Source organism: uncultured Erythrobacter sp. (assembly GCF_947502395.1).
In the GTDB taxonomy this organism is placed as follows: domain Bacteria; phylum Pseudomonadota; class Alphaproteobacteria; order Sphingomonadales; family Sphingomonadaceae; genus Erythrobacter.
In genome coordinates, this window is record NZ_CANMZM010000003.1 from 282,754 (window position 1) to 340,424 (window position 57,671).

The window sequence follows — 57,671 nt, forward strand, 5'->3', positions numbered from 1 at the left end:
ATCGAAAACCAGAGGAAACTGCCTTGCGTCTTCTCGTCTTACTTGTCGCGCTCCTGATGTCTTCCCCGGCTCTGGCTCAGGGAATTCAACAAACCAAAGGGAATTTTGAAGACAAGTTTCGCCAGCTCGACGAAGTGCTGGCCGATCCCAATGTGTACCGCAACGCGTCTGGTGCTCCGGGGCATCAGTACTGGCAGCAAGAGGCGGACTATCGCATCAATGCCACGCTGGATGAAGATGGACGCCGGCTGACTGCGCGCGCGACGATCACTTATAAGAACAAGTCACCTGACACGCTGCCGTGGATCTGGATGCAGCTTGATCAGAACCGTTTCCGCACTGACTCTATGGCCGAGCTGACCGATACCTTTGGTGGTCCAGGCCGCCGTGGACCTGCGCGTTCATTGGGGCGCGGTGACAGCCCGGCGCGGCTTTCGCTTGAGGAGCTTCGCCGTCAACAAGCGCTCGCTGACAACACCTATGGCTATGATATTAGCCGGGTTCAGCTGACCAGTGGTCGCAGGCTCGACCACACAATCGTAGGTACGTTGATGCGCATCGACCTGCCAACGCCTTTGCGCCCGGGTCAAAGCGTGAGCTTCAACATCGACTGGGCGTACAACATCGTTGAAGAGAACGTGATCTTTGCGCGCTCCGGCTATGAGCATTTCCCCGATGACGCGCGCGAAGGGGGCAACGATCTCTTCCTGTTTGCGCAATGGTTCCCGCGCATGATCGCCTATTCCGACTACGAAGGCTGGCACAATAAGGAGTTCCTTGGGCGCGGTGAGTTCACTCTCGAATTTGGTGATTACGATGTTTCGATGACGGTCCCAAATGATCACATCGTTTCCTCGACCGGCGTGCTTGCAAACCCGACTGCGGTACTGACCTCGACACAGCGTCAGCGCCTAGCCCGTGCTCGCAATGCAGATGAGCCCATGTTCATCGTGACGCCCGAAGAGGCGCTCGCGAACGAAAGTTCCAATCCCACGGGCACAAAGACCTGGCGCTTTACCGCGCAAAATGTGCGCGATTTCGCTTGGGCAACGAGCCGCAAGTTCATCTGGGATGCACAAGGCCACAAGCAGCCGGGCGCAGAGCAAGAAACAGTCATGGCCATGTCCTTCTGGCCCAAAGAGGGCGGAGAATTGTGGCGCAAGTATTCGACCGCTGCCGTGGTCCATACGATGGAAGTCTATTCGCGCTATTCCTTCGATTACCCGTACCCAACCGCGCAGTCTGTCAACGGCCCGGTGGGCGGCATGGAATACCCGATGATCACCTTCAACGGGCCGCGCACGACCTTGCAGGATGATGGGACGCGAACATATTCCGAGAGTGAGAAGATCTTTCTCATCGGCGTGGTGATCCACGAGATTGGTCACATCTACTTCCCAATGGTGGTGAACTCGGATGAGCGTCAGTGGACATGGATGGATGAAGGCATCAACTCCTTCCTCGACAGCGTTGCTGGCTATGAGTGGGACCCCGATGTGCAATGGACCCGCAGCCTTCCGCGCGATCTCATCCCTTATATGACGTCGAGCGAGCAGGTCCCGATCATGACCCAGTCGGACTCGATCCTGAACATCGGGCCGAACGCTTATGGTAAGCCGTCGGCGGCCTATCACATCCTGCGCGACACGGTGATCGGGCGTGAACGCTTTGACTTTGCCCTGCGTGAGTATGCGCGCCGGTGGAAGTTTAAGCGGCCAACCCCGACTGACTTCTTCCGCACGATGGAGGAGGCATCGGGCACTGATCTGGATTGGTTCTGGCGCGGCTGGTTCTACACCACCGATCACGTTGATATTTCGCTCGACACGATCCACCGTCTGCGCATCGACACGGCAAACCCAGACATCGATCTGGCGCGCCGCCGTCAAGAATTGGCAGACGAGCCTGAGAAGGTAGGTGTGCGTCTGAACCGTGAGCAAAATCTGCCAATCTGGGTGCTTGAAAATCCCGGTGTGACCGATTTCTACGACGAGAATGATCGCTTTACCGTCACCCCGCGCGACACCAAGAAGTACGGGGATTTCCTTGAAGGTCTCGAGGATTGGGAACGCCGCGTGTTCGATCGCGCGGTTGAGGAAGACAGCAATTACTATGTGTTGAGCTTCTCTAATGTGGGTGGGCTAGTGATGCCGATCATCCTCGATCTCAGCTTCACCGATGGCACCAAGGAGCGGATGAATATTCCAGCTGAGATATGGCGTCGCAATTCGCGCAATGTCTCCAAACTTTTGGTCTTCCCCAAGGGCAAGGAACTCGCCGAAGTGGTGGTCGATCCCGATTGGGAGACGGCAGATGCTGACATCAACAACAACCACTATCCACGCAAAATCATCGACAGCCGCGTTGAAGCCTTCAAGCGCCCTGATCCCACCTCGCGTGCGGGCCGCGATTTGATGGCGGAAGTGCAACAGGGCGCGAAGGAAGAAGACGAGAAAGTGACCGAAACGGAAGACAGCGAGTAATGCTGCGATTTTTCGCCGCCTTTTTCTTGCTCGTGCTCGCCATCCCGGCGGCTGCGCACCAGCAAAAGGCGGTGATTATCTCCGTTGAGCATAACCCGCGCAGTGGCATGATCGAGGTGGTGCACACGATACCTTTGCACGATGCTGAACATGCATTGCGCCAACAGGGCAAGAAGGGAGCGGACCTCCTGGGTGACACCGAAAGCCGCCGAGAGTTTGCCCGCTACGCCGCTGAGCGGTTTTCGATTGTGGTAGCAGAGCGCGCAATAGAACTCACCTTGCTCGGAACCGAAGTCAATGGGGCCAGCGTGCTGGTTTATCAGGAGGGGCCTTCACCAGGGTTGGGCACTGAACTGACGATTCAGGCGCAGGTGCTCACCGATATCTGGCTTCGTCAGGTAAACAGTGTGAACGTGGGCCGGGGTACGTCTCCGCAGACGCTGGTCTTCCGGGGCGGCGACCGGGCAAAGACTGCGGTGCTCCGCTAAATGGTGAAGGCACTCGGACAACGTTTGGATGAAGCCGCGGCCTTTGTGCGTGGTCGCACGTCGCATGTGCCAGAGGTAGCACTCGTGCTGGGCTCTGGGCTTGGCGATCTCGCCGATGCGATAAACGGCACCGCAATCGCCTATAGCGCGATCCCGCATTTCCCAGACTCCACCGCGCCCAGCCACAAAGGCGTGCTGCATATCGGTGAGCTTGCCGGGGTATCGGTTGTGGCCATGCAGGGGCGAATGCATTTGTATGAGGGATATTCACCCCAAGATGTGGTCTTCCCGATGCAGGTTATGGCGCGTCTTGGTGCGAAGACCGCGCTTTTGACCAATGCCGCGGGTGGCATCCGTGAAGACCTCAGCGTCACCGATCTTGTGCTTATTGAAGATCACCTCAGCCTCGCGAACTTAGCGGGCAATGATCCCTTGCGGGGCCCCAATGATGAAAGCGTGGGTGAGCGATTTGTCAGCATGAACAATGCCTATGACAGGAATTTGCGCGCAAAGGCCCAGGCGGTGGCGGCTAAGACCGGGCTCGATCTCCAGAGCGGGGTCTATGGCTTTGTCACCGGTCCCAGCTTTGAGACACCTGCCGAGATCCGGGCACTGCGCACGCTCGGCTGCGATCTGGTCGGCATGTCGACCGTGCCTGAAGTAATCGCCGCGCGCCATTCTGGAATGGAGGTGCTTGCCATCGGGACGATCACCAACAAGGCGGTTAGCAGTCTGGACGACGACCATATTACCAATGCCGAAGAAGTGTGGGAAGCCGCCGACCTAATCCGCCCCAAGCTTGCGGAATTTGTAAACGCTCTCTTACCCCGGCTAGGCGGTGGTGCGAAATGACGCGCGTCGATACGCTAATCACTGGTGGGCATGTGCTCACCATGGACGAGGGTTTTACCGAGTACGCCGATGGCGCGGTCGCCGTGAAAAGTGGCAAGATCGTCGAATGCGGGCAGGCACAAGACCTCACAGCTCGCTATCAGGCTGACGAAACACTCGACGCAGATAGTGGCATCATCATGCCCGGCCTGATCAATGGGCATTGCCATGCGGCGATGTCCTTGTTTCGGGGCTATGCAGAGAACGTCACACTGGACGCGTTTCTTGAAACGCTTAGCCATGCGGAGACCAATTACGTTTCGTCTGAGGGCGTTTATGTGGGTGCTTCTGTCGCCTGCGCGGAGATGGCGCTGGGTGGGATCACCAGTTTTGTCGACATGTATTGGTACCCGGATGAGACCATTCGCGCCGCGCGCGAGCTCCATATGTCGATTGTCGCTGGGCCGGTTTTCGTGGCGTTTCCCGGTTATGACGACCTTGCCGAGTGGCCGATGCGCACTGATTTCAGCGGACCCTTTGCTGACCGTCATCGGGGCACAGAGGGTGTCTTCCCGAGCCTTGCTCCCCACGCTTGCTACACCTTGGATGAGGAAAAGCTCACAGAGCTTGCCGGAATGGCTGAGGCGCTTGATCTGCCGATCCAGATCCACGCCTCTGAAGCGCCGAGTGAGATGGAGCTGGTGCGCGACGGTTACGGCGGCGCGACGCCGATTGAAGTGCTTGATCGAACTGGCGTTCTTCATCGCAATTGCCAACTGGCCCATGCGGTGCACCTTTCCGACAGCGATATCGCGTTGATCAAAAAGGCGGGTGCGAGCATCATTCATAATCCGCAATCGAACACCAAGCTCGCTTCAGGCATCGCGCGTATTTGTGACCTTCTTGAAGCGGGTGTGTCTGTCGGTCTCGGCACCGATGGTCCGTCAAGCGGTAATGACCTCGATATGTGGAAGGCGATGCGGCTTGCGGCGAACCTTCAATCAGTCAGCCGCGGCGAACCCGGCGCATTGAGCGATCGGGACGCGGTAGCCCTGGCAACGCGCCTGGGGGCGCAAGCAGCTGGAATGGGGGCGCACACCGGATCGCTTGAGCCCGGCAAAAACGCAGATGTGATCGTGGTTTCGACCAAGGGGCTCCACATGCGTCCGGTCTTCAGCCCTTACGCCGCGCTCGTTTATTCGGCGGGCCGTGACGACGTGGCGCATGTTTTTGCCAGCGGGCATCACATCGTTAAAGATCGCGCGCTTCAGTGGGAGGGCTTTGACGATATCCTCAGCGACTTTGAGACAATCACCAAAGCGGTGGCGGCGGACGTGAAGGTTGGGTGTTTTGGTATTTAGCGCGCTCAACTGGCGTAACGCTGGGCGTCTTGGAGAATTCCGCTGATTGGCTTTGTTGGAATTGCTGTTCTGATTGGCGTTGCGATCCTCCTTTCTGAGGCACGCGGGTCGATCAACTATGTGAACGCAGCGCGCGCGCTCGCGCTTCAAATTGCAGTTGCGGTGCTCGCATTGGTAACCCCGGTCGGACAGGCAGTCCTCCAAACCCTATCAAGCGGGGTGGTGGAGGCGATATCCTATGCCAATGAAGGTATCAGCTTCGTCTTCGGTCCATTGGCGGACCCGGCAAGCGGCCTCATTCTTGCGCTCCAAGTGCTCCCCGTTATCATCTTCATCGCAACCATTATGGCGGTGCTGTTTCACATTGGCGTGATGACTTGGGTGATCCGCATCATCGGTGGGGCATTGCGCTTTCTCACCGGAGCATCCCGGCTGGAATCCACGTGCGGAGCGGCGAATATCTTTGTCGGAATGGCAGAGAGCCCACTTACTGTTTTGCCCTATCTCCCAAAGATATCGCGTGCTCAGCTCTTCGTGATGATGTCTTTGGGGCTCTCAAGCGTCGCGGGGACGGTTCTGGTCGCCTATTCCGCACTGGGTATCCGCAGCGACTTGCTCTTGACCGCCGCCTTTATGGCGCCCGCCGGGGGTATCTTGTTCGGGCGCATGTTGGTGCCGGAAACGGGAGTGGCATTCGATTTGGACGATGATGACGACGCAAACCCCGCGAGCCTTTCCAGCGCGTCCAGCCTGATCGAAGCGGCGACCGATGGCGCGACACTCGGCATGCAAATCATGCTCAGTGTCATTGCGGTGCTTATCGGCTTTATCGCCGGTATTGCGCTCCTGAACGGAATCCTTGGCGGAGTGGGCAGTCTGCTGGGTTTCTCCGATCTCTCGCTTGAATTGCTGATCGGATATGCCTTTGCACCAATATCCTACATTATCGGAGTGCCCTGGGAGGAGACCACTCGGGCAGGGGTGTTCCTTGGGCAGAAGGTCGTGCTCAATGAGTTTCTGGCCTATGCAAACTTCGCTCCCGTCGCCGATGAATTCAGTGCGCAGGGGCAAATCGCGCTGACTATTGCCATGTGCGGCTTTGCCAATTTCGGCGGGCTCGCCATTCTTATCGCGGGGCTGGGTGCAGCGGTACCCGAGCGCAAAGCCGAGATTTCCAAGCTTGGCATTAAAGCTTTGCTCGCAGGGACGCTGTCAAACTTCACCAGCGCGGCGATTGTCAGCGTGATCTTTGCGCTGGGCGGGTTCGCTTAAGGCTTACCCAGTACAAGCGAGGCGCTTGGCTTGTGCGCGCGGATTTCCTCATCGGTTAACCCTTGCAATTCATGCGGGAAGACCAGCCAGTCGTCGGTCTCGTGGACGAAGTAGTCAGGGGTAAGATCGGTCTTGTTGCGAGTTGGTTTATAATAGACCGTCGCCACCTTGATCGTTTCGGGGAGATTGCGGCGGCATTTGGCAGAGAGCTCTCGCAAGAGTGCTTCGATGGATCGGCCACTGTCGAACACATCATCGATGATAAGCAGCGAATGCTCCCGGTCGAGATTGTCGATGAGATAATTGAGGCCCAGAACCTTCACCTCTTTGTCCTGCTGATCAATGCCGGTGTAGGACGAAGTGCGCACTGCGATATGATCACAGGGATGGCCGCGATATTCCAGCAATTCCTGCACCGCGATCCCAATCGGGGCGCCGCCGCGCCAAATGCCAACGATATGGGTGGGATGGAAACCCGATTCGATAATGGCATCGCCAAGGATATAGGAATCTTCGAGCAGCCCATCGGCGCTCAGAAATGTTTTCTCGATCATTTGCGGAGTTGCCCCGATCTTTCATTGTCACCCATTCCCTTACGGCTTTGGGCCCTCGTGTGTTAGCTTGCATCCATACATGCAACAGACCCGTTGCTTTGAACAGAACACGCCATGCTGAAATGCGATTAAACGACCCTTGACGTAAGCGTAAGGTATGGCAGGACGATAGCTAACGAGATCAACCGGAGAGACCAGAGCATGAACCTCGAATTCACGCCCGAAGAGAACGCCTTTCGCGAGGAAGTGCGCGCCTTTATCGAAGCCAACCACCCAAAGCACCTTGAGGGCATGGGCAACCGCGAAGATATGTCGCCTGAAGACATGACCGCGTGGCACAAGATCCTTGGCAAAAAGGGTTGGGCGGCGCCCGCGTGGCCAACCGAATATGGCGGCACAGGTTGGGATTCGACTCAGCGGTACATCTGGTCTGAAGAAAACGCGCGTGTTGGCACCTTTATGCCTTTGCCATTCGGCGTCTCCATGGTTGGTCCGGTGATTTACTCATTCGGAAACGAAGAGCAGAAGAAACAGCACCTTCCAGGTATACTGTCGGGCGATGTTTGGTGGTGTCAGGGTTATTCAGAGCCCGGCGCAGGTTCTGACCTTGCTTCGCTTAAAACGACCGCCGTTCGCGATGGTGATCATTATGTGATCAACGGTCAGAAAACCTGGACTACGCTTGCACAATACGCCGATTGGGGCTTCTTCCTGTGCCGCACTGATCCCGATGCGGCGAAACCTCAGGAGGGTATTTCCTTCATTCTCGTCGATATGAAAACGCCGGGCATTGAAGTGAAGCCGATCAAACTCATCGATGGCGGTTATGAGGTCAACGAGACATGGCTCACAGATGTGCGTGTGCCGGTTGAAAACCTTGTCGGCGTTGAAAACATGGGCTGGACTTACGCCAAGTTCCTCCTCGCTCACGAACGCTCAGGCATAGCTGGCGTTGCTCGTTCCAAGCGCGGTGTTGAGAAACTGCGCGAGATTGCTGCCAATGAAACCATGGACGGCGCGCCGCTCATGGCTGACTTCGATTTTGCTCGTAAAGTGAGCCAGCTTGAGATTGATCTGGCCGCGCTTGAGATCACAGAACTTCGCACGCTTGCTGGGGAACAGGCGGGCAAGGGCCCCGGTCCTGAAAGCTCAATCCTTAAGATTAAGGGCACTGAGATTCAGCAGCGCCTGACCGAACTCACGCTTGAGGCAGTGGGCTCATATGGCACGCCTATGTATGGATCGATCGCTGATGCAGGCTCCAACGAGTACCCCATCGGTCCCGACTATGCTCAGCACTCAGCCGCAACCTATTTCAATATGCGCAAAACGTCGATCTATGGCGGATCGAACGAGATTCAGCGCAACATCATCACGAAAATGATCCTCGGCCTTTAAGGCGCGAAGGCACTCTGAGAGGGAACGAAACGTGGATTTCAATTTCACTGAAGAACAGGACATGGTGCGCGATGGTTTGTCGCGCATGGTCCGTGAACAATATGGCGCAGAAGAGCGTCGCCAACTGATCGCAAGCGAAGCCGGTTGGAGCACAGCTGTATGGGGTCAACTCGCAGAGCTTGGCATCCTTGGTATGAGTTTTAGCGAGGAAGACGGCGGCTTTGGCGGCGGCGCGATCGATTCCATGGTTGTCATGGAAGAGTTCGGCAAAGGCCTGGTGGTTGAACCATTTGTGCCAACCGTCGTCTGCGCTGGTGGGTTTTTGAAGCATGCTGGAACAGCGGCTCAAAAAGAAGAGCACATCGGGGGCATCGTCTCTGGCGAGCGCGTCTTTGCTTTCGCTTATGCTGAGCCACGCGGACGCTATGACCTCGCCAACCTTGAGACCACTGCCAAGAAAGAGGGCGGCGACTATGTCCTCAACGGTCACAAAGCGGTCGTTATCGGCGCACCTTGGGCAAGCCACTTGATCGTGACTGCGCGGACCGGCGGCGAGCGCACTGACGCGAACGGCATCTCCGTTTTCGTAGTCGACAAGTCAGCAGAAGGCGTGGTCACTCGAGATTACGCCACCGTCGATGGCAGGCGCGCTTCGGAAGTCTACTTTGAAAACGTACGGGTTCCTGTTGACGCTTTGATCGGTGAAGAGGGCAATGCACTCCCGCTGATTGAACGGGTCACCGACGAAGCGATTGCGGCACAGTGTGCAGAAGCATGCGGCGCGATGAAGGTCGCTCACGCAATGACTCTCGACTATGCCAAGCAGCGCAAGCAGTTCGGTGTTCCAATCGCGAGCTTCCAAGTGCTCCAGCATCGCATGGTCGATATGTACACCGAGTATGAATGCTCGGTCTCGATGACCTATCTCGCCACCTTGCGGCTCGAGAACGAAGAGCGCGAGCGCAAGCAAGCGGTCTCGGCGGCAAAAGTGCGTGTGGCTCAGGCCGCGCACCACATTGGCCAGGAGGCAATTCAGATCCACGGCGGCAATGGCATGACCGATGAATATGCCATCGGTCACTATTTCAAACGTCTGACGATCTTCGACTCTGAGTTTGGCAATATTGACCATCATATGAAGCGCCACATCGCGCTCGCCAGCTGATCAGAACACAAAACCATGGGGCTCAAGCTCGCAAGACACTGAAAAAGCCCCGAAGCGAGCAGCTTCGGGGCTTTTGTGTTCTCCATCACTTTTCTGATTCAAATTGGTCTCTATAAGTCATTGACGGTTGCATCGTCTTGGAAAGCTCAGGAGGATGCACTGGTAGAATCGAACTGTTGGCGCGAGGCCTTTGCCGCGTTCGTGTCGAGACCATACAAGCCTAGCGGTAGCGAAGCGGCTAGAAATTGTGTGTGTTGGGCAACAGATAGGGGCAGTTGTGTGAGCTAGGGCTTGCGCTGTCTCTAGAAAAAGGCAAAGTTGGAACATCTCGTGGGGGGAAGAGATGGCAGTATTAGGGCCGAATAGGGGTATTCCTGGATCATTGCGCCGCATGAACAGCGCCGCTTTGCGCGTGCTCGCCGCGTTCGGGCTTCTTGCAATCATTCCATCGGTGACGGCTTCGGGTAACTCAACCTTTGAAGGTGTAGCCTCTTGTGCAGGTTCGACGTGTCATGGTCGCGCCGAAGGCAATGGTGCGGTGGTCCGCCAAGATGAAATCGCAACCTGGCAGGAGCCTTCCTCAGCAAGTGGCGCGCACAGTCGCGCTTATGCCGTGCTTGCTGGAAGGCGCGGTCAGCAGATCGCGCGCAGCCTTGGATTAGGTAATGCGACTCAGGCGAAGGATTGCCTTGGGTGTCACGCGACATATGTTCCTGCCGCCAGTCGCGGTGATCGTTTTCAACTTTCAGACGGTGTGGGTTGTGAAAGCTGCCACGGAGCGGCAGAGGGCTGGCTTTCCAGCCACTATGCAATGCCAGCGACCCACGCATCGAATGTTTCCGATGGACTGACCCCGCTCGAGAATCCGCAAGTTCGCGCCAATGTTTGCCTCGATTGCCATTATGGCTCGACCAAGCCTGGGCAGTTCGTCACGCACTCTATGATGGCAGCGGGCCACCCTCGTGTCTCATTCGAGCTCGACCTGTTCAGCGCGCTTCAGCAGCACCACAACGTCGATGATGACTACAAACGTCGCAAGCGTGCGCCGGACTCGGTGCGCTTTTGGGCGGTGGGACAAGCGGAGGCGGTTAAGCGTGCCACAGGCCTGTTTTCAAATCCCAAGTTCGGCATGGAGGGTGCGTTTCCGCAATACTACTTCTTCGATTGTCATTCGTGTCACCGCGAAATTCAGGATTCTTCTAACCGCCGCCTGACTTTTGAAGAGAATCCCGGCCGCCCGATCCCATTTGGCAATGCGCCGTTCAACGATGAGAGTATCATCATGCTTTCTGCGGTCGCAGGGGCTCTGGTTCCCGGCCGCGCAGATGAATTCAAGCAGGCAAGTCGCAATTTCCATGGCGCTCTTGGTGGCAATGGTCAGAACCCTCGCGAAGCTGCTCGTGCTTTGTCTCGGCGTGCTGGAGCGCTTTCCAATGCGCTTTCGCAGCGCGCCTACGCAAATTCGGATGCCTTCAAGGTGATCGACATTATCGGTAGCAATGCTACAAGGCCGCGCTTCACCGATTATTCGGGCTCGGTTCAGGCGGTGATGGCCGTGGATACGCTGCTCAATGGTCTCGTTACAAACGGCCGCGTAACGCCGGGTGCCGCGGCCAGCATCCGGACCAGCATCAATAAGGCCTATGCTGCTGTTGAGGAGCCCAATTCTTACAATCCGGCGGACTTCCGCACTGCGCTGGCCTCCGCGCTAGCATCCATTCGAAGGTTGAAATAAGCATGGCGGGGGGATGGAAACTTCTTGCGGCTGTGCCGCTTCTGGCAGTGGCGGCTTGCGGTGGAGGGGGTAGTCCTGCGCCCACACCTGCGGGTGGTGGAACGGCAGGGACACCGCCTCCTGCGCCAACGCCGACACCGGCGCCTCCGGGCGATCTGTTTGCGGCACCTGCGCAGGAAAGCCTCACCGTGGCGGAGGTGCAACAGATCATCGCCCAGGCCGCCGCTCAAGCGAGTTCTCAGGGTGAAGCAGCGACGATTGCCGTGACTGATCGGGTCGGCAATGTGCTTGGCATCTTTGTGATGCCGGGCGCGCGCGATTTTGTCGCGATACCCGGAGCGCCCAATGGTCAAAATGTGGACATTCAAGGTTTGGATGTGCCCGCCGCCGGTGCAGCAATCGCCAAAGCGATTACCGGGGCCTACCTTTCAAGTGCGGGGAACGCTTTCTCGACACGCGTGGCATCTCAGATTGTGCAAGAGCATTTCCCGCCTTCGCCGACCACCGTGGGGCTAGAAAGCGGACCGCTTTTTGGAGTGCAATTCAGTCAGCTTCCTTGTTCTGATTTCTCCGCGCGCGCCAGCGATGGCATGATCGGACCTCAGCGTTCGCCGCTTGGGCTTTCAGCGGATCCTGGCGGCTTTCCACTCTATAAGAACGGCGTAGTTGTTGGTGGCATTGGCGTAGCAGCTGACCCTGATTACGGCTCTGACCCCAATGTTCTTGATGTTGATGTCGACACAGACGAATTTATCGCGCTCGCTGGAACCGTTGGGTTTGAGGCGCCTTTAGAAATCCGCGCTGATCGGATCTCAGCTGACGGCACTAACTTCCGATACACCGATGCGACCTATGGCGCGCTCGCTGATGTTTCTGGAGCGAGTTTCACCGGCACTGCAGGGGCTGTCGCGCCCGTAATCGGTTTCTTCGACGGGACGATTCGTGCGGGCACCGCTTATGGGACGGAGGCCTCTGGCATTCGCCCTGCCACCGACGCAGAGTTTTCCCTCGGCGGAGCGTTTGTCATGTCTGATGGCGCTGGCAACAATCGTTTCCCCATTCGTGGAGGAACCGATGGCGCGGATGTCGGTAATCCGATTACGCAAACCGAAGCGACTGCGATCCTCGAAGAGGCGTTCATCGTAATCAGCCGCTCTCGTGCGCAAATCCGCCGTCCTCTGGATAGCCAGGCGCAGGTCACGCTGAGCCTCGTTGACACGCGTGGTCAGATTCTTGGCATTGTGCGCTCTGCCGACGCGCCAATTTTCGGTAGCGATGTGTCTTTGCAAAAGGCGCGCACCGCGAACTTCTTCTCTGCGCCATTTGCAGCTGACGAACTTTTGGCAGGCGATCTGGAAGTTCCGCAGTTCGTGCAACGGGTGCGTGATTTTCTCGGTGACCAAAACGCACTGACAGGCGCTTTTGCGTTCGCGGACCGCTCAGGCGGTAACCTTGCGCGGCCATTCTTTCCAGATGGCGAAGTGGGCACTCCCAACGGACCGCTCTCACGGCCAATCGAGCAATTCAATCCGTTTTCGACCGGCCTGCAATCTGCTCTGGTGCTGCAAAATCTCGGGGAGCATTTGGCCTTTGTCTTGGGCCAGTCTCCCACCGATACAGCGCGCGGCTGCACCAAATTGCCCACAGTCGATGGGGCCCCAAGGCTCGGCAATGGCATCCAAATCTTCCCGGGCTCAGTCCCGGTCTATCGCGGCAATCAGCTTGTTGGCGGTATTGGCGTTTCGGGCGATGGGATCGATCAGGATGATATGATCAGCTTCCTGGGTCTCAACAATGCAGGTGTACGCACAGGCACGATCAACAATGCGCCCAAAGAGATTCGCGCTGATAGGATTGTGGTGGCGGTTGGAAATCGCGAAGTGCGCCTGCGCTATATCAACTGTCCGTTTGCGCCTTTCCTCGACGATCCAACGCAGAACGTGTGCGAGGGACTGTAGCTATGAGCGCAATCTCTCTTCTTCCTTTGACAATCTTGCTTCAGGCGGCTCCGGGCGAGGAGCCCGCTACTGCGCCACCGCTCGATGACCAAGCGGGGAAGCCAGACCACAATCAGAGCATAGATCGTGAAGGCCTCAATACGACCGCGAAGGAAGAGGCGGACGAGCTAAACAATCAGGTTATTGAGGGCCGCGAGCGTCCTGGCTTCAACGCAGAGTTGCCAGAGCGCGTGACGCAGGAGAATCCGGGCGCTGTACGCGCGCCTCCTCCGCAGGCCTTTTCTCCTGATCAAGTGCCGATCCCCGATCGTTGGCGGTTGATCGACAATGTCACCGATATCGATGGCAATCCGGTGATCCGTGAGAGCATTCTCGATCCGTACAATCAGAACACCTATAAGGGCGACCGCCCTATCAATCGCGAAAAGGTGCCATGGTTGCCGATCAAGGAGGACGACTGGTTTTTCGTCCTGAATGCGATCAGCGACACGGTTTACGAGCCGCGTACTTTCCCGATTCCTGTGGGCATTCAGACGACGGAAGATCCTGACAGGCTGGATGTCTTCGGCAATGATTTCTCGACTGTGCTGTCGCAGACTTTCATTGTCGGTGCCGCGCTTCTCAAGGGCTCAACCGCCTACAAGCCGCCGAGCATCGAGTATCGCCTTACGCTCGCCTACAACGTCAACTATGTCGACGTTCCAGAGCGGCGCGTGCTGTTTGTGGAGCCTTCGCGTCCAAGCCATCGTTTGGACCATTTTTTGGGCGTGCAAGAAGCCTTTGTTGATTACCACTTCACCGAATTTGATCGTGACCGGTTCGACTTCATTTCAATCCGTGCAGGTATTCAGCCGTTCCAGGCCGATTTCCGCGGCTTCCTGTTTCAAGATCAGCAATTGGGCGTTCGGCTGTTCGGCAATCGTGACAACAACCGGTTCCAGTTCAATCTCGCTGGCTTCTGGCGGCTTGAGAAAGACACGAACAGCGGCCTGAACTCGGTGGCCAAGTCACCGCGCGATGACTTCGTCTTCTTTGCCAATGTTTACCGTCAGGATTTCCTGATTCCGGCTCTGACCAGCCAATTCACCGTTGCCTACAACCGCAACCGCGAAGCCGACGATATCCAGATTGACACCAATGGGTTTCCTGTCCGTCCCGCGCTGCTCGGCGATATTCGCGGGCGCGAGTATGACGTGTTCTACCTTGGCTATAACGTTGATGGCCGGATCGGCCGGCTTAACATAACCGGCAGTGCCTATTGGGCGTTGGGTGAGGAGCGCAATTCGATCCTGACCGGCGAGCCGGTCGATATCGATGCGCAATTCGCTGCTGTCGAACTCAGCTATGACCGCGATTGGATCCGATTCCGCCTTTCGGGGCTCTATCAAAGCGGCGACGGTGAGCCGTTTGATGACACGCATACCGGCTTTGACGCAATCTTTGAGAACCCGGTCTTTGCCGGTGCCGACACGTCTTACTGGATTCGTCAGACCATCCCGTTTGCTGGCGGTGGCCGCGTCATCTCGGTCAATGGTCGCAACGGCATCTTGAACACTTTGCGCTCTTCGAAGGAGCAGGGGCAGTCGAACTTCCTCAATCCCGGCCTTTGGCTCGTGGGTGTTGGTGCCGACTTCGATATCACTCCGGAATTTCGCCTGAGCACCAATGCCAATCATCTGTGGTTTGAAAATACGGCAACGCTCGAGAACTTTCGGATCGAGGGTTCGATCCCGACTGAGATTGGCTATGACCTTTCCGCGTCGGCGATCTACCGGCCCAAGGCGAACCAGAACATCGTTTTCCGCCTATCCGCAGCTACGCTGATCTCGGGCAACGGGTTTGAAGACCTGTTCGACAATCTTGGCAATGAGGGGAATTTCTATTCCGTCCTCGCAAACATAACGCTGACCTACTGATGGCGCTTTCATGACTCTAGGGAGCAGACCTTTGAAGAGCCTTAGCTCACAGTTTCGCTTCTTGACGCCGATCCATGCCTTGATCGCGACGGCTGCGCTCATCCTGGGCGTGTCGATCTTCCAAGCTGAGACACAGGCAGCGGATAAGGAAAAACCAACGAAGCGCGATTACAGCCTTGTAGTAGCGGCCCCTGCGCCCGCGCGTCAGTCGCAGGCTGATGCAGACGCAAAATCGGAAGGTTGCCTCACTTGCCACCGCGCAAGCGATGCGCCGACTATGCACGAAACACCCGCTGTGGTGCTGGGCTGCACCGATTGCCACGGCGGCAATCCGTCTGTGGCTGGCAATCCGCAGCTGCCTTACGAGCACCCAGATTACCTTGCTGCGCGTGACAGTGCGCATGTGCTTCCGAAGTATCCCGACAGCTGGCATTTCCCTAGTTCTGCGAACCCAGAGCGCTCTTACGCACTGCTCAACAAGGAATCGCCTGAGTTTGTGAAGTTCGTGAACCCGACAGACTATCGCGTCGCACGCGAAGCATGCGGTTCGTGCCATATCCAGTCGATTGAAGCAGCCGAGCGTTCTATCATGGCGACCGGAGCGATGCTGTGGGGCGGGGCTACCTACAACAATGGTATCCTGCCATTTAAGAACTACATTTTGGGCGAAGCCTATACTCGCGCAGGCGACAGCGCGACGATCTCCGGCGTTGGAACGGTAATCGCTTCACCGGGTGAAGATGCAAATGACCAGCTTTCCGATGCGCAAAAGGAGCGCGGTGTTCTGGGGCAGCTTTATCCGTTGCCAACTTGGCATGTAATTCCGCCTGCCGATGTCTTCCGGGTTTTCGAGCGTGGTGGCCGGACCATTAACTCGCAATTCCCGGAGATTGGTCAGCCCAGCATCACCGGTCGTATCCAACTATTGGAAGAGCCGGGCCGTCCTGATCTCAAACAATCGAACCGCGGACCGGGTACTGGCCTGCGCGTTGCGATCCCAGCATTGAACATTCACAAGACCCGCCTCAATGATCCATTCACATGGTTCATGGGCACCAATGATCAGCCGGGTGATTATCGCCACTCAGGTTGCGCGTCGTGCCATGTGATCTACGCCAATGACCGCGAGCCGCGCCACAGCCTGACCTATGCCGAATATGGCCGCGATGGGCAGACCGTGACAGTCGATCCCTGTATCAATCCAGAAGCCAACACCAACGCCGCGCTCCAATGTTATCAGCGCGTGACCTCAGGCGGACGTAACCCGGGTGAAGCGGGCGGGCATGGGTACAAGAAAGATATCGGTCTGCCGGAGAGCGGCCTCAAGAACGGCTCCTTTGAGGGGGGGCATGGAGCACTCAAAGGCCCTGAGGATCACGCCGAAGACGGCCACGATGCGCATGGTGGTAAGCCAAAGCGCGAAAAAGGTCATCCGCTCAAACATGTCTTCACCCGCGCGATCCCCACCGCGCAGTGCATGACCTGCCACATGCACCAACCCAATATCTTCCTCAATTCTTACCTTGGCTACACCATGTGGGATTATGAGAGCGATGCCCCGATGATGTGGTCAGGCCCTGAGAACCAGACGCCGCGTCCTCACGGCATGAGCGATGAGGCATACGAGGAATTCTACAAGACCCAACGTTTCCCGACCGCTGAACAAGTCCGTGCGATTCTCGACCGCAATCCTGAAGGTGCCGCGGCACGCGGCATGTGGGCGGATATCGACTTCCTGCGAAACGTCTATGACCTCAACCCGGAGCTCGAGCACACCCAATTTGCCGATTATCACGGTCACGGGTGGAACTTCCGCGGAATCTTCAAACGCGACCGCGACGGCAATCTGCTGGACGCCGAGGGTGAAATTCTGCGCCCTGGCAATCCGGAAACCGATACGCCGGAAGAGCAGGCCTATCACGATGAGCGTTGGCGTCAGCGTTGGCGCAAGGATGGCGAGGGCAAATTCGTTGAGGTCGAAAAAGACCCGGCGAAGAACGGATCAAACAATCCCGGCACTGCTGTTCATATGATGAGCATCCACGCCGAGGTGGGCATGCAATGTGTGGATTGTCACTATGAGCAGGACACGCATGGTAACGGCCTGATCTACGGAGAGGTAGCCAATGCGATTGAGATCGGGTGCAAGGATTGCCACGGCACTGCCGACGCCTATCCAACGCTCCGGACGAGCGGCCCTGCCGCTCCGCCCGAAGGCCATAACCTTGCCCTCTTGCGCAACCCTGATGGACAGCGCCGCTTTGAGTGGATGGAGAAAGAGGACGGACAACGTGTCCTGATTCAGCGTTCGCTCCTCGATCCCGAGCTTCAATGGGAAGTCAGCCTCGTCAAAGACGCCGTCAACCCCGAAGCTCCCACATTCAATGCGAAAGCTGCGCGCTCTAAGCTGATGAGCGTCTATGGAGCGGAAACGGGCAATTTCGAATTCGGCAGCGGTATCACAAAGGGCGAACGCGCGCATGATGACGAGAACATGGCGTGCTTTACCTGTCACCTTTCGTGGACGACCAGCTGTGGTGGCTGTCACCTGCCGATTGAGGCGAACTGGAAAACCAAATCGCACCGCTATGAAGGCGGATCGACCCGTAACTTTGCAAGTTACAACCCTCAGGTTGCGCGCGATCAGATGTTCCAACTGGGCAAGCACCAGACGACCAAGGGCAATCAAACCGCTCCTGTCCGCTCGACTTCGGCACTGGTGCTCTCTTCAACCAATATCAACCGCGAACGCATCTATGTGCAGCAGCCACCGATCTCGGCAGTGGGCTTTTCTAGCCAGGCCTTCGCGCCGCACTTCCCGCACACGGTAAGGAAGACAGAGACGAAGCAGTGCTCCGACTGTCACCTGTCGGAGGCGGAAGACAACAACGCCATCATGGCGCAGCTCCTCTTGCTCGGCACAAACTATGTGAACTTTGTCGGCATGCACGCGTTCACCGGCCTTGAGGGTGGTATCTCCGCCGTTCGCGTCACCGAATATGACGAGCCTCAAGCAGTGCTGGGTTCATACCTGCACCGCTATTCCTATCCTGACTACTGGCGTCGCCATGTCGAGGACAATGGGCGCGAGCTCAAGAACTGGGTGCGCGGAGAAGCGTTTGACGGCGATATCTCGGGCGAGACCAAGCCGTTCGAGGAATTCGTGAACGTGCATGAAGGCACGGGCGATGCCGTCCGCTGCTTGCAAATGCGCGGCGAGTATCTCTTTGTCGCCGAAGGCAAGGGCGGTTTTCAAGCCTATGACATTGCCTCAATCGCCAACAAGGGCATTTCTGAGCGGATCATCACCGCCCCGTTCTCGCCGCTTGGCCATGACACCAAGGTCAGCACCAAGAATGCAACCTGCATGGCGGTGGCAACCAACCAGCCGATCGCGCCAGAGCGCAACACCGCCCGCATGCGCGAGGTCAACGAAGAGCAACCATTCAGCCCGGTCTATGACTATGCGTTTATCACGGACAGCGAAGAGGGCCTGATTGCGGTCGATGTGAACACGCTGGCCGATGGCGAGTTCCGTAACAACTTCTTCAAACGCGCGATCTTCCCAGGCGGTGCCAACGCATGGAACCCTGATGGCGTTCTTACCGGTGCGAGCCACATTACGCTGGCAGGCGACTATGCCTACATCACCGCTGATGCGGGGCTTGTCGTGGTTTATCTGCCGAAAGACATTCCAGACAATCCGGCATCGCCTTACGTGGATGAGTGTGAGCTTGATCCAAGCAACCCGGCAGAGAGCTGCTTAGCGCCTCGCGTCACCAAGGTTATCCCGCTGCAAGGTGCACGCGCGACAACAATCCAGTTCCGCTATCTGTGGCTCACCGACAATGAAGGCTTGAAGGTCTTCGATGTCACCAAGCTGGCCGATCCGGTTGCGGTGCCGGAGGCGACCTATCCAATCGCGGATGCTCGCCGTATCTATGTCGCGCGGACCTATGCTTATGTCGCGGCCAAGGGCGATGGCTTGATGATCTTCGATGTGAAGAACCCACGTTCGCCCAAGCTTTATCAAAAGGTCACGATGGACGGCACACTGAACGATGCTGAAGATGTGATCGTGGGCTCCACTAATGCATCGCTCTTCGCCTATGTCGCGGATGGTGAGAACGGGCTCAAGGTGCTCCAACTCACAAGCCCGGATAGTCAGCGAAACTTCTACGGCTTTAGCCCAGCGCCTGTTCCAGAGTTAATCGCCTATGCGAAAACACCGTCACCTGCGCTTGCGCTTTCCAAAGGTCTCGACCGCGACCGTGCGGTGGATGAGACCGGCGGTCAGATGGCGGTCTTCGGACGGCTTGGCTCGAGGCCATTCACACGGGCGGAGATGGAGAAACTCTTCATGACCCGCGGAGGGGTTCCATGGAAGGTCACCGACGATGTCGATATGAACCGTTGGGTCGGCAGTGGCTTTGGCTCGAATATGGCCCTCGAATCGCGCGCGCGTCGCGAAGAGGATGGACCTGACACTGCGCCTGAGGACGAAGGCAACCTCGGCGGCTAAGCGGCTCGGCTAGCGCCTCACCCTCTAAGCAATGGTACGTCTGGAATGCTGGAGGCCGTTTGGGCTGTCCCTGGAGGCTAGTCTGCCTCGATCTCCTGGCGTTCGGCAAAAAGGCCTTTCATCATCGGCTTGATGTGCTCTTCAAACCGCGCGAGCGTCTGCCATTGACCCACTGGCTGGAAGTGTGAAACGAAGGTGCCATCGCGCCAGATATGCAGAGAGTAGAACGGTGGCTCCGCGTCCACGATGGGACGGTGATCTGCAACATCTGCGTCCATTGGACGAAGGTCCAGCGCAACCGCTGGTGCAACCGCAGGGGTCACACTGATCGGGATACCCTCCACCACGGAATGCAGTGGGCGATGCAAATGCCCCGCTTGGATCGAGACGATCTGCTTGCGGCCTTTCACAGCCTCATGAAAGCGCAGCATCCATGGCTCGTGCGGCTTGGGATCCATCCACTCGATCCCAGCCACAACGGGGGGGTGATGGATGAATAAGACGGTCGGCGTATCGGGATGCGCGTCGAGCTGCTTGGTTAGCCAATTGGCGCGCACTTCACAGAAGGCACCACCATGACGTCCGGGCTCGAAGGAATCCAGACACAGCACCCGCAGCTTGTCCGCGCCTTCACCTAGCTCCAGCGCGAATTGCACGAAGCCATCAGCCGTTGGACACTCGGGAAAAATTTCGAGCATGACATCGCGGCTGTCGTGATTGCCTGGAATAATCTCGATCGGAATCGGGCATTCGCTGATCAAATCACGAATACGGCGATAGCATTCCGCGCTTCCGTTGTCGGTCAAATCGCCGGACAGTATCAGCAGGTCGGGTTGCACCGGCTGGCTCAATAAATGGCCAAGCACATTGCGGAATCGCACAAAGTTAAACTCGTTTTCACCCGCTTCGGGCTCAAAACCGACATGCGTGTCTGTGATCTGGGCAATCAGGACACCGGGTCTGCCACGATTTGGCTTGCCGTTATCCGGCCTATTCATATGCATGCCTAGCGCCTTAGACTGCTCAAGATTGCTGCAACATTATCATTGCCGTCATTCCCGGGCAAATCTGGATGATCTTCGGGTCGCCATGGCATCGCTGGCGTGTGATAGCCGTGGCACATTGCACAGCTTGATGGGACGATCTCTTCGGTCTCAATCGCAGTCTCGCCCAAGTGGCAGTCTCGGCAACTATCGAGATCAGGGATCAGCAGGTCGGTGGCCTCACCAGAGGTGTCGGCCGCGTGGCAATCGGTGCATTCAGCAACATCATCACCGTGCGCTGCGTGCGGGAAGAAGCCGCCGTGGATGTACTTGTCTGGAATGTTAACCGGTATCAGGTCAGGCCTTCCATCGCTTGTCGTGCGAAGGTGGCAATCGCCGCAAGTACCGCCCTTTTCGAGCGCACGATTGATCGCAATGTAGGCGCGCATTGGGCGACCGAAATTGGCGTAATAGCGCCCACTCGATGAATACTGTCCCGGACGATCGCGCCCGGTGACAACCGTACGTCGAGAACCGAGGTTTACTCTGGCAAGGTCTTCCATCAAATCGACCACATCGCCATGGCGAAGGCTCCTGAAGGCTCCACCGACGCTTCCGGAAACCAGGCTGTGGCAAGCCTCGCACGAATCTTCCATCACCACCGGTTTGAACCCACCAGGCGCGTTTTCATCCTTCTCGTGACAATCGCTGCACTCGAGCGGTGCACCATATTGCGAAAGGCTCATCGCCATCCGGGCGGCACCACCTGCTTCCGAGACGTGGATGTCATGCGGAAAGACGAGGCCGCTCTTCTCAACCGGCTCTGAATCCAGTGAGATGCGCTTCGCTTCCTTGTCGAAATGCTCGGTGTAGAATTTCGGACGGAACTGTGGATGTTTCTCACCAAAATCGGCGGCATTGCCGAAAGCCACGTCGGTGAGGCGAACGTCCATATCATTGTGGCAGTCCGCGCAGAACTTCTGATCAGATGCTTCCAGCTTGACCGGACCTTCATGTTCGGTGTGGCACGACACGCAGCCGAGCGGACCTTCCTTGCCCAGAGCTTGACCAATGTCCCACTGGATTGCGTCGCCTGTGCTGAAGGGCGGCATGCCGGTCAGTTGCCGATCCATCTTGGCGTGGTCATCGAGCCCCTCGTGACACGTGATGCAGGTCTCATCCTGAACCGAAACGAAGGCGGTCTGGTGGCAAGCCTCACAATTATCCTCTAGATCATGGTGCGCCATGCTGAGATCACCCGTACTCCAAGAGGCGTCCATCAGAACTGCGCCTTTGTTGAGGTCTTCGGGATCGTTTTCGACCCGGTCTCGGAATTGATGCGAGATCACTGGCACCGAAAGCAGCAGTACGAAAATCAGCCCAAAGAACGTCCATGCCATCGCGCGCTTGCTTGGCATGGCGCTGGCCAAAAGAAAGCCTGCCTCAGGTTCGTTTGCTGCGTTCTCTTTAGGCGCAGGCTTGATGATGATCTGGACCGGACCATCCCCATCACGCGAAATCGCGAGGAGCGCTGGGCCAACAGCAATCTCACCGCCTGCATTGGGATCAATGGTACCTTGAGTGACGGTTTGCCCATCAAGATCAAACGGTAGTTCGCCCAGAGCGCGGGCTTCGAGCATTCCACTGCCAGCGTCTGATAGCTGCAAATGCTCCAGCTCGACCTTGAGGTCGGGCAGATGAATGTCGCTGTCCTTCGCGCGCCCGATGGTAAGCGCGGATTGCTCCACCGTCCGGTCACGCACGATCTCGCGGCCGGACTTTGCAACATCAATGGTGCGGATCAGGAATGCCATAACGCTGCCCTCACCAATAATAGAACACGCTGATCACATGCGCGAGAAGCGCAGCGAGCAAGGCGATCGTCGCTGGAATGTGGATGAAGAGCCAAATCTCAAGCATCGCCTTGATGCGAAGATGGCGACGGATTTGCGACAGTTGTTCGGTGCGGTTGGTAAGAAGCTCGTTTACGCGGGCATCGGCCTCACTGCCGGATGCGGGAATACCGTTGAGGGCGCGCTTGGTGGCACAGCCAGGATAAGAGCCAGTGAGCCGGGAAAATGCGCCGCCATAGAATACGTCTTGTCCCAAGACCGCGAGCACCAGATCAGATGCTGCACGTCCTAGAGGCTGGGCTGCGCTATCAAGCTTGCGATCAATATCGGCAATGGTGTCCAACATATCGCCACCGGTTTTGTCACCGCGGTTGGCTGACAATGCCTTTGGTAAGGCTGCGTAGGCGTACACCCCCCAAATCCCACTCAAGATTACAATCAGCATCAGAGCATAGGCGAGTGTATGGACGTTCCAACCAATCTGAAACCCGGTATGGAGCGTGCCCACGACAATCAATGCGAGCCCCAGATACACATGCGCACTTGTCCAAGCTTTCAGGCTCCATGCGCCCTCTGATATCTTGCGTTTGCGGATGCCAAGAAGCGACAACCAGACAATCATCAAGAGTCCGATCGTGCCTAACGTATAACCATACCAGCTTCCGCCATTGGGCCGCGGCTCTTGGTCGATCAGGGCATAGCCGATGGTGCTGACAAGGCTAAGCAGCAGAGCAATCCAAAGCCAGCGGAATCCGCGATGCTTGAGGAAACTGACGTGGTCAGCGTTCCGTCGCTTCTCGTCCTCGTCAAACCGATTTTCGGGGATGCTCGCCATCAGCTCTCAACGTCCTCTGTCAATTTGGCAAAGGTCAGGAACTTGTCAGGCGATACGCGGATCGCCGCCCCTGTCGGGCATGCACGCACACAAGAAGGTCCGCCATCAATACCCGCACACATGTCGCATTTGACGGCCTTCTTGGCGACACCTGGCTGCGCGTTTTCCTTGCGCCAGGAGTAAGGCGCTTCGCCCGGCCCCGGTCCTGCGCCAAACATCAACCAGCTCAACAGGCTGGGTTTTTCCGGCGGCACAGGCTCCATATTGATCACGCCGTAAGGGCAGTTGCTTTTGCAATTGCCGCAGCCAATACAGGTTTCGCGATTGATGTTGACCTCGCCATCGGCCCCGCGTTGGATCGCGTTGGGCGGGCAATCGGTCATGCAATGCGGGTGTTCGCAGTGGCGACAACTTATGGGCACATGGAGATAAGCGAAGGTCTTGCCCGTCTCCCGCTCAAGTCGCGAGAGGCCATCGTGACTATCTGCGCACGCCTTCTCACAATTGTCGCAGCCGATGCACAGCCGTTCATCGATCAGCAGCGCATCTGTAGCCTCGCCCATTCCCTCGTCGAAGAGGAAGGATGCAAGCCCTGAGTAGCTATCGACCTTGCCGTCTTCTTTGGCTTGCTGGCTTTCGATCTCTTCATTGGAACGTCGGCGGTCTGCCATGATCTGCACAGCTCGCTCACGCAGCTGCGGCTTCTTGGCCAACAGTTCGAGGAAGCCTTCACCTGGCAATCGGATCACTTCTGATTTGACCGAGGCCTTCACCGTCGACATGCGCGCCTGGCCATCGATGACACCCATTTCGCCGAAGAAATTGCCCGCTGGGATCAGTCCAAGGAAGGTCTGCCTACCTTCGCTGCCTTTTTCGACCTGCATCGAGCCAAAGCGTACGATGAAGAGGTCTTTGTCATTATCACCCTCCTGGATGACGACTTTGCCCGCGCTGACTTCTTCGGTCTCCGCGCTGTCAACCAAGGGTTTGATGTCTTCTGGCGTTAAGCCTGATCCAAACAGCTGCAGGATTTGACGCTCGATCGAGATCCGCTTCACCGCCTCTGCCGCTTCGGGCGAAGAGCCGATCAGTTTCAGCGCAGCCTTACGCGAGAGTTCGACAACCACCACATCTTCGGCAGCGCGAATGGTAGCGCCCCGGCGACGACCGGAAACCAGACCAACCTCGCCAAAGATTGAACCTTGGCCAATCGGCACCGTGATGGACGGATCGTTGGGATTGACTTCGACTGCGACACTACCTTGTGCCAGAGCAAAAAGTGAAGACCCCGGAGCATCGCGCCTGAAAATCACTTCGCCGGGAGCAAAGGCGGTGCAGATCGAATCGAGCATAAGCTCGCGCATCTGCAAGGTCGAAAGGCCAGCAAAAATATCGACATTGGTACGATAGAGTTCGAGCCAATAGTCAACGCTCTTGCCGCCGGGCAGGTTCTCAAACACCTTCTCAAGCAGCGGCTCATCCGCCGGTTTCACCGCAGAGCCAGTGTGCAGATATTCGATCACATCAAAGCCCTGGTTCATACAGTGCTTGATTAGCGGATAACCCGCCAGAGCACCGATAACGAAAACGCCGTCCTTGGTCGTCTCAAACTCGGCAGAAAGCTTGGGGAAGGCGCTGCGGTCTTCGCTGGTAAACTCGATCCCCATGCTCTCTATAAATTTTCGGGGCGGTTGAGAACCGATGCGGGTGATGATCATCTCACACGGGATGACTTCTTCACCCGTGGCCGTTTCCACCACCATTTCGCCATCGCGCACTTCGGAAGGCGAGGTGCGATAGGCGATATTGAGGTCACCCTCTTCGTCCGCACTGGTCAGATCGGTCGCGTTCTTGATCTTTGCCTTTGCAAAATCGGTGCCGCGATTGAGGATTGTAACAGTGTTGCCAAGCGCCGGGTCCGTAGCAAGGCCCAGAGCGTTCTCAATTCCTGCATCGCCCGTCCCAACGACGACGATATTCTTGTCGATATGGTCTTCAGGATCATCAAGTTGCGGTGTGATCATCGGGTGATCGGCACCAGGACAACGCAGCTTGTTGGGGTTCCCCTGCGTGCCAATCGCAAGGACGATGGTCTCTGCGCGGATGGTGTCACCATCTTTCAGCTTGATTGAGAAATTGCCCTTTTCCCCTTCGACAGAGACGACTTCGGCATTGAGCCTCGTATTGATCTCAAAATCCTGAACCTCGCCCTCATAAAAAGGCATGTTCGGATCTTCGATCCGGCAGTGCTTGTTCCAGATACCGAGGATCGTTTCACGCGTCCCCTCTGCAAACTGCATGCCTTCGGCGACGCCCTCTTCATATCCACCCGCCCGCAAGGCAAGGTCGGAAGGGGTCGCCATGACGAACTTACCCTTTTGGTATTTGAAGATGGTGTCTGAGAGGTGATCGGTTTTCTCAAGCAGGATGTGCGACATGCCACGCGTAGCGGCCTGCCCGGCAGCGCTCATCCCGGCAGGGCCGGATCCAATAATGGCGACTTTGTACAAGTCAGACAATCTATCCCCCCCCTTTTGGATAGATTACACACTAGCTGCACCTTAAAGAAAGTGAGCCCCAATGCCAGATACAATTGCCGCTTTTGGCGACAGATGCTAGTGCAAAATGCACAGCTTTATACGAATTTGCGCAATTGGGGGTGTAATGGGGGACAGTTCGGAAAGCCAATCTGGCGGACGAGCCGGTTGGATATTGCTTGGAGGCGCGGCGCTGCTGGCGGTCGCTTCGATCGGCTACAATATCTATTCAAGCGGCGAGAGTGAGGCGCCGGCCGAGGTTGCGAGCAATGAATTACCGACAATAGCGGAACTTCGAGAGGCGGCAGAAAGTTCCAACGATGATGCCGGGCCGTGGAGCGAGCTTGGCTTTGCCCATTTTGAGCGCGGTGAATTCTCCGATGCGGTGAGCGCCTATGAAAGCGCAGTCGAGATTGACGACACTTCCGCCTCGCTGTGGTCAGCCTTGGGCGAAGCGCGGGTTATGGCGGTCGATGCGGCGGTACCCGACGCTGATCCGCTACCGCCGAGCGCGTTGGAGGCGTTCGAAAAAGCGCTCGAGCGCGACGAAAGCGATCCTCGCGCGCGCTACTTCATGGCGGTCAAGAAAGATATCGACGGCGATCATCAGGGCGCAATTGATGGCTGGTTCGACCTGTTGGAAGACACGCCCGTGGGCGCTCCATGGGAAGGCGATGTGGTCCGCACGATTGAGCAAGTGGCGGCGATAAATGAGGTTGATCTGGGCGATCGCCTGTCCAGCGTGATGGCCACCCGCACGCCTGAAATCGCAATTCCTGGATCAGGCACAGCAGCGGGCGAAGCGGCATCTCCCACAGTGCGCGGGCCAACCGCTCAGCAAGTCGCCGACGCGCGCCAAATGTCGGAGAACGACCAGCGGCAGATGATCGCCGGCATGGTCTCTGGCCTTGAAGAAAGGCTTGCAGGGGACCCCAGCAATCTGGATGGTTGGGTGATGCTAATGCGCAGCCGCATGACGCTGGGTGAAACCGGCAAAGCGCGCGAGGCTTTAGCGAAAGCCGTCGCTGCCAATCCAGGTGAAGAGGCGGAGCTTCGACGACAGGCTGGGCTGTTGGGGATTGAATGACGGCTGCAAAGCGGGGTTGTCGCCGTTTCCTTTTGTGGCCCGATCAATTTCCTCCAGATGGCTGCTTCTGGGGGTGGAAAGCGGTCAGTCGGGTTTTGGATTGAAGTTATCCAGAGCCGCCGCGAGGAGGTTGCAACAACTCGATCATCGAGCGCAACCGAGCACCTCACCGAACTTCTCGTTTGAATGTGCTTGCATCGAGGCGTCCGGAATAAAAAGGATCTCCTTAACGTATATTTTGACCCGACACTCAGCCCGGAGCTCGACGCACTAGCGGCGCGGCGGAAATTCTCGAAATCGCAGATCGTGGAAGCCGTCCTCGCCTCGTTCCTTTCAACCGATGGAGCTGACCAGCGCGGTCGAGCGGCTGGAGCGCGACGTTTCCGTCGGCAATGAGGCCATCGCGCTGTTCATCAAGTTCTGGCCCACCACCACGCCGCCCCTGCCGGACGATATGCGCGAGGCCGCGCAGGCGTCAGGCAGAGAGCGATATGGCGGGTTCCTAGAGACGCTTGGGCGGCGGCTGGCCAAGGGGCGCACGCTGACCAAGGAGGTTTCAGAAGACCGCACGCACGTTCAAAAGAGTAGGTAATTCACGCTTTTGAGCGCTAAGGCACTCAGCCGAACAGATCCGTCGAGCAAGAATGTGTAAGGCGCAGCGATAGGATTGTGCTATCGCAAAACAGTCTATTGGAAAACCTTTCTGGGAACTGAAGGGGTCGCAAGAGCAAAACGGCGGTAGCGCATATGGCAACACAAGCGAGTTTCGCCGACTGGTACAAGCAGGCTTATGCCGGTTTCCCGCAAGAACACCGCGCGGCGGGGGCGTCCGGTCTGGAGTTGTTCTGTGTTGAACAGGATAGCCACGAGAGCGTTGATGAGATGGGCGATTCCCACTGTATCGCTATGGCAGTCCGTCAAGACTCGTTGCTGCTTAGCCATTGGGATTTTGGCGATGGAAAGGCGGCTGTGCACAGTGCACCGGGGCATTTCGTGTTCCAGCCTGCCGACAGCGCCCCCAGGATTTCAGTTGAAGGTCGGCATGACCTGCTCGTGCTCAGTTTTCCCGATAGCGCCATCACTGCGACCCTTGGCGAGGCCGCGCCGACTAGAAGGGCTTTCGATCCCCTGACACGAGAAATTCTCATTCGGGACCGAGAAATCCGCCAACTGATCTTATCGCTGTGGGACACCGCTGCGAAAGAGGGCCTCATGGCTGGCGTCAAGATGGATAGCCTGTTCCAATTAATGATCGTTCGCCTTGCCGAATTATCCGGGCAAGCGGTAAACGAGAGCAACGCAGGGCTATCCCAAGAGCAGATCGCCAAGGCTTGCGCCCTGATCGAAGACCGGCTCGGCGAAGGGTTGAGTTTGCCAGAGATCGCTGGCGAGGTCGGCGTCTCACCCTTTCATTTCGCCCGGCGATTCAAGGCCCAGACCGGGGATACGCCCCATGGCTACATCATGGAACGCCGCTTGGCGCGGGCCAAGGAGGCGTTGCATCATAGCCGCGACCCGATCGCAGATATCGCCTACGCCTGCGGTTTTTCCAGCCAGCAGCATATGACGACGGCCTTTTCCAAGAATCTCGGCGTCACGCCTGCACGGTATAGAAAAACGTTGGCGGCGTGAGCGCGCAGCCGGCAACCCAGTTCGCCGCTTGGTACAAGGAGGCCTATGGCCGTTTCGCGCCGGAAGTTGCGACACCGGGGCATCTGCCTTTCGATGTGTTCCATGTCAGGCAGGACGCGCACAGTGAGACCGACGAGATGGGCGACGCGCTCTGCATCGGTCTCGTCAAAGCGCCGATATCGACCCATATGAAAGTCGATGTCGGCGGCGGTTGGGTGTCAGGGCGTATCCCGAAACCGGGACTAAGCTTCCAGCCATCCCACTCGATTGTTTTGTTCGATATAGATGGCCGCCACGAGTTAACCGTCGTCAGTTTTTCCGAGCATCTTGTTGCCTGGGTTTTCGGCGACGACGCGCCGCCGCTTTCAAACCTCGATGTGCTGACCCGCGATTCAACCTTCAACGATACTGAACCGGAGGACAGTATCGCGGCTCTCTGGCTCACCGTCACGCAGGGCGGACCGACGCAGGCGCTGAGGGTCGACGCCCTGTTTCAGATCATCCTGGTCAGACTGTTTCGGTGTTCCGATGAGCTACGGTCCGGTTGCGCTCATGCACTTTCCGATGCGGTGCTCAGCCGGGCGGTCTCTCTCATGCATGAGCGGATGGCCGATGGCATAACGATTGGCGAATTGGCGGCCGAAGCGGGCCTGTCGCCCTGGCAATTCACCCGCAGCTTCGAGGCGACGACGGGCCGGACCGTCGATGCGTTTCTCGCTGAGAAGCGGGTCAGTAAGGCCAGACGCCTTCGCGACCTGCACGGGCGACAAGGACATCCAGATCATCAACGGCTACGGCGCGAAAGCGATCGACTTCATGAATGAGCAAGTCGCGGACTACGTTGATCAGCATACGGGCGGAGCTGGTTTTGATGTCGTCTACGACTCCGTTGGCGGCGCCAATATGAGCAAATCCTTCGAAGCTGCCGCGCTCAACGGGCAGGTCGTTACCACTGTGTCGATGCTTGAGCTCGATCTCACTCCCGCACACTTCAAGGGGCTGTCGATCCACGTTGTCTTTATGCTGATCCCAATGCTCCACGACTTCAAGCGCGCTGAACATGGCCGTATCCTTGGAGAGATTGCCAAGTTGGTCGATGCAGGGAAAGTCGCACCATTGTTGGATGAGCAACGGTTTTCTCTTGAACAGACTGGTGGTGCCCATGACCGGCTGATCAGCGGTGACGCGACCGGGAAGGTCGTCATCGAAGTCGCCTAGTCAGCAACTCGATTGCCAAGGCGGATTGCGACCGATCTTTTCAACCAGAAAGTCAATCAGAACCCGCACCTTGGCGGTCAGCACGTTGGATTTAGGATAGACCAGCCACAGCGCCCGATCACTAACGACCTTCCACTCAGGAAGCACTTGCACAAGGACCCCATCACGCAGTTCGCGCTCCACGTTCCAGCGCGCGTTCAGCGAAATTCCAAGACCAGCCTTAGTCGCGAGCCGTTGACTCGCTCCGTCATCCAGTACGATCCTGGTGCCGTCCGCTTGCATGGTGATCGTTTCGCGGTACCCGTCGCGCTCAAGCTCAACGGCGTTTTCCAATTGCCGGAAGGCGATCAAGTTATAGTCGGCCATTTCTTCGGGGTTCTGCGGCATCCCGGCTTTCGCGAGGTATTCCGGCGCGGCGCACAGGACATCAGAGGCGTCGGCGAGCTTCCTCGCTTTTAGGCTGCTGTCGTCCAATACTCCGCTTCGCAGAGCGAGATCGAAGCTGCCTTCGAGTAGATCGAACTGTGCATCTGACAGGCGCAGGTCGAGGTTGATCTCAGGATATCGCTCAAGGAACTCGGGCAGGATTGGGGCGATGTAGAGCTGCGCAAAGCTGCTCGAAGCGGCGAGGCGGATCGTACCGGACGCTTGTGGGCGCCCCTGGCCGAGCGCGGCCATAGCTGCATCGCGTTGCGCAAGCATCTCGCGTGCAAATGGAAGAAATTCCTCACCCTCAATCGAAACCGAGACTTTCCGCGTGGACCTGTGAAGCAGCTCAGCACCTACCTCGCGTTCTAGTTTGGCGAGCCGCGCACTGGCGACGGCCGGGGCCAATCCGAGGTCTCGACCCGCCGCGCTGATGTTCAATTTCTCAGCCGCGCGAACAAACAGCCGAAGGCCTTCAAGATCCATCGATTATATCCCAATTCCATATTCTGTATCGAAAATCATGCGGTTTTATAGTCTGAGTGGTGGTAATATATCAATCCCAACAAGGCGGCAGATCGCGCCGCCACACAGTTGGAGAACTGCCATGCAGATCGATGCAAGCGTGAACTACCACGTCAAGAAAAGCACGCCGCAAGCGTTCGAGTTCGACGTAGACGGTATTGTTGGAAACCTCGTCTCTCCCGAATTGATCGAGACCAAGATCAAGGTGACCGACCTCCGCGGCTGCAATGCCCACCCCCAGTTCGACCGCGATGGGATCGAGTTTCTTGGCCATGTTTCGGCTGTCGAAGACTTCGAGAGTGGAGAAAGCTGGAAGGCCATTTACGATCAAGAGCTGACCGATCTTCTGAAGGCGCGCATCGGCGCAAAGGAGGTCATAGTCTTCGACCATACGGTTCGGATCGATGATCCTCAGGCCTCGCGGCGTCCTGCTCGCAACGTCCACAATGACTACAATGAAAAGGGCGCAGAACAGCGCTTGATCGACCTTGTCGGTGAAGACCGTGCGCAGGAATTCAAGCAAGCAGGCTATGGCTTTGTGAATGTATGGCGCCCTGTCCAGAATGTCATCCAGAGCTCTCCGCTCGGGTTCATTCGCCCACAGTCGACGAAAGCTGGCGACTGGATGGATATCGGCCTGATCTACCCTGATCGGTTCGGTCAGATCCTGGGCGTTGCCGCGAATGAAAACCACGAGTGGTTCTATCATTCGAACATGAAACCAGACGAGATTGTTGTCTTCAACATTTACGACAATCGCTCTCGCCCTCATCTGGCGCACAGCGCGCTCGACCTGCCGTCCGATAAAGCGGCGGCTACGCCCCGCAAGAGTATCGAGAGCCGCACGCTCGTCCGCTATTCCTGAGGCACGAAAGGCAATTCATATGTCTACCACCACACTTGATAAGGCACGCACGGTCCTGCGCCCCAGCCGCGAAGAAATGCTTGCACGAGCCCCGTCGGTCCACCACTTCTGGAACACCAATAAGCACACATTTGAGGACGCTTGGAGCCAGTGGGAAGCCGAAAACGGTCACGGCGGCATCGCCCTTGATCGCTCGCTCTATTCCCCTGCGCTTTTGAAGGCAGTGGAGGCCGCATGGGACGATCCCAGCAAGGAAGCCGCTGTTGCGGACCTCTTCGAAGAGGTTTTCCCTGGCGTCTACAAAGCGCAGTTTTTCAACCCTGAGAATCTGGGCGAGCTGCGCGATTACATGGCGCGCGTGTCTGATGCTGGCATTCCAGTGCGCCCGCCATATGGCATTGTGCTCAACAAGGGCGGGGGCATGTTGGATCCGCGTTCGGAAGGATACTTGGCAGCGCCCATATTCCAAGCGTTCTACCGCGACCTGATGGACCACTTTATGCGCCCTATTGCGCGGCTCCTGTTCCCCGATGTCTATGGATATGACAGCCAGACCTTTGGTTTCTCGATCCAGTGGCAGGCGGGGGGTGACAAGGACCTTCGCGCGCACACCGATGCGTCAAGCGTAACGCTGAACGTCAACCTCAACCTTCCTGGCGAAGAGTATGAGGGATCAACGGTGCGCTTCATAGACCCCGTCAACAAGCAGATGGCGGACCTGACGTTTGAGCCCGGTGTGGCGCTCATCCACCACGGCAGCGCCATGCACGCCTCCAAGTCGATCAAGAATGGCGAGCGGCACAACTTCGTTCTGTGGCTCTCCGGTGAGCATGGCCAGATCCCGGATCAACACGGGCTGTCTGGAGAGCCTGCCTCGCCGCAAGAACGCTGGAGCGTGCCGAACATTACGTCCGATGGCTCTGCCCCGTTCTGACAAGATTACCCGAAGACAAAGGGAAGCAAAGATATGACCAAGACAATTATGATCACCGGTGCAACAGATGGCATCGGCTTCGAGACCGCAAAAGTGATCGCCGCGCAGGGGCATACGCTCCTGCTCCACGGCCGAAGCGCACAGAAGCTTGAGGATACGGCGGCGCAGATCGCCAACATTCCGGGGGCGGGTAAGGTACACACATACCGCGCCGATCTAACAGACCTGTCCGCAGTTCGGGCGATGGCAAATGAAATCAAGAACGGCTTCGAAGCAATTGATGTGCTGATCAACAATGCCGGGGTCTTTGTGACCTCGCATCCTATCACCGCAGACGGTTACGATACGCGCTTTATTGTGAACGCTGTTGCGCCCTACTTGCTGACAAAACTGCTTTTGCCGATGTTCAGTTCGACTGGACGCGTGGTGAACTTGTCCTCTGCCGCTCAGTCACCGGTGCAGCTCGATGATTTTCTGAACAAGCGCTCCTTTTCCGACAACGCTGCCTACGCACAGAGCAAACTGGCGTTGACCATGTGGTCGGCAGAGCTTGGTCAGGAACTGGATGCAAACGGCCCCTCCATCATTGCGGTCAATCCAGCGTCTTTTCTTGGCAGCAAGATGGTCAAAGATGCTTACGGCCAGAGCGGAAAAGATTTGCAGATCGGGGCAGATATCCTGACGCGAGCCGCACTCAGTGAGGAGTTCGCAGACGCCTCGGGTCGATATTACGACAATGATCGCAAAGCCTTCGCGCAGCCCCATCCTGACGCTCTGGATTCGGCCAAAAACAAGCGCGTCGTCGAAGCGGTCGAACACCTGATTAGCTGATCATCCAGGCAATTCGGCAACCAAGTCCGACCGGAGCACGCGCTTTGGTCGCTGGGAGAACTACGTCCTCAATCCACCGCCTTTGAGAAAGGATAATTCAATGAAATATGAAGGTTTTGCAACGTTTTCAGTCGATCAAGATGGCCCTGTCATGCGGGTCACCTTCGACTTCGGCACGGTAAATGTCCAGGGTCAGGAGATGCTCGCAGACCTCAACAGTCTCGCCATGCGGCTTGAGCGCGACCGTCATACCAAGGTCGTCATCTTCCAGTCGGCCAACCCTGAAATCTGGGTCTGTCACTATGACACTGAACTCCTCAAAGACATGTCAGACGAGGCTGTATCGCGTGACGAAGCACAGCTGCTTGATCTCCAAGCAGTTTGCGAGCGGATCAGCAAAGTCCCGCAAGCGACGATCGCGAAGCTGGAAGGATTTGCGCGCGGCGGCGGCCATGAATTGGCGCTCGCGCTCGACATGCGCTTCGCAGCGCGCGGCAAATACAAGTTTATGCAGATGGAAGTCGGCATGGGTATCCTACCATGCGGGGGCGGTGCATCGCGCATGGCTCGCCAAACTGGCCTCGGCAAAGCGCTCGAGATCATTCTGAGTGCGCAAGATTACGATGCCGATGATGCCGAGCGTCTCGGCACAATCAATAAGGCGCTCGATGCGGATGAGATCGGTGAATACGTCGATAATCTCGCGGGCCGCATCGCCCAATTCCCGGCGGAATCAATCAACGCTTGCAAACAGATGGTTTATGAGTCCATCGATAAGCCGATCGATGAGGCGCTCAAAGCCGAGGTCTACTGGCTCTATCAGGCTACGAGCAAGACTCCGGCACTCGAGCGCTTCCGCATTGCTGACGAGCAAGGGCTCGAGCACGATATCGAGAACCAGCGCAAATGGAGCAAGCTCGTGATGGACGTTCAGGACATCAATTGAGCCAAGGCTTCAACTGAGTGGAACCCGGCCTTGAAACAGTAGGCCGGGCTCTTCTTTCCGGCGAATATGATGTCCATTTATGGGTCGCAAGCGGAAGGTCCGCTGTCGGTTGCCACGCCACAAGAAAGGGGCGCTTCCCGCGAAGGAAGCGCCCCTTTCTTGTGTTCGCCTTTCGACTGCTGCTTACACCACGCCGAACGCCAGCATCGCGTCGGCCACTTTCTTAAAGCCCGCGATATTTGCGCCCTTCACATAGTCCACATAGCCATCGCCTTGGTCGCCATATTCGGTGCACTTCTCGTGGATGCCTTGCATGAGGTCGGTTAGCATTTCTCCTAGGCGCTCATGATTCCAGCTGATGCGCTCTGAGTTCTGGCTCATTTCCAGACCAGACACTGCGACACCGCCAGCGTTCGCGGCCTTGCCGGGGCCGTACATCAGTTTGGCATCGTGGAAGACCTTCACGCCTTCCAGAGTTGTCGGCATGTTCGCGCCTTCGGAAACGCCTTTGCAGCCATTGCTAACTAGCGATTTGGCCTCGTCTTCGTTGAGCTCGTTTTGCGTTGCGCAAGGTAATGCCAAGTCTGCTGCAACGTTCCAAGGACGGCCTTCGTGGAAGGTGGCACCACTGAACTCATCAACATATTCGCTGATTCGACCGCGTTTGACGGTTTTGAGGTGCTTCACCCAATCGATCTTCTCTTGAGTGATGCCATCCGGATCGTGAATGAATCCACCCGAATCAGACAGGGTCAAAACCTTGCCACCAAGCTGCGTGATCTTCTCGGCAGCGTGCGTTGCCACATTGCCTGATCCCGAAATCACCGCGGTGTGGCCTTCGATGTCCCGGCCTTTGTGCTTCAGCATGTTTTGCAGGAAGTAGACCGCACCATAGCCGGTTGCCTCAGGGCGCATCTGCGAGCCGCCATATTCCTGACCCTTGCCGGTCAGAACGCCTTCCCAGCGATTGGTCAGGCGCTTGTACTGGCCAAACATATAGCCAATCTCGCGCCCGCCAACGCCAATATCGCCTGCTGGAACGTCAGTGTCTGGTCCAATGTGACGGTAAAGTTCTGACATGAAGCTTTGGCAGAAGCGCATGACCTCTGCGTCAGATTTACCCTTAGGGTTGAAGTTCGCGCCGCCTTTGCCGCCGCCCATGGGAAGGCCGGTGAGCGAGTTCTTGAAGGTTTGCTCAAAGGCGAGAAATTTCAGAACACTCTCAGTCACCGAAGGGTGGAAGCGGATGCCGCCCTTGTAGGGGCCAATCGCATTGTTGTTCTGGACCCGCCAGCCACGTTGTACGCGGATGTTGTGATTGTCGTCTTCCCAGCAAACGCGGAAGGAAACGATTCGATCAGGCTCAGCGATCCGGCGCAGGATCTGCGCTTCGTGATACTCGACCTTATCGGCCATGAATTCGAAAATATCTTGAGCAACTTCATGAACTGCCTGGATGAACTCGGTCTGTCCAGGATTGCGCTTTTTCACGCCTTCCATGAATTGTGATAGGTTTACGTGGTCGGAAACCGGCATTGTTAAACTCCCCCCAATTTGAGAACAACGCGACCGCTTATTTGTTTTGCGTGAAGGCGTTATCCTCGCAAAGTGCCTCTCACGCAAGTGCAAGGATGCACATTTGCTTACCCGCCCATTCTCAGTCTGGGGCACTTCGGGTCTGTGGCGCACCGGCGGGGTTGCAAACATGGGTCGAAGCCTTGTAGGCGCTTATACAAAGCAAGCGTGCCCATGAAGAAGCGCGTGGCCGGGCTCTTCATCGGATGTCTGGCAGGAACCGGGCCTCCCTATTCTGGCCCAAACGCGGATCGCTTTATTCATGACCAGCCAGAGCGCTGACCAAACAGCTAGTACTGATCTGCCAATAGCGCCACCCCTCGTAGTGCTCCCTATCGATACCCATGACCGTGGGTTTTACGACGGGTTCAGCCGAGAAGTGACGATTCCTGCGAAGATTATTGTCTCGCTCATCATCATGTGGGCGATCTTCTTTCCCGTGAACGCGATGGAGACGCTGGCGGTCGCGAATTCAACGATCATCAGCGCGTTTAGCGGCTGGTACGTCTATCTCGTCGCTTTCCTTGTCATCTGCAGTATGGTGCTGGTTCTGGTGCCGCAGATCGGCAGTTTGAGAATTGGCGCTCCCGGTGAAAAGCCTGAATTTTCGCGGGCTTCTTGGTTTTCGATGCTGTTTGGAGCGGGGATCGGCATCGGGATGCTCACCTTTTCAACTGGTGAACCACTCGCGCACTTCTCGAACAATCCGGACATTATCCGTGGTGCGATCGAGGCGCGCTCTGCCGAAGCGGTGCGGCCAGCTTACATATACACATTCCTGCACTGGGGCTTTGGCGCTTGGTGCACCTATGCATTTGTGGGACTCGGCATTGGTTATGTGGCCCACCGCAGGGGGCTTCCGCTGACGATCCGTTCTAGCCTTGCACCGCTGTTTGGTGAGCGGATGTCGGGCTTTGCCGGTCACGCAGTGGATGTCGTCGCGGTCGTCGCGACGATCTTGGGGGTTTCCTACACGCTCGCTTTCGGGGTTGAGCAGTTTGTCGCAGGCCTTTATCGTATCGGGTTTGGCGACTGGCTGATGGTGGAGGGCGCCGATGGCGGGGGTCTTACTGCCTCGACCGGAGCGATAATCATGGCTTTGCTGGTCCTCGTCGGTGCGTCTACCGTCAGCGCACTTTCAGGCGTTGGTCGCGGAATCAAATGGCTTTCTAACATCAATATGGCGCTTTCCTTGGGGTTGCTCGCGCTGTTCGTTGCAGTGGGGTCGGGGTTCTATGGCTTGCAGCTGCTGGCTGTCGGCATCTGGGATTATGTGATCAACTTGCCTGCACAATCGTTCAGCCTGTTCCAGGACGACGGCAGCGAAACCGCGGGTGCTCTGGTTGATTGGCAGCTTGGCTGGACGGTGATGTATTGGGCCTGGTGGATCGCCTTTGCACCATTCGTGGGCATGTTCATCGCCCGTATTTCGCGCGGACGCACGATCCGCGAATATGTGTTGGGTGTGGCGCTTGTGCCTTCGCTGATGTGCTTTATCTGGATGGCACTAGTGGGCGGGACTGCGATTGATCTGGAGCTCAGCGGTGTTGCTGGCGGAGCCATTGTGGACGCGCCGATGGCCGATCAGCTTTTCGCAACGCTGGCTTTCTTGCTTGATCCCGGTACGGCCGCGATTGTGTCAGGGCTCGTGGTGGTTCTGCTGATGACTTACCTCATTACATCTGCTGACAGCGCAATTTTGATTGTCAACACGATCAATGGGGCCGGCGACAATGAAGGAGCGCGCCGCTATCACATCCTTTTTTGGGGTACGGCGCTTGCCTTTGTGGTTGGCTCCATGCTGATTTTGGGTGGGATAGAGGCGATCCGGATTACCATGATCATCGGCGCATTACCGTTCTCACTTGTGCTTGCCGCAATGTGTGCCTCGATCATCAAGGCGGTTGTCTTCGATCTCATTCGCAAAAAGCACGGTGTACCGACGACCGCTGAAGCCTGTGAGAGCTGGGATGGCGAAGTCAGAGCCACCTAAGGACTTGGCTCAAGACTTCCAGGTGTCACAGTATAAATAGGTAGAATTCGAAAATTATTCAAAAAAACTAGAGTATATTCAGAATTACTTATAAACTCTTTATACAAAATGTCTAAATTTGAAGGCTAATTTTGGAAAATCCATGAGTTTTCATATCTAATTTTTACATTGTTATTTCATTGCAACAGTTGTTTGGAGCTTTGGGAAATGCTGGGTCAAGCTGTGGCCAGCCCAATGTGCTCTTGTTACCTGCCCTCACAGCGCGCCCCATAATTTGCAAATCGGGTAATCTATGTTGAGCGCGCTGTTCCTGGATGATGTGGCGCATCCCTTCGCGCCGTTCTCTCCATCCGTAGGTTAAAAGGAAAACATAATGAGGAACATTGTAACCGGCGCGTCGCTGGGCGCGTTGGCGGTCGCAATCGCATCACCTGCCGCCGCACAGGACGCAGCAGGTCCCGCAGCTGAAGAACGCCAGGGCGGGGTAGGCACTATCGTCGTGACAGCACAGCGCCGCAGCGAAGATCTGCAGGACGTGCCGATCTCGGTCTCAGCGATCGGCGAAGAGCAACTCGACGAGCTCAATATCGACACTTTTGAGGACTATCTCGACCAGATTCCATCGGTGACCGCAGGCGGCAATGGCCCGGGACAAAGCACGATCTACATTCGCGGCCTTGCATCCACCACGCCGAACATCACCGTAGCTGGTGTTGCTGGCCTTGCACCGAATGTGGCGCTCTACCTGAATGATCAGCCGCTCTCACAGCCTGGTCGTAACCTTGACGTTTACGCCGCTGATTTGGCGCGGATTGAAGTGCTTTCGGGTCCGCAAGGCACGCTGTTTGGCGCAAGTTCGCAAGCAGGTGTTGTGCGTCTTATTACGAACAAGCCTGATCTTTCGGGCTTTTCCGCCAAGTCGTCGGCTGGTGTTAGCTTCACCAAAGGGGGTGAAACGAGCTATCAGGGTGAGTTTATGATCAACGTGCCTGTCACGGAAACATTTGGTCTTCGTGGCGTTGCCTATCTCGACGATCAGGGCGGGTATATCGATAATGTCGCGGGCACGCGCGATCTCACCGAGAGCGCTCGTTTCCGTCCGGAAGGCTTCGTCCGCGCCAATGGCGTTCCGGTTTCGGCTGTTCGCGCTGGCTTCCAATCGACCTCAGACCTGTCCGACGTCACTTTCTTGCAAGCTGACAACGCCGGGCTTGCACAGGACAACTTCAATGACACCACCTATTCCGGTTTCCGGGTAAGTGCTTTGTGGGAAGCGACACCTGACTGGACCATCAACCTCTCGCACCAGCGTCAGAGCCTTGAATCGGACGGTGTCTTTTTCGCCGATCCGGAATTGGGCGGCCTTGGTGACCTAGAGATTGAGCGCTTCGAAGAAGACCGTCTCGAAGACGATTTCTCGAACACAAGCTGGACGGTTGAAGGCCGCATCGGCTGGCTCGATGTGATCTACACCGGCGCGTACACCGACCGTGAGAGCGAGCAGCGTGCGGACTACACAGATTACCTCTTCGCAGGGCAGTATTTGCCGTATTACATCTGCGATGGCTCGGTGACCTATCCCGGCGCAGCAGACCCAAGCGGGACCTGCCAAGCCCCCAATCTCTTCATCAATTCGTTCTCAAACACAGAAGTGTTCACGCAGGAACTGCGCTTCTCAACGCCTGACGACTGGCGCGTACGTTTCCAAGGTGGCGGCTTTTATTCAGATCTCAGCCTCGAAGAACGTGTAGACTTTGCCTATCCTGGCAATGTTCTGGCCAATCCATTTGGCCCCTTTGCAACGAACTTCCCGCAGACAACCGGCTTTTTCTCTGATCCCGGCCCGTTCCCGGCAGCGACGATTTTCCGCAACGACATTCGCCGCACCGATGAACAATTCGGGATATTCGGTGAAGCCAGCTTTGATGTGGTTCCGGACTTGCTGAGCGTAACACTTGGCGCGCGTTACTATGATGTCGAAGTCGACTTTGAAGGTTCAGCCAACGGTTCGTTCTGCAACTCAGGCGCAGCGGAAGATGCGAACGCTTTCGGCACCAACATCAGTGATCTGTACGATGGAGATGGCCAGTTCACATTCATCGGATCGTGTAATGCCGACCTACGTCAAACCTTCGATCTGAACGACAGTCTTGACGATATTCAGGCCGCTGGTCTGTCAGAAGCTCAAGCAACGCAGGTCTTTAACGCTATCCGGGCACCCGATGTGGCGGAAACCAGCGGAGTAATCTTCAAAGGGACCATTACGCTGACGCCGACTGAGGATCTGCTGTTCTACGCAACCTATTCCGAAGGCTTCCGCCCTGGTTTCCTCAACCGTCCCGGCGGTGCTGTCGGTGCAGGCGGATTTGTTGTTCCGTTCGAGCTTGAGACCGATGAAGTTGAAAACTACGAGATCGGCTGGAAGCTCGACCTGATTGACGGTCAATTCCGTTGGAACGGCTCGGCCTTCTTTGTTGATATCTCGAACCTGCAAACGCAGATTTTCGATCCGTCGATTACCAACCTATTCTTCTCGTCTAACGCTGCGGATGCAGAGATTTACGGGATTGAATCGGATTTCACCATCGCACCCTATGCGACACCGGGTCTGACCTTTGCAGGCGCATTCTCGATCCTTGACACCGAGGTGACAGAGATACTCATCCCGACCACCGATGTGGTCCTTGGCAGTGACCTTGCATACGCACCCAGCTTCCAAGGGAACATCCGGGCACGGTATGAATGGGATGTCTCTGACACTCTTGAGGCATTCATCCAGCCACAGGCGACCTATTCTTCGTCGAAGCAAACTGACATCATCGCGATCAACAATATCCAGCTTGATAGCTACACCACGTTTGACCTTTCCGTCGGCGTGAAAGCGGATCAGTGGGGCTTTGAGATCTTCGGTGAGAACCTCAGCGATGAGCGTGCGGAAATTTCCGGAATCTTCGGCAATGACCGTGAGCGTATCATCACCAACCGCCCTTTGACCGTGGGTATGCGCGTTTCGTTCGATTATTGATCGAACGCGACTTTTCAAAGGCGGCGGGGGTGGCAGTGTTCACTCCCGCCGTTTTGCTGTCTAAGGCAACGCCATGAGCCGAACAGAGCAACTCCAATCCGCACAAAAGTCCCTTCAAGCTGGGGAGTTTGAGGCGGGGTTAGATGGGGCGAAGGCGCTTCTTGCCGAGAATCCATCGGATGGTGAGGCGCTCTATATGGCGGCGGTGGCGTGCCGGTATTTGAAGCGGTTTGATGAGGCAGGTGAGTACCTCACCGCGCTGCATTCCGCCATGCCTGAATATGGCCGCTCGTGGCAGGAGCAGGGGCATTTGGCCTTGGCGCGCGGCGACAATGCTGGTGCTTTGGCGGCGTTTACTCGCGCGACCCGGTTTAACCCTGCGCTTGAGGCGAGCTGGCGCGAGCAGTCGCGTTTAGAGGCGGCCGCGGGACGTATGCCTGAGGCAAACGCTGCAAAGGCTCAGCAAGAGCGGATTGCGCGGCTTCCGCGCGAATTGGTCGCGGTCACCAATCACGTCGCCGAAGGACGCATTGCGCGGGCTGAGGAAATCTGCCGCCATTACCTGCTCACCCATCCCGGCCGCGATGCGGCGCATATTGAGGGCATGCGGCTGCTGGCGAAAATCGGGATTGAACTTGGCGTATTGGATGATGCTGAGTTCCTTCTTGAAAGCGCGGTCGAATTTGCGCCTGATGATGTGCAACTCAGGCTCGATTACATCGACGCGCTGCGCCGCCGTCAGAAATCTGCGGAAGCATTGGAGCAGGCCGAACTCCTAATCCAGCGAGATCCGGAAAGCCCGGTCTTTCAGTCGCGACTTGCAATCGAGCGCATTCAGATGGGCGACTATGAAGGCGGGCTTACGCTTTTCGATCAAGTGCTCGAGAAGCTCCCCAATGATCCCGCCAGCCTGACCAGCCGTGGCCATGCGTTAAAGACCAAGGGTGATCGGGGTGAAGCAGAGGAAAGCTACCGCGCAGCCATCGCGGCCAAGCCCGACCACGGTGATGCCTATTATGCGCTTGCCAACCTCAAGACGTACAGTTTCAGCGAAAGCGAGATCGCGGCGATGCGCGTGCAGGTTGAGCGGTCTGACCTTGCATTCATGGACCGAGTCCACCTTAACTTTGCGCTGGCCAAGGCCATGGAAGATGAACGCGATTATGAGGCGGCGTTCCAGCATTACGAAGCCGGAAACAGCCTGAAGCGAGCACAAACTCGGTACAAGGCCGAAGCCATGAGCGCGGAGCTTACCAAGCAGAAAGAGCATTGTACCGCTGAGCTTTTCGCAAAGCATGGGGACTCTGGGAACAAAGCACCCGACCCGATCTTCATCCTCGGCCTCCCACGTGCTGGCTCAACCCTGCTGGAACAAATTTTGGCGAGCCACAGTCAGGTCGACGGGACGCTTGAGCTGCCCAATATTCTGGCTCTTGCCCACCGGCTCCGGGGGCGCAAGGCGGGGCAATCATTGTATCCGCAAGTGCTGCATGATTTGACCGCTGAGCAGCTTGAGAAGTTCGGGGCAGACTTTATCGAGAACACCCGCATCCACCGCCAAGATGCGCCGTTTTTCGTCGACAAGATGCCGAACAATTTCCGGCATATTGGGTTGATCCACCTGATCCTGCCTAACGCCAAGATCATCGACGCCCGCCGCGCGCCGATGGATTGTTGTTTCTCCGGCTTCAAACAGCTGTTCGCGGAAGGTCAGGAGTTTACCTATGGCCTGCAAGAAGTCGGTCGATACTACGCCGATTATGTCGATCTGATGGACCATTGGGACCAAGTGCTTCCGGGAAAGGTCTTGCGGGTTCAGCATGAGGACGTTCTCGATGACCTTGAGGGTCAAACGCGGAGAATGCTCGACTTCCTAGACATGCCATTCGAAGAGCAATGTCTTGCCTTTCACAAGACCGACCGCGCCGTTCGAACGGCGTCCTCCGAACAGGTGCGTCAGCCGATCAATCGAAAGGGTCAAAACGCGTGGAAACCGTTTGAGCCCTGGCTTGATCCGCTAAAAGAGGCGCTGGAAGGCCACCTCTAACCCCTCATATCAGCCGCGAGCCCTTGGGCACCGACTGATCTGGTGCGGCGAGCACAATCGCGCCATCAGCATCCTCAAAACCCAATACGAGGATCTCGCTCATAAACGGCCCGATTTGGCGCGGGGGAAAGTTCACGACCGCCATCACCGTGCGCCCGGCAAGTCCCTCAGGCGCGTAGTGATCAGTGATCTGCGCGGAGCTCTTCTTGACCCCCAATTCCCCGCCAAAATCGACCCACAGTTTGATTGCAGGTTTGCGCGCTTCTGGAAAGGGTTCCGCCTTCACGACTTCGCCTGTGCGAATGTCGACTTTCAGGAAATCATCGAATGAGATGTCTGCCATCAATACCTCTGAGTTTTGCGAGTCGTTCGCACTTTTACTTCGTCCCTCTCGGAGATAGATTGCAGGGCGCAACTTAGCAAAAAGCAAGAGAGATACGCCTTGGCAAATTTCATCCTCAATGGGGAGCCGGTGAGCATTGATGCTGAACCGGAGATGCCGATCCTGTGGGTCGTGCGCGAAAAGCTCGGAATGGTGGGCACCAAATTCGGCTGCGGGATTGCCCAGTGTGGGGCTTGCACTATGCATCTGGACGGCCAACCTGTCCGGTCTTGCTCAACCCCGGTCAGCATGGCTGAGGGGCGCGAGGTTACCACCATCGAGGGGATCGGCGGGGTCGACGGCATGATGAGCGCGATCCAGGCCGCTTGGATCAGCGAGCAGGTTCCACAATGCGGATATTGCCAATCGGGCCAGATCATGAGCGCAACCGCGCTTTTGCGCGACAATCCGACACCGACAGATGATGACATTGATGCCGCGATGAAGGGCAATATCTGCCGTTGTGGCACTTACACCCGCATCCGCCGCGCAATTAAGGTCGCAAGTGGCCAACTTGAACCGCGCAGCGAAGATGAGGCTTAATCCATGAACGATTTATCTCCTGAGAAGAAAGAACGCTCAAAGCTCGCCAAGTGGAGCCGGCGCGGTTTCATTGGTGCTGGTGTCTTGGCAGGCGGCGGTTTGCTGATTGGCATCGGCGTGCGACCGGGCAATCCGATCGGCGCGCTCGCACCCAAAGTGACGAGCGGGCCGGGCGAGCAGCTGGTCAACAGCTGGGTCAAGATCGACACGGACAACATCGTCACGGCCATCGTCCCGCATTGCGAAATGGGTCAGGGCGCGCACTCGGTGCTGGCGCAAATGCTAGCTGATGAGCTTGATGCGGATTGGGAAAATGTTCGTGTGATGCAGGCGCCAGCCGATGGCTCTTACGTTGTGACTGACACTGCGCGCATGTTCGTTGCGCCTTTCACGATGAACGCGGCGGATTGGATCGAGCCCACCTGGAATGGCTTGTTCACCCAAGTCGCCAAATTGGCCGATGCGATGATCACCGGAGGCTCATCTTCGATCCGCACCACGGGTCAGCACTCTATGCGCGTCGCTGGCGCAGCTGCGCGTACAATGCTGGTGGGCGCGGCGGCGGACGAATGGGGCGTGCCAGTGGGCGAGATCACCACCGAAAACAGCACGCTCTTTCACAAGGCATCGGGCAAGTCAGCACCATACGCCGAGTTTGCGACCGTTGCCGCTGACCAGCCGATGGATCAGACGCCCAAGCTGAAGACACCTGATCAATACCGCCTGATGGGCAAGAGCAAGGCACGCACCGACATACCGGCCAAGATCAACGGCACTGCTGAATTTGGGATCGATTCTATACCCGAGGGTCTCGACCTTTCTTACGCCGCCGTGGTGCGCCCACCTGTCCCCGGCACAACAGTTGTGAGCATGGATGCTTCGCGTGCCAAGCAGATGAAGGGGGTCTTGCAAATCCTCAACATGGACAATTTCGTCGCCGTGGTCGCTGATAGCTATTGGCAAGCGCAACAGGCGATGAACACCGTTCAGATCGAGTGGAGCCCATCAGAAAGCCCGATCAAGACAATGGATGATCAATACGCTGCTTTTGCCGCAGCCTTGGACGAGGCTGGCGAAACGGGCGGTGATGAGGCCGCGGCAAAGGGTGATGCGCAAGGCGCACTCTCCAACGCAGCAAAGACCATAAAGGCCGAATACCGCGCGCCTTATCTTGCCCACTCGCCGATGGAGCCGATCAACTGCACCGCGCATGTGGCAGATGGCAAATGCGACATATGGGCGAGCACGCAGGTGCCTTTGATGGCCCGCAGCGGGGTTGCATCCACTCTTGGGCTTTCCGCCGAGAACGTGACGGTGCATCACCCCTATTTGGGCGGCGGCTTTGGTCGTCGTCTTGGTGCTGACGAGATGTCGATGGCAGCGCGCGTAGCCGAGGCAACCGGCTATCCGGTCAAAATGATCTGGAGCCGAGAAGAAGACACGCAAAAGGCTCTCTATCGCTGTGCAGACACCGCGCGGATGCGCGCTGGGCTCGACGAGAGCGGCAAACTTGTTGCGTTTGACCACGCCTTCACCCAGCGCCACGATCCAGCGGAAGCTTGCGTGCCCGCGATGTACAATATCGACAACACCAGCGTGCGTGTGGCTACGGCTGATCTGCATCTGCCATTTCAGGCATGGCGTTCGGTCGATCATTCGCAGCAAGGCTTTTTTATCGAGAGCTTTATCGATGAAGCTGCGCACGCAGCGGAGGCCGACCCGCTGGAATATCGTTTGGAGATGCTCAAAGGCTCGCCGCGCCACGTGGCGGTCTTGGAAAAGGTGAGAGAGATCAGCGATTGGGATATTCCCGATGCGGCTGGTCGTTCCAAAGGGGTCGCAATTGTCGAGAGCTTCGGCACAATCGTTGCCGAAGTTATCGAGGTCGATATGTCCTCAGGCAAGCCCAAGCTAGTCAACGCTTGGGCGGTCTGCGATGCGGGCTATGTGATGAACCCGGATGGCTTCAAGAACCAGATCGAGGGCGGTATCATCTTTGGGCTTACGGCGGCCATGTATGGCGAGCTGGACCTAAAAGACGGTGCAATCGTGCAGAGCAATTTCCACGATTACAAAATGTTGCGCATGGATGAGGTGCCCGCGATCGAAGTTGTGATCATCAACAGCGGTGATGTGCCGATCGGCGGGGCGGGGGAGCCAGGCACTCCGCCTGCTGCGCCAGCCTTTGCCAATGCGATTTACGCGGCGACCGGCAAGCGACTGCGCGATCTACCAATCGCCAAGCAGTTTGCTTGAGCTTGTAACTGGTTCAGGGGAGACATTTAGGGATGCGAAATAAGGCGCTTATCGCTGTGTGTATGCTCACCGTGATGATCACTGCGTGTGGGTCTTCGGAGGAGCCACCGCAGGTGGTGGAACAGATTGTGGTGCGTGAACGCGGAACGCCGGAAGTGGTTGACGTGGCAGCTAGCGATGCCGTGAGTCGCGTCAGTCTTGGCGAGGATGCGTTTCAGGCCTGCACCGGGTGTCACTCGGTCGATGCCGATGGTCGCTCTGCTGCTGGACCGAACCTCTACGGTGTGATCGGTCGCAAGGCGGGCAGTCTCGAAGGCTATTCCTTCTCTGATGCTGTCAGTTCGTCCGACATAACTTGGGATGAAGCGAGCCTTGATGGCTTTTTGGCCGATCCTGCGACCTACCTTCCGGGCAATGAAATGTTGGCGGGCGCTGTTCCCGATGATGAAGCGCGTGCTGCGATCATCGCCTATCTGGCCGCTCAGGGCGAATAGGCGCAGAAGGCCCGCTAGGTGGACCTGCCCAAAACCTGCCAGTTTTTGAACGAGGCGCAGAGCCGCGGCCTTCGCATGGTGCTAGTCACAGTTTGCGGAGTTGAAGGCTCTTCGATGCGCAATCCCGGCACCATTATGGGTGTTGCTGAGGACGGCAGCTTTGCCGGCTCTCTATCGGGCGGGTGTATTGAGAACGCAGTGGTCGCAGAGGCTATCGATGTGCTCACCAATGGTGCCCCGCGCGTGGTGCGGTTTGGGGCGGGCTCGTCCTATCTCGATATCAGATTACCATGTGGGGGTGGGCTCGACCTGTCATTCCATGTGATTGAAGACACGAGTTTTGTGCAATCCTGCCTCGCATCGATTGAGGCGCGAACACCCTTTTCGATCGAGACGGGGCCCGGGGGACCTCGACATGTCCCCAACTGGCACCAAGCCGTCTTCGATCCCGAAGGTGGAGAGGCGATCTTCGGTCACTATCCGGGACCCGATCTTCAGATTATCGGTCACGGGGGAGGGGTTGAGGCGCTCGCCACAATGGCTGCGGCCTTTGGCTGCACTGCTCGTATTCTCACTCCCGATGAACGCTTGATTCAGCAGCTTAGGCCGCGCGGTTTCGCTGCCCACTTGCTGGAACGCACCAACCAGACCGATCTGCTCCAAAGTGACCCGTGGACCGCGACAGTTTTCCTGTTCCACGATCACGATTGGGAAATCGATCTGATAGAACAGGCACTGACCATGCCGCACTTTTATCTTGGTGCGATGGGGGGGCGGCGTGCGCATGCCTTTCGCAATGAGGCCTTAAGTAAGCGCGGGGTTTCCCAAGACCAGCTCGACACTATCCGTGCGCCCATTGGCCTGTTCCATTCCTCACGCGATCCTCATACGCTTGCGCTCTCCACACTCGGCGAAGTGATCCGTTCCTATGAAGAAACCTCATGGGCTCCCGACGTTTAGGTGTTGCCCTATTGGCAGCCGGTTCCTCGCAGCGATTCGGGGCAGACGACAAGCTTGCTGCAGACTTCCAAGGTAAAATGCTCGCCGAACACGCCGCCCTCGCGATCCCGGTCAAAGAATTCGAGCATGCATGGGTTATAACCCGGGGGCCGACTCATCCCTGTGAGCCTTCTTGGCGGGAGCAGGGGTTCGCCGTTATGATCAACCCAAACGCAGAGCAGGGGATGGGCACATCTGTGTCGTGCGCCGCGAGAGCGGCTGTGGAGGCTTCGCTTGACGCGTTGCTCATCGCTTTGGCCGATATGCCGTTGGTTCCGCACTCGCATTTCGAAGCCTTGATGCAAGCATCCACTGGTCCAAGCGCCATCGCGGTCTCCGCACAAGGCGACACACGCATGCCACCTGCGATCTTTGGCAGCGCGCATTTCGAAGCTCTCTCTCAGTCGACCGGAGACCAAGGAGCACAGATGCTGCTCCAGCAAGGGACATTAGTCGATTGCCCACCGGAATGGCTAAAGGATATCGACACGATCAAAGACTTATGAAACGAGTGTCTTACCCACCCATAGCCTTTTGCTTGGATGACAATTCGGCCCAGAATGTATGATCTCAGCGAATGTTCGGAATACAGCATCGATGCGATTTGAGGGTAGATATCAAACGCCGCCCCAGTACAAATGTGCAAATATGTACTGACGTACTGCAGACATTGGGCGTAATGCTCCGAGCTTACGTACGGGTGCAATCGATGGTTCTATTATCGGCCTTGCAACATAGGCCCGATGGCGGATAGCTGATGGCATTGCTCTATGTCTGAAAAACAGAACAATGTCATGCTAGTGGGCGGCGGCCACGCCCATGTAGCCGTGCTTGCCGATTGGATCACCAATGGCTTGCCATGCAAGCGTGCTAGCTTGCTGACTCCCTATCGCCATTTACGGTATTCGGGGATGGTCCCTGGCTGGTTGGCAGGTCAATATGGGCGCGACCAAGGCGTGGTTGATCTTGCTGCATTGGCCGAAAGGGCCGGAGTGCAGCTCCTATTGGGACCCTGCACCGGAATTGATCCTGAGGCGCGCTGGATCAAGACCGGCGGCGGCCAAGTGCTCGAATACGATCTGGTCTCTTTTGATACGGGCGGCGTAGGGCGGGCGCAGGACCTGCTCGGCAAGGATCCACGCCTTCTGGATGTCCGACCGATTGACCGTTTTGTTGAGCGGCTGGAGCAAAGCGAAGAGGCCGGGCGCATTGCTGTTGTTGGCGGAGGGGCAGGCGGGGTCGAGATCGCCTTTGGCCTGCGCAATCGCCAAGGCAAAGGCTCTCAACCTGAGGTGACTTTGGTCACCGGACGTGACGGGTTATTGCCTAACCTTTCATCGGCAGTGCGGCGCAAAGTTGCCAATGAACTCATTCGCCAAGGTATCACTTTGGTGGTCGTGGATGCGAGACTGGAAGGCGGCGACCTGGTCACCGAGGCAGGCTCGCTCGAACCTTTCGATATGATTGTCGCCGCGCTTGGAAGCGGTGCGCCGGATTGGCCGGGTGCTGGAGGGCTCGCCACAGACGCGCAAGGTTTTATCTCTGTTGATCAACATCAGCGTTCGATCTCTCACCCCAATGTCTTTGCCACCGGCGATGTCGCGGCAAGACAAGACCGCGCTGTCGCTCATTCGGGCGTTCATGCAGTGATGGCGGGGCCCATCCTGGCGCAGAATTTGCGGGCTGTTCTATCTGGTAAAGAACCACGCCGGGTGTACCGCCCCCGGCGGGCTAGCCTCTACCTCCTGTCCACCAGCGATGGCAGCGCAATTTTGAGCTACGGCCCCTTCGCCGCACAAGGTCGCTGGGTGGCGAAGCTCAAACATGCCATCGACAATCGCTGGATTTCCCAATACGCGTCCCTGTAAGTTCAGGCTTGAGTGCGATTATGTTTGGCCGTTTGTAACCGTCCGGGGATACCCGGCGAATTCGAACGCGACAGATACTATTTGCGCTCTCAATAGGGGTTCTCGTGAAAAAGATACTGATACTGGTCGGTTTTGCCGCGCTGATTGCTGCCTACTTCGTCTTTGATTTGGGAACCTATCTTACGCTTGAGGGCCTCAAAGGGATATCTGACGAGGCGAGCGCTTTCTACGAGAGCAATCCCGCGCTCGTCATTGCAATCTTCTTCCTGATCTATGTCGGTGTGACCGCGGCCTCTCTTCCTGGGGCTGCAATCATGACGTTGGCTGGGGGCGCTCTGTTTGGCCTCGTCACAGGCACAATCGTGGTCTCTTTTGCCTCAACGCTGGGCGCAACGCTGGCATTCCTCGCCTCCCGCTATGTCCTCCGGGACACTATCGAGGGCCGCTTTGGCGATCGTCTGAAATCGATCAATGCTGGGCTTGAACGGGACGGCGCGTTCTATCTCTTCACCCTTCGCATGGTGCCATTGGTACCATTCTTCGTAATCAACCTCGTGATGGGTCTAACCCGCATTCGCACTTGGACTTTTGCCTGGGTAAGCCAGATTGGCATGCTTCTTGGCACAATCGTCTATGTGAATGCAGGCACGCAGTTGGCGCAGATCGACAGTCTTTCCGGGCTGTTGAGCCCCGCGCTGCTTGGTTCTTTTGTGCTTCTCGGCATCGTTCCCTGGATCGCAAAGGGAATTGTTGGCTTCATCAGCGCACGCCGGGTCTACAAAGGCTTCAACAAACCCAAAACATTCGACCGCAATATGGTTGTCATCGGCGCGGGTGCTGCAGGTCTCGTTTCCTCGCTTATCGCCTCCACGGTCAAAGCCAAGGTGACACTGGTTGAGGCGCATAAGATGGGCGGCGACTGCCTCAACACCGGTTGCGTCCCGTCCAAGGCGTTGATCAAGAGCGCCAAGGTCGCAAGCCAGATGCGCAATGCTGACAAATACGGGCTCGAAGCGCACGAACCCAAAGTGCCTTTCAAACAGACCATTGCTCGCGTGATGGACGCGGTAAAAACCATTGAACCGCACGACAGCGTCGAGCGCTACGAAAGTCTCGGCGTCGATTGTGTTTCGGGCTATGCCAAGATCGTGGACCCGTGGACCGTTGAGATTGCCCGCAACGATGGCGAAACCCAACGCCTAACCACGCAAAGCATCATCATTGCTGCGGGTGCCGCACCGTTTGTGCCTCCCATTCCAGGGCTATCGGAGAGTGATTATCTGACCTCGGACACGATGTGGGACGCCTTTGCTGAGATGGACACGCCGCCTGCACGCGTCGCGGTTCTGGGCGGCGGACCAATTGGCTGTGAAATCGCACAGAGCCTCGCAAGGCTTGGCTCGAAGGTTACTCAAATTGAAATGATGGACCGGATCATGGGCAGGGAAGACCCGGAGGTTTCCGCTTTGGCGCAAAGGTCACTCGAAGACTCTGGCGTTGAGGTGCTCACCGGCCACCAAGCCGTGAAGATTGCCGATGGGATTGTTCATACCGAGCATGGTGGTGGCACGAGCGAAGTCCCTTACGACGCTTTGATCGTAGCCGTCGGACGCGCGGCGCGGCTGAGCGGGTACGGCCTTGAGGAGCTTGGCATCGATACGCAGAAAACGGTCGTAACGGACGAATTTCTTGCAACCAAATTCCCCAACATCTTCGCTTGTGGCGATGTGGCAGGGCCATTCCAGTTCACCCATACCGCCAGCCATCAGGCATGGTTTGCGAGCGTCAATGCGCTGTTCGGCATGTTCAAAAAATTCAAGGCCGACTATTCAGTGATCCCGGCGGTGACTTTCCTCGATCCTGAGATCGCCCGCGTCGGTCTTAATGAGACCGAGGCGAAGGAACAGGATATCGCGTACGAAGTCACCCAATATGATCTTGATGACCTAGACCGCGCGATTGCCGAGAATGAGGTGAAGGGCTTTGTCAAAGTGCTCACCAAACCGGGCAAGGACACCATCCTTGGTGCGACTATTGTTGGCATGAACGCAGGCGAGATGCTGGCCGAATACACCCTTGCGATGAAGCACAAGCTGGGCCTCAACAAGATCCTCGGCACGATCCACCCCTATCCAACCATGGCCGAAGGTAACAAATTTGCTGCTGGCGAATGGAAGAAGGCGCGGAAACCTGAAAAGCTCCTTGCATGGGTGGAGAGATATCACGATTGGCGCCGCGGCTAGAGCCGTTGGGATTGGGGGAGACGCGGGGGCGTGGAACTGTTCGACCAATTTCGCGGGATAATTGGCATTGCGGTGCTGCTTCTTCTTGCATGGGGCTTGAGCGAGGATCGAGGCAGTCGTCCCGGAGCCAAATGGATATTGGGAGCGCTGGGGCTACAACTCGCACTCGCACTTCTGATCGTGCGCGTGCCATTTATCTGGACGTTGATGGAAGCCGCCAATGATGGCGTTCGTGCAATCGAGAAAGCGACCCTTGCCGGATCATCCTACATGTTTGGCTACCTTGGTGGTGCGCCGGTGCCTTTTGCGCTCAAGGATGGGGCTGAACCACCGCTCGTCATCGCTTTTCAAATATTGCCATTGGTGATCGTATTCTCTGCCCTTGCTGCATTGCTGTGGCATTGGGGAGTGTTGCGCATGGCGGCGAAGGGGCTATCCTTCACGCTTCAACGCACACTTGGAGTGAGCGGGGTCGTCGGCCTGTCAGGCGGGGCTAACCTGTTTCTTGGCGTGGTAGAGAGCCCGATGGTGGTCCGCGCTTATTTTGCGAAGATGGGCCGAGCCGAACTGTTTCAGGTCATGGTGCTGTCCATGGCCAGCATTAGCGGCGCGGTTCTGGTTCTGTACGCCAGCACCCTCCAAGGGGTGCTGGGCAATGGGGCGACCGGTCATCTGATCTCCGCCTCGCTGGTTTCGCTGCCCGCTGCCTTGTTGATCGCTCGCTTTATGGTGCCGGGCGAAGATGAGCAGAAAACCGAAGCCTCTGACGAGGACGAACCCGGCCTGAGCTATGCATCGAGCATTGATGCGATCGTCAAAGGCACGATGGATGGGATGCAATTGTTCCTTGCTGTGATTGCAGTCATAATAGTGGTCTTTGCACTGGTCGCCTTGTCTGATCAGATCCTCGCTTTGTTCCCGTTGATCGGTGACGAGCCGCTCACGTTGAGGCGCATATTTGGATGGATTTTTGCCCCCTTCATGTGGCTGCTCGGGGTGCCTTGGGCAGAAGCCCAGGCGGCGGGCAGTCTGATGGGAACCAAGGCAATCCTCAATGAGTATGTCGCGTTTCTTGAGCTTGCGGCACTGCCTGATGGCACCTTGTCTCCACGTGGACTTTTGATTGTTACCTACGCGCTGTGCGGGTTCGCAAACCTTGCCAGCATTGGCTTGCTCGTCTCGACCATCGGCACCTTGTGTCCGGAACGCCGCGCGGAAGCGGCCGGGCTTGGCATCAAGAGCTGGATCGCGGGCAATATCGCAACAGCTATGACCGGCGCATGGATCGGTCTAGTGACTTTCTGATGCTTGATGCGAAGCTTCGCCCGCTGATTGATCCCCCCTTGAATGCGGTTGGACGAGCACTCGTGGGTGCGGGGATTAGCGCCAATATGCTTACCTTTACGGGACTGGCGCTAGGGCTCGGTGGAGCGGCTGCGATTGCTCTGGGGCATATCTGGCTGGGCCTTGCGCTGATCGTCGCCAATCGCGTGCTTGATGGGCTCGATGGAGCGGTCGCACGGGCAAGTGAGCCGACTCTGCTTGGTGGCTATTTCGACATTGTCGCCGACTTTGCTTTCTATGTCTCCGTGCCTTTGGGCTTTGGTATTCTTGCCAGTGAGAACACGCTTCCGGCCTTAGTTCTTGTGGCGAGCTTTGTGCTGACGGGTGTTAGCTTCCTGGCCTTTGCCGTAGTCGCAGCCGAGCGCGGCGAAGAGACAGAGGCCCATGGCAAAAAGAGCTTCTTTTACTCCACTGGCCTTGCGGAAGGGACCGAGACCATCGCGGTCTTCATCGCCATGTGCTTGTTTCCGGCGTATTTCGCTATGATCGCCTACATCTATGCAGGTCTATGCGTACTGACGGTGTTTCAACGCAGCGCGATGGCCATCTCGACTTTCCGCTGATCCACTAACGTTGACCGATCTGTGCGGTGACCTTTTCGCGAAGTTCGGCAATGCGCGCCGCGTTTGCGCCTAGGTCGCTGCGGCCCACCCGGCTGACTGAGCGGAAGTCGATCTCATTCTCACCAATGCGCGCCACAACGTCGTCTTTGAAGCCGTACCAGAATGTCTCTGCAACACCCTCAACTCTGCCTGCATCTGCATCCTGACGGATATCGACAAAGCCCATCGATCCCATCGCCGCTGCCACCGCTGCGACCGCATCGGCCTTGCTTGCGCCGGCCAAAGGCAGTGGCGAAAGCTCGGCATAGATATCGTTGATGATCTGCGCGTGATTCTGGATGATTAACGACTGTGCGCCATCGTCATTCTTTAGCGATTGAAACGCTTCAAGCTCGCTCAACGGCACCTGATAGTCGTTGACCTGATTGGATTCAGTTTCTGCACGTTCAGCCATAATCTCGGCGGAAAAGGTCGGCGGATTTCCGGTATCAGTCGAAACATCGTAGATAGGATTGCTTTCTGCAGTAGATGAGGCAGACATTCCAAAGACGACAAAGGCGCCCGGCACGAGCAAACCTAAAACCGCGGATACAATGACCGCTTTGTTGCGAGGGCGCTTAACTCCGTCCTGCTTTTCAGCCTTCCGTCCTGACCAATTGATCAAGCCAAGGATGAGCGCAATCAGCGCGGCAATCGCTGCTATGCCCACAAGAATAGGACCCGCAGTGAAGGTCATGCTGCCCAAGCCCACTTGCCAACTCCAAAGGCCGATCTTCGAGCCGATCGCAGCGATCATGAAGTAGAGCGGCAGGAATGCTGTGAGAGCGAGGACGAGCTTGGCGTACCAGGGTAGATTTTTCATGAACTCAGTGTTTAGCGTCACGGGGCGCAAAGGCAATCCAGACGAGAATGCTTCTCCCCGTTTTGAGGCACCCAGGCGGCCCGTGTTTACTTGATATGAAAATTTGCAAGTACTCTGGGGAACCAGCCCAAGGAACACTCGTTACACCTATCAAGTTCACACGAGGGACCGCTACGGAACTCGTTGAATTACGGCGGCAAGGTCTCTAACCTGTTGTCGTGGGATACAGATCAGACGGGCTTTTCTCAGATGCGTGAGATCAGTTCGTCTCGAACTTGAAAAGGGAAGAAGTCCAATGCGTAAGATTGTTATGAGCGCGGTCCTGGCACCCGCTGTACTCGCACTGGCTGCGTGCGGTGGCAAGCAGCCCGAAGCAGACGCTCCAGCAGAAGAATCGGTCGAAGAGGTCGCTGAAGTCGAAGTTCCGGAACCACCTTCTGATGTCGCCTTTGCTGACCTTACTGGCGATGCTGCTGCTGGCGAAACCGTGTTTGCTCAGTGCCGCACCTGCCACTTGATCGACGAAGGCAAGAATGGCGTTGGTCCGTCACTCTACGGCGTGATTGGCCGGACCGCTGGCACAATCGAAGGCTTCCGCTATTCAGATGCGAACGCGAACAGTGGTGTCACATGGACCCCAGAAGTGATGTTCGAATATCTCGAAGCGCCGCGCGAGTTCATGCCCGGTACGCGGATGGCGTTCCCTGGCCTCAAAAACCCGCAAGATCGCGCTGATGTCATCGCTTATCTCGAAGCAAGCGACGACTAAGGTCGGCTTGTAAACTCCGGGCTTTGATGCTCGATAGTAAAAAAGTGCCTCGTGGGCTGCCACGAGGCCCTTTTTGTTTGTTTCGAGGAACGGGAAATCAAGCTGCGATACGACCGCGTGCCAACTCACATTGCGACCAGATTTCGCTAAGCGCATTGATAAGTCGGGTGACGTCACCTGTGTCGTGCACAGGCGATGGTGTTAGGCGCAGTCGCTCTGTGCCCACTGGCACGGTCGGATAGTTGATCGGCTGGACATAGATGCCGTGATTATCCATCAGCCAGTCGCTGATCATCTTGCACTTGGCCGCATCGCCGACCATCACCGGGATGATGTGGCTCGGATTGGGCAGATGTGGAATGTTCATCATATCAAGCTGACGACGCACTTCCTTGACCCGTTCACGTTGAAGTTCACGCTCCGCATTGCTTTCCTTCAAGTGCCTGATGCTGGCCGCCGCGCCCGCCGCTACAGCAGGGGGCAGGGCGGTTGAGAAGATAAAGCCGCTTGCAAAACTGCGCACAAAATCAACCAGGTCACGGCTCGCTGCGATATAACCGCCCATCACGCCAAAGGCCTTGCCAAGCGTGCCTTCGATCACGGTGATGCGGTCCATTAGACCTTCTTGCTCCGCAACACCGCCGCCGCGTGGGCCGTAAAGGCCAACCGCGTGCACTTCGTCGATATAGCTCATCGCCCCATGTTTTTCACACACGCCGAGGATTGCCTCGATTGGGGCGATGTCGCCATCCATCGAATAGACGCTTTCGAAGGCGACCAGCTTGGGTGTGTCGGCAGGGTATTCTGAGAGCAGCCGGTCGAGATCCTCGACATCATTGTGCTTCCAAATCTTGTAGGGCGCGCGGCTGTGGCGAATACCTTCGATCATGGATGCATGGTTGAGAGCATCGGAGAACACTACACAGCCCGGGATCTTGCTCGCCAGAGTGCCAAGGCCCGCCCAGTTCGAGACATAGCCCGATGTGAACAGCAGAGCGCTTTCCTTACCGTGCAGATCGGCAAGCTCGGCCTCAAGCTCCACATGGTAGTGATTAGTGCCCGAGATATTGCGCGTGCCCCCTGCACCCGCGCCGCATTCGTCGAGCGTTGAATGCATTGCTTCGATTACCTTGGGGTGCTGCCCCATGCCGAGATAGTCATTGGAGCACCAAACGGTGACCGCTTGCGTCCCGTCTTCGACGAAACGGGTGGCGTGTGGAAACTTGCCGCAGTGCCGCTTGATATCGGTGAAGACGCGATAGCGTCCCTCTTCGCGAACGCCGTCCAGTTCTTTCGCGAAAAATGCATCAAAGTCCATGGGTGTTCCCCTGTTCTCTCATGGTAATATTTTGGTTGGTGTTCATACAGGATCGCTCCTGCGTTTGAAGGCCCAGCCCCACAGCATCCCGTCTCGAAACGGCAGGGCAAGGAAAAGGTGTTCGATTACGCCGAGAAGGCACAGCGCGGTCAGCAGGCTGGCTCCCACCATCTCTGGGCTGCCTGCAGGTGCTGCCATGGCGAGCGATGCGAACCACGCTGCCAAAGCGATGGTTCCGGCGATCGAAGCGCAGAGCAAAAGCGTCATGCGATTGCCGCCGAAGTAGCTTTTCAGATAGCCTAAATGCTCCGGCATCATCTCCAGTGATGAGTTGGGTACGCCGACAAATAGGTTGATCTTGGAGGATAGCCTCAGGCCGAACATGAGTACAAAAACCGTCGCCCCAATCTGATTGGGCGCGTTCCACGAGAGCGAGATCAGCATCAACGCGGTGAATGCCAGAGCAATCTCATGGTGCATGACAGTGGCACTCGCCTCAGTGAAGCGTTCAATACCGCGCACGCCAAGCGATTGAGCCTCACGCCGCGGGCCAGCTGCCGCGCCAGTAAGAAAGCCGATTTCATGCCACCCCCACACCATTAAGGCGCCAACAAAGCTCACATAAACAGCGCCGACCCCCACAGTCCCTGATGAAAAGAGGATCGCGACAAGCCCGGCTATTCCCACCACCCCGCCAACAGCGACGCTTCGGCGGAAGGTGCCTCGTGCACGGCTGTCGACCCAGGCGATAAGCCCGGTTGCCATGAACCAAATGGCCAGCGTCACGATAACCGGGACAATATGGCCGCTCCAACTCACCATGCAGGTTGAAGCCTGATCTTTGCGGGCAGTCTGTGGGTTTTTGGGCGCTGGAAGTACATACGGACAAAGTTGTAGCCAGCACCGGCCATACCGCTTGCCCGTTTCATCAAGCCGCCAATGCCTCCTTGCGCCTTTCCGTCTTCGATGCGGAGCGCGGCTTGCCGAAGAGCTTCCATCCGAGCGCGGAACTTCGGATCGTCGATGTCCAATTCC

The 57,671-nt window shown here is 57.0% G+C and carries 45 protein-coding genes (1 of these 45 running past the window's edge); 33 read left to right on the top strand and 12 right to left on the bottom strand.

Going from position 1 to position 57,671, the window contains the following annotated elements:
• Positions 1–56 precede the first annotated feature (56 nt).
• The 5 genes from Q0778_RS12710 to Q0778_RS12730 are packed head-to-tail and all read left to right on the top strand — an operon-like array spanning position 57 to position 6,435.
• A complete protein-coding gene (locus Q0778_RS12710; protein WP_298336550.1) occupies positions 57–2,483 on the top strand; it encodes a M1 family metallopeptidase in 2,427 nt (808 codons plus the stop codon).
• Positions 2,483–2,971: a DUF6702 family protein gene (locus Q0778_RS12715; RefSeq protein WP_298336552.1), complete on the top strand. Its 489-nt coding sequence runs from the start codon at positions 2,483–2,485 to the stop codon at positions 2,969–2,971. The genes Q0778_RS12710 and Q0778_RS12715 overlap by 1 nt, the downstream gene beginning before the upstream one ends.
• Complete coding sequence (locus Q0778_RS12720) at positions 2,972–3,823, top strand: purine-nucleoside phosphorylase (protein WP_298301125.1); 852 nt, start codon at positions 2,972–2,974, stop codon at positions 3,821–3,823. It begins immediately after the preceding gene.
• On the top strand, positions 3,820–5,163 hold the full coding sequence (locus Q0778_RS12725) for an amidohydrolase (protein ID WP_298301127.1): 1,344 nt from the start codon (positions 3,820–3,822) through the stop codon (positions 5,161–5,163). The genes Q0778_RS12720 and Q0778_RS12725 overlap by 4 nt, the downstream gene beginning before the upstream one ends.
• A gap of 60 nt (positions 5,164–5,223) precedes the next feature.
• Positions 5,224–6,435, top strand: coding sequence for a nucleoside transporter C-terminal domain-containing protein (locus Q0778_RS12730; protein ID WP_298337663.1), 1,212 nt, complete (start codon positions 5,224–5,226; stop codon positions 6,433–6,435).
• Here the strand turns inward: Q0778_RS12730 and Q0778_RS12735 are convergent.
• Entirely contained in the window at positions 6,432–6,989 is a 558-nt protein-coding gene (locus Q0778_RS12735) for a phosphoribosyltransferase family protein (RefSeq protein WP_298301129.1), read from the bottom strand. The genes Q0778_RS12730 and Q0778_RS12735 overlap by 4 nt on opposite strands.
• A gap of 201 nt (positions 6,990–7,190) precedes the next feature.
• Between Q0778_RS12735 and Q0778_RS12740 the strand changes: the two genes are divergently transcribed.
• The 6 genes from Q0778_RS12740 (at position 7,191) to Q0778_RS12765 (ending at position 19,683) form a co-directional block, all read left to right on the top strand.
• Positions 7,191–8,387, top strand: coding sequence for an acyl-CoA dehydrogenase family protein (locus Q0778_RS12740; RefSeq protein WP_298301131.1), 1,197 nt, complete (start codon positions 7,191–7,193; stop codon positions 8,385–8,387).
• A gap of 31 nt (positions 8,388–8,418) precedes the next feature.
• On the top strand, positions 8,419–9,552 hold the full coding sequence (locus Q0778_RS12745; protein WP_298301133.1) for an acyl-CoA dehydrogenase family protein: 1,134 nt from the start codon (positions 8,419–8,421) through the stop codon (positions 9,550–9,552).
• Positions 9,553–9,943: 391 nt separating this feature from the next.
• Entirely contained in the window at positions 9,944–11,287 is a 1,344-nt protein-coding gene (locus Q0778_RS12750) for a multiheme c-type cytochrome (protein ID WP_298336554.1), read from the top strand.
• Positions 11,288–11,289: 2 nt separating this feature from the next.
• Positions 11,290–13,245: a heme-binding protein gene (locus tag Q0778_RS12755; protein WP_298336556.1), complete on the top strand. Its 1,956-nt coding sequence runs from the start codon at positions 11,290–11,292 to the stop codon at positions 13,243–13,245.
• A 2-nt stretch (positions 13,246–13,247) separates the two neighbouring features.
• On the top strand, positions 13,248–15,161 hold the full coding sequence (locus Q0778_RS12760; RefSeq protein WP_298301140.1) for a hypothetical protein: 1,914 nt from the start codon (positions 13,248–13,250) through the stop codon (positions 15,159–15,161).
• An 82-nt stretch (positions 15,162–15,243) separates the two neighbouring features.
• A complete protein-coding gene (locus Q0778_RS12765) occupies positions 15,244–19,683 on the top strand; it encodes a multiheme c-type cytochrome (RefSeq protein ID WP_298337666.1) in 4,440 nt (1,479 codons plus the stop codon).
• A gap of 77 nt (positions 19,684–19,760) precedes the next feature.
• Here the strand turns inward: Q0778_RS12765 and Q0778_RS12770 are convergent, their stop codons facing one another.
• Genes Q0778_RS12770 through Q0778_RS12785 form a run of 4 tightly spaced genes read right to left on the bottom strand, consistent with a single transcriptional unit; the run spans position 19,761 to position 25,873 of the window.
• Positions 19,761–20,687, bottom strand: coding sequence for a metallophosphoesterase (locus Q0778_RS12770; RefSeq protein WP_298336558.1), 927 nt, complete (start codon positions 20,685–20,687; stop codon positions 19,761–19,763).
• A gap of 2 nt (positions 20,688–20,689) precedes the next feature.
• Positions 20,690–22,480, bottom strand: coding sequence for a cytochrome c3 family protein (locus Q0778_RS12775; protein WP_298336560.1), 1,791 nt, complete (start codon positions 22,478–22,480; stop codon positions 20,690–20,692).
• A 10-nt stretch (positions 22,481–22,490) separates the two neighbouring features.
• Positions 22,491–23,354 (bottom strand): hypothetical protein, encoded by an 864-nt coding sequence (locus tag Q0778_RS12780; RefSeq protein WP_298301145.1) that lies wholly within the window; start codon positions 23,352–23,354, stop codon positions 22,491–22,493.
• Complete coding sequence (locus tag Q0778_RS12785; protein WP_298336562.1) at positions 23,354–25,873, bottom strand: cyclic nucleotide-binding domain-containing protein; 2,520 nt, start codon at positions 25,871–25,873, stop codon at positions 23,354–23,356. The genes Q0778_RS12780 and Q0778_RS12785 overlap by 1 nt, the downstream gene beginning before the upstream one ends.
• Before the next feature lie 145 nt (positions 25,874–26,018).
• Here Q0778_RS12785 and Q0778_RS12790 point away from each other — a divergent pair, with 145 nt between their 5' ends.
• The 5 genes from Q0778_RS12790 to Q0778_RS12810 all read left to right on the top strand — a co-directional run bounded on the left by Q0778_RS12790 (position 26,019) and on the right by Q0778_RS12810 (position 29,828).
• Positions 26,019–26,978 carry a tetratricopeptide repeat protein gene (locus Q0778_RS12790; RefSeq protein ID WP_298336564.1) on the top strand — a complete coding sequence of 320 codons (960 nt, stop codon included), beginning with the start codon at positions 26,019–26,021 and terminating at the stop codon, positions 26,976–26,978.
• 340 nt (positions 26,979–27,318) lie between these two features.
• Positions 27,319–27,570, top strand: coding sequence for a hypothetical protein (locus Q0778_RS12795; protein WP_298336566.1), 252 nt, complete (start codon positions 27,319–27,321; stop codon positions 27,568–27,570).
• Between the two features lie 155 nt (positions 27,571–27,725).
• Entirely contained in the window at positions 27,726–28,610 is an 885-nt protein-coding gene (locus tag Q0778_RS12800) for an AraC family transcriptional regulator (RefSeq protein ID WP_298336568.1), read from the top strand.
• Positions 28,607–29,434: an AraC family transcriptional regulator gene (locus tag Q0778_RS12805; RefSeq protein WP_298336570.1), complete on the top strand. Its 828-nt coding sequence runs from the start codon at positions 28,607–28,609 to the stop codon at positions 29,432–29,434. Before Q0778_RS12800 ends, Q0778_RS12805 begins: the two co-directional genes overlap by 4 nt.
• Positions 29,427–29,828 carry a zinc-binding dehydrogenase gene (locus tag Q0778_RS12810; RefSeq protein WP_298336572.1) on the top strand — a complete coding sequence of 134 codons (402 nt, stop codon included), beginning with the start codon at positions 29,427–29,429 and terminating at the stop codon, positions 29,826–29,828. The genes Q0778_RS12805 and Q0778_RS12810 overlap by 8 nt, the downstream gene beginning before the upstream one ends.
• On the opposite strand, the gene Q0778_RS12815 is transcribed toward Q0778_RS12810, so the two are convergent.
• Entirely contained in the window at positions 29,829–30,740 is a 912-nt protein-coding gene (locus Q0778_RS12815) for a LysR family transcriptional regulator (RefSeq protein WP_298336574.1), read from the bottom strand.
• A gap of 121 nt (positions 30,741–30,861) precedes the next feature.
• Here Q0778_RS12815 and Q0778_RS12820 point away from each other — a divergent pair, with 121 nt between their 5' ends.
• The 4 genes from Q0778_RS12820 to Q0778_RS12835 all read left to right on the top strand — a co-directional run bounded on the left by Q0778_RS12820 (position 30,862) and on the right by Q0778_RS12835 (position 34,355).
• Positions 30,862–31,644: a CmcJ/NvfI family oxidoreductase gene (locus Q0778_RS12820; protein WP_298336576.1), complete on the top strand. Its 783-nt coding sequence runs from the start codon at positions 30,862–30,864 to the stop codon at positions 31,642–31,644.
• 19 nt (positions 31,645–31,663) lie between these two features.
• Positions 31,664–32,578, top strand: coding sequence for a hypothetical protein (locus Q0778_RS12825; protein WP_298336578.1), 915 nt, complete (start codon positions 31,664–31,666; stop codon positions 32,576–32,578).
• A 33-nt stretch (positions 32,579–32,611) separates the two neighbouring features.
• Positions 32,612–33,409: an SDR family NAD(P)-dependent oxidoreductase gene (locus Q0778_RS12830; protein ID WP_298336580.1), complete on the top strand. Its 798-nt coding sequence runs from the start codon at positions 32,612–32,614 to the stop codon at positions 33,407–33,409.
• 100 nt (positions 33,410–33,509) lie between these two features.
• Positions 33,510–34,355 carry an enoyl-CoA hydratase/isomerase family protein gene (locus tag Q0778_RS12835; RefSeq protein WP_298301164.1) on the top strand — a complete coding sequence of 282 codons (846 nt, stop codon included), beginning with the start codon at positions 33,510–33,512 and terminating at the stop codon, positions 34,353–34,355.
• 183 nt (positions 34,356–34,538) lie between these two features.
• On the opposite strand, the gene gdhA is transcribed toward Q0778_RS12835, so the two are convergent.
• The gene (gene gdhA, locus Q0778_RS12840; protein ID WP_298301167.1) at positions 34,539–35,891 is read right to left on the bottom strand and encodes an NADP-specific glutamate dehydrogenase; all 1,353 of its coding nucleotides are present in this window, start codon (positions 35,889–35,891) and stop codon (positions 34,539–34,541) included.
• A gap of 301 nt (positions 35,892–36,192) precedes the next feature.
• Between gdhA and Q0778_RS12845 the strand changes: the two genes are divergently transcribed.
• The 3 genes from Q0778_RS12845 to Q0778_RS12855 all read left to right on the top strand — a co-directional run bounded on the left by Q0778_RS12845 (position 36,193) and on the right by Q0778_RS12855 (position 42,995).
• Positions 36,193–37,923 carry a BCCT family transporter gene (locus Q0778_RS12845; protein ID WP_298336582.1) on the top strand — a complete coding sequence of 577 codons (1,731 nt, stop codon included), beginning with the start codon at positions 36,193–36,195 and terminating at the stop codon, positions 37,921–37,923.
• Between the two features lie 373 nt (positions 37,924–38,296).
• The gene (locus tag Q0778_RS12850) at positions 38,297–40,948 is read left to right on the top strand and encodes a TonB-dependent receptor plug domain-containing protein (protein WP_298301173.1); all 2,652 of its coding nucleotides are present in this window, start codon (positions 38,297–38,299) and stop codon (positions 40,946–40,948) included.
• Between the two features lie 73 nt (positions 40,949–41,021).
• A complete protein-coding gene (locus Q0778_RS12855; protein WP_298336584.1) occupies positions 41,022–42,995 on the top strand; it encodes a tetratricopeptide repeat-containing sulfotransferase family protein in 1,974 nt (657 codons plus the stop codon).
• Between the two features lie 4 nt (positions 42,996–42,999).
• Here the strand turns inward: Q0778_RS12855 and Q0778_RS12860 are convergent, their stop codons facing one another.
• Entirely contained in the window at positions 43,000–43,338 is a 339-nt protein-coding gene (locus Q0778_RS12860; RefSeq protein ID WP_298336586.1) for a tRNA-binding protein, read from the bottom strand.
• A gap of 99 nt (positions 43,339–43,437) precedes the next feature.
• Between Q0778_RS12860 and Q0778_RS12865 the strand changes: the two genes are divergently transcribed.
• The 9 genes from Q0778_RS12865 (at position 43,438) to Q0778_RS12905 (ending at position 53,687) form a co-directional block, all read left to right on the top strand.
• The gene (locus Q0778_RS12865; RefSeq protein WP_298301180.1) at positions 43,438–43,920 is read left to right on the top strand and encodes a (2Fe-2S)-binding protein; all 483 of its coding nucleotides are present in this window, start codon (positions 43,438–43,440) and stop codon (positions 43,918–43,920) included.
• Positions 43,921–43,923: 3 nt separating this feature from the next.
• A complete protein-coding gene (locus tag Q0778_RS12870) occupies positions 43,924–46,176 on the top strand; it encodes a molybdopterin cofactor-binding domain-containing protein (protein WP_298336588.1) in 2,253 nt (750 codons plus the stop codon).
• Positions 46,177–46,208: 32 nt separating this feature from the next.
• Positions 46,209–46,670, top strand: coding sequence for a c-type cytochrome (locus tag Q0778_RS12875; RefSeq protein WP_298301184.1), 462 nt, complete (start codon positions 46,209–46,211; stop codon positions 46,668–46,670).
• 18 nt (positions 46,671–46,688) lie between these two features.
• The gene (locus Q0778_RS12880) at positions 46,689–47,630 is read left to right on the top strand and encodes an XdhC family protein (RefSeq protein WP_298336590.1); all 942 of its coding nucleotides are present in this window, start codon (positions 46,689–46,691) and stop codon (positions 47,628–47,630) included.
• Positions 47,612–48,175, top strand: coding sequence for a nucleotidyltransferase family protein (locus Q0778_RS12885; protein ID WP_298301189.1), 564 nt, complete (start codon positions 47,612–47,614; stop codon positions 48,173–48,175). Before Q0778_RS12880 ends, Q0778_RS12885 begins: the two co-directional genes overlap by 19 nt.
• 264 nt (positions 48,176–48,439) lie before the next feature.
• The gene (locus Q0778_RS12890; protein WP_298336593.1) at positions 48,440–49,537 is read left to right on the top strand and encodes an FAD-dependent oxidoreductase; all 1,098 of its coding nucleotides are present in this window, start codon (positions 48,440–48,442) and stop codon (positions 49,535–49,537) included.
• A 104-nt stretch (positions 49,538–49,641) separates the two neighbouring features.
• Positions 49,642–51,780, top strand: coding sequence for a bifunctional TVP38/TMEM64 family protein/FAD-dependent oxidoreductase (locus Q0778_RS12895; RefSeq protein WP_298336596.1), 2,139 nt, complete (start codon positions 49,642–49,644; stop codon positions 51,778–51,780).
• Between the two features lie 30 nt (positions 51,781–51,810).
• Positions 51,811–53,085 carry a nucleoside transporter C-terminal domain-containing protein gene (locus Q0778_RS12900; protein ID WP_298336598.1) on the top strand — a complete coding sequence of 425 codons (1,275 nt, stop codon included), beginning with the start codon at positions 51,811–51,813 and terminating at the stop codon, positions 53,083–53,085.
• Positions 53,061–53,687, top strand: coding sequence for a CDP-alcohol phosphatidyltransferase family protein (locus Q0778_RS12905; RefSeq protein ID WP_298336601.1), 627 nt, complete (start codon positions 53,061–53,063; stop codon positions 53,685–53,687). The genes Q0778_RS12900 and Q0778_RS12905 overlap by 25 nt, the downstream gene beginning before the upstream one ends.
• Positions 53,688–53,691: 4 nt before the next feature.
• Here the strand turns inward: Q0778_RS12905 and Q0778_RS12910 are convergent, their stop codons facing one another.
• Positions 53,692–54,549 carry a DUF1499 domain-containing protein gene (locus Q0778_RS12910; RefSeq protein ID WP_298336605.1) on the bottom strand — a complete coding sequence of 286 codons (858 nt, stop codon included), beginning with the start codon at positions 54,547–54,549 and terminating at the stop codon, positions 53,692–53,694.
• A gap of 295 nt (positions 54,550–54,844) precedes the next feature.
• Between Q0778_RS12910 and Q0778_RS12915 the strand changes: the two genes are divergently transcribed.
• The gene (locus tag Q0778_RS12915; protein ID WP_298336608.1) at positions 54,845–55,318 is read left to right on the top strand and encodes a cytochrome c family protein; all 474 of its coding nucleotides are present in this window, start codon (positions 54,845–54,847) and stop codon (positions 55,316–55,318) included.
• A gap of 97 nt (positions 55,319–55,415) precedes the next feature.
• Here the strand turns inward: Q0778_RS12915 and hemA are convergent, their stop codons facing one another.
• The 3 genes in view from hemA to acsF are tightly spaced (at most 42 nt apart) and all read right to left on the bottom strand, a layout consistent with a single transcriptional unit that may run on beyond the window.
• The gene (gene hemA / locus Q0778_RS12920; RefSeq protein WP_298336611.1) at positions 55,416–56,636 is read right to left on the bottom strand and encodes a 5-aminolevulinate synthase; all 1,221 of its coding nucleotides are present in this window, start codon (positions 56,634–56,636) and stop codon (positions 55,416–55,418) included.
• Between the two features lie 42 nt (positions 56,637–56,678).
• Positions 56,679–57,458, bottom strand: a complete 780-nt coding sequence (puhE, locus tag Q0778_RS12925; protein ID WP_298301207.1) for a putative photosynthetic complex assembly protein PuhE — start codon at positions 57,456–57,458, stop codon at positions 56,679–56,681.
• On the bottom strand, positions 57,452–57,671 hold the 3' portion of the coding sequence (acsF, locus tag Q0778_RS12930; RefSeq protein WP_298336613.1) for a magnesium-protoporphyrin IX monomethyl ester (oxidative) cyclase. The gene runs 869 nt beyond the window's last position; the window shows 220 of its 1,089 coding nt (coding positions 870–1,089); its start codon lies beyond the right edge, outside the window; the stop codon is at positions 57,452–57,454. The genes puhE and acsF overlap by 7 nt, the downstream gene beginning before the upstream one ends.

Excerpts from the sequence above, each read along its gene's own strand:
- Q0778_RS12710 (WP_298336550.1), top strand. The coding sequence starts at position 57 with ATGTCTTCCCCGGCTCTGGCTCAGGGAATTCAACAAACCAAAGGGAAT.
- Q0778_RS12715 (WP_298336552.1), top strand. The coding sequence starts at position 2,483 with ATGCTGCGATTTTTCGCCGCCTTTTTCTTGCTCGTGCTCGCCATCCCG.
- Q0778_RS12720 (WP_298301125.1), top strand. The coding sequence starts at position 2,972 with ATGGTGAAGGCACTCGGACAACGTTTGGATGAAGCCGCGGCCTTTGTG.
- Q0778_RS12725 (WP_298301127.1), top strand. The coding sequence starts at position 3,820 with ATGACGCGCGTCGATACGCTAATCACTGGTGGGCATGTGCTCACCATG.
- Q0778_RS12735 (WP_298301129.1), bottom strand. The coding sequence starts at position 6,989 with ATGATCGAGAAAACATTTCTGAGCGCCGATGGGCTGCTCGAAGATTCC.
- Q0778_RS12740 (WP_298301131.1), top strand. The coding sequence starts at position 7,191 with ATGAACCTCGAATTCACGCCCGAAGAGAACGCCTTTCGCGAGGAAGTG.
- Q0778_RS12750 (WP_298336554.1), top strand. The coding sequence starts at position 9,944 with ATGAACAGCGCCGCTTTGCGCGTGCTCGCCGCGTTCGGGCTTCTTGCA.
- Q0778_RS12755 (WP_298336556.1), top strand. The coding sequence starts at position 11,290 with ATGGCGGGGGGATGGAAACTTCTTGCGGCTGTGCCGCTTCTGGCAGTG.
- Q0778_RS12760 (WP_298301140.1), top strand. The coding sequence starts at position 13,248 with ATGAGCGCAATCTCTCTTCTTCCTTTGACAATCTTGCTTCAGGCGGCT.
- Q0778_RS12770 (WP_298336558.1), bottom strand. The coding sequence starts at position 20,687 with ATGCATATGAATAGGCCGGATAACGGCAAGCCAAATCGTGGCAGACCC.
- Q0778_RS12775 (WP_298336560.1), bottom strand. The coding sequence starts at position 22,480 with ATGGCATTCCTGATCCGCACCATTGATGTTGCAAAGTCCGGCCGCGAG.
- Q0778_RS12780 (WP_298301145.1), bottom strand. The coding sequence starts at position 23,354 with ATGGCGAGCATCCCCGAAAATCGGTTTGACGAGGACGAGAAGCGACGG.
- Q0778_RS12790 (WP_298336564.1), top strand. The coding sequence starts at position 26,019 with ATGGGGGACAGTTCGGAAAGCCAATCTGGCGGACGAGCCGGTTGGATA.
- Q0778_RS12795 (WP_298336566.1), top strand. The coding sequence starts at position 27,319 with ATGGAGCTGACCAGCGCGGTCGAGCGGCTGGAGCGCGACGTTTCCGTC.
- Q0778_RS12800 (WP_298336568.1), top strand. The coding sequence starts at position 27,726 with ATGGCAACACAAGCGAGTTTCGCCGACTGGTACAAGCAGGCTTATGCC.
- Q0778_RS12810 (WP_298336572.1), top strand. The coding sequence starts at position 29,427 with ATGAATGAGCAAGTCGCGGACTACGTTGATCAGCATACGGGCGGAGCT.
- Q0778_RS12815 (WP_298336574.1), bottom strand. The coding sequence starts at position 30,740 with ATGGATCTTGAAGGCCTTCGGCTGTTTGTTCGCGCGGCTGAGAAATTG.
- Q0778_RS12820 (WP_298336576.1), top strand. The coding sequence starts at position 30,862 with ATGCAGATCGATGCAAGCGTGAACTACCACGTCAAGAAAAGCACGCCG.
- Q0778_RS12825 (WP_298336578.1), top strand. The coding sequence starts at position 31,664 with ATGTCTACCACCACACTTGATAAGGCACGCACGGTCCTGCGCCCCAGC.
- Q0778_RS12830 (WP_298336580.1), top strand. The coding sequence starts at position 32,612 with ATGACCAAGACAATTATGATCACCGGTGCAACAGATGGCATCGGCTTC.
- Q0778_RS12835 (WP_298301164.1), top strand. The coding sequence starts at position 33,510 with ATGAAATATGAAGGTTTTGCAACGTTTTCAGTCGATCAAGATGGCCCT.
- gdhA (WP_298301167.1), bottom strand. The coding sequence starts at position 35,891 with ATGCCGGTTTCCGACCACGTAAACCTATCACAATTCATGGAAGGCGTG.
- Q0778_RS12845 (WP_298336582.1), top strand. The coding sequence starts at position 36,193 with ATGACCAGCCAGAGCGCTGACCAAACAGCTAGTACTGATCTGCCAATA.
- Q0778_RS12850 (WP_298301173.1), top strand. The coding sequence starts at position 38,297 with ATGAGGAACATTGTAACCGGCGCGTCGCTGGGCGCGTTGGCGGTCGCA.
- Q0778_RS12855 (WP_298336584.1), top strand. The coding sequence starts at position 41,022 with ATGAGCCGAACAGAGCAACTCCAATCCGCACAAAAGTCCCTTCAAGCT.
- Q0778_RS12860 (WP_298336586.1), bottom strand. The coding sequence starts at position 43,338 with ATGGCAGACATCTCATTCGATGATTTCCTGAAAGTCGACATTCGCACA.
- Q0778_RS12870 (WP_298336588.1), top strand. The coding sequence starts at position 43,924 with ATGAACGATTTATCTCCTGAGAAGAAAGAACGCTCAAAGCTCGCCAAG.
- Q0778_RS12875 (WP_298301184.1), top strand. The coding sequence starts at position 46,209 with ATGCGAAATAAGGCGCTTATCGCTGTGTGTATGCTCACCGTGATGATC.
- Q0778_RS12885 (WP_298301189.1), top strand. The coding sequence starts at position 47,612 with ATGGGCTCCCGACGTTTAGGTGTTGCCCTATTGGCAGCCGGTTCCTCG.
- Q0778_RS12890 (WP_298336593.1), top strand. The coding sequence starts at position 48,440 with ATGTCTGAAAAACAGAACAATGTCATGCTAGTGGGCGGCGGCCACGCC.
- Q0778_RS12905 (WP_298336601.1), top strand. The coding sequence starts at position 53,061 with ATGGATCGGTCTAGTGACTTTCTGATGCTTGATGCGAAGCTTCGCCCG.
- Q0778_RS12910 (WP_298336605.1), bottom strand. The coding sequence starts at position 54,549 with ATGAAAAATCTACCCTGGTACGCCAAGCTCGTCCTCGCTCTCACAGCA.
- Q0778_RS12915 (WP_298336608.1), top strand. The coding sequence starts at position 54,845 with ATGCGTAAGATTGTTATGAGCGCGGTCCTGGCACCCGCTGTACTCGCA.
- hemA (WP_298336611.1), bottom strand. The coding sequence starts at position 56,636 with ATGGACTTTGATGCATTTTTCGCGAAAGAACTGGACGGCGTTCGCGAA.
- puhE (WP_298301207.1), bottom strand. The coding sequence starts at position 57,458 with ATGGTGAGTTGGAGCGGCCATATTGTCCCGGTTATCGTGACGCTGGCC.